The 57,671-nt window shown below is 31.2% G+C and carries 60 protein-coding genes and 1 pseudogene (1 of these 61 cut by a window edge); 36 read left to right on the forward strand and 25 right to left on the reverse strand.

The window, feature by feature from the left end; all coding sequences use genetic code 11:
* Window positions 1–218 precede the first annotated feature (218 nt).
* The 8 genes and pseudogenes from mcrB to F555_RS0108320 all read left to right on the forward strand — a co-directional run bounded on the left by mcrB (window position 219) and on the right by F555_RS0108320 (window position 7,370).
* Entirely contained in the window at window positions 219–1,553 is a 1,335-nt protein-coding gene (gene mcrB, locus F555_RS0108290; RefSeq protein WP_018154760.1) for a coenzyme-B sulfoethylthiotransferase subunit beta, read from the forward strand.
* A gap of 121 nt (window positions 1,554–1,674) precedes the next feature.
* Window positions 1,675–2,169, forward strand: a complete 495-nt coding sequence (gene mcrD / locus F555_RS0108295) for a methyl-coenzyme M reductase operon protein D (protein WP_018154761.1) — start codon at window positions 1,675–1,677, stop codon at window positions 2,167–2,169.
* Entirely contained in the window at window positions 2,170–2,973 is an 804-nt protein-coding gene (gene mcrG / locus F555_RS0108300) for a coenzyme-B sulfoethylthiotransferase subunit gamma (RefSeq protein WP_018154762.1), read from the forward strand. It abuts the gene before it with no gap.
* Window positions 2,973–4,631, forward strand: coding sequence for a coenzyme-B sulfoethylthiotransferase subunit alpha (gene mcrA / locus F555_RS0108305; RefSeq protein ID WP_018154763.1), 1,659 nt, complete (start codon window positions 2,973–2,975; stop codon window positions 4,629–4,631). The genes mcrG and mcrA overlap by 1 nt, the downstream gene beginning before the upstream one ends.
* Before the next feature lie 419 nt (window positions 4,632–5,050).
* Window positions 5,051–5,662 (forward strand): ATP-binding protein, encoded by a 612-nt coding sequence (locus F555_RS09135; protein ID WP_169330644.1) that lies wholly within the window; start codon window positions 5,051–5,053, stop codon window positions 5,660–5,662.
* A 187-nt stretch (window positions 5,663–5,849) separates the two neighbouring features.
* Window positions 5,850–5,990 (forward strand): annotated as a pseudogene (locus F555_RS09360) (acylphosphatase); the annotation flags it as partial.
* Complete coding sequence (locus tag F555_RS09680) at window positions 5,989–6,042, forward strand: hypothetical protein (protein ID WP_366246647.1); 54 nt, start codon at window positions 5,989–5,991, stop codon at window positions 6,040–6,042. The pseudogene F555_RS09360 and the gene F555_RS09680, both read left to right, overlap by 2 nt.
* 236 nt (window positions 6,043–6,278) lie before the next feature.
* Complete coding sequence (locus F555_RS0108320) at window positions 6,279–7,370, forward strand: ATP-binding protein (protein ID WP_018154766.1); 1,092 nt, start codon at window positions 6,279–6,281, stop codon at window positions 7,368–7,370.
* Between the two features lie 184 nt (window positions 7,371–7,554).
* Here the strand turns inward: F555_RS0108320 and F555_RS0108325 are convergent, their stop codons facing one another.
* On the reverse strand, window positions 7,555–8,022 hold the full coding sequence (locus tag F555_RS0108325) for a DUF86 domain-containing protein (RefSeq protein WP_018154767.1): 468 nt from the start codon (window positions 8,020–8,022) through the stop codon (window positions 7,555–7,557).
* On the reverse strand, window positions 7,997–8,413 hold the full coding sequence (locus F555_RS0108330; RefSeq protein ID WP_018154768.1) for a nucleotidyltransferase domain-containing protein: 417 nt from the start codon (window positions 8,411–8,413) through the stop codon (window positions 7,997–7,999). Before F555_RS0108330 ends, F555_RS0108325 begins: the two co-directional genes overlap by 26 nt.
* Before the next feature lie 323 nt (window positions 8,414–8,736).
* Between F555_RS0108330 and F555_RS09530 the strand changes: the two genes are divergently transcribed.
* The 5 genes from F555_RS09530 to F555_RS09255 all read left to right on the forward strand — a co-directional run bounded on the left by F555_RS09530 (window position 8,737) and on the right by F555_RS09255 (window position 11,722).
* The gene (locus F555_RS09530) at window positions 8,737–8,913 is read left to right on the forward strand and encodes a hypothetical protein (RefSeq protein ID WP_018154769.1); all 177 of its coding nucleotides are present in this window, start codon (window positions 8,737–8,739) and stop codon (window positions 8,911–8,913) included.
* A complete protein-coding gene (locus F555_RS09615; RefSeq protein WP_018154770.1) occupies window positions 8,889–9,086 on the forward strand; it encodes a hypothetical protein in 198 nt (65 codons plus the stop codon). The genes F555_RS09530 and F555_RS09615 overlap by 25 nt, the downstream gene beginning before the upstream one ends.
* 76 nt (window positions 9,087–9,162) lie before the next feature.
* Window positions 9,163–9,573, forward strand: a complete 411-nt coding sequence (locus F555_RS09620; RefSeq protein ID WP_245547930.1) for a hypothetical protein — start codon at window positions 9,163–9,165, stop codon at window positions 9,571–9,573.
* 575 nt (window positions 9,574–10,148) lie between these two features.
* On the forward strand, window positions 10,149–10,922 hold the full coding sequence (gene rfbF / locus F555_RS0108350; RefSeq protein WP_018154772.1) for a glucose-1-phosphate cytidylyltransferase: 774 nt from the start codon (window positions 10,149–10,151) through the stop codon (window positions 10,920–10,922).
* An 8-nt stretch (window positions 10,923–10,930) separates the two neighbouring features.
* Window positions 10,931–11,722 carry an NAD-dependent epimerase/dehydratase family protein gene (locus F555_RS09255; protein WP_018154773.1) on the forward strand — a complete coding sequence of 264 codons (792 nt, stop codon included), beginning with the start codon at window positions 10,931–10,933 and terminating at the stop codon, window positions 11,720–11,722.
* Window positions 11,723–11,774: 52 nt separating this feature from the next.
* Here F555_RS09255 and F555_RS0108360 read toward each other — a convergent pair whose 3' ends face one another.
* From F555_RS0108360 to nifH, 12 genes are all read right to left on the reverse strand, one after another.
* A complete protein-coding gene (locus F555_RS0108360) occupies window positions 11,775–12,269 on the reverse strand; it encodes a hypothetical protein (RefSeq protein WP_018154774.1) in 495 nt (164 codons plus the stop codon).
* Window positions 12,270–12,328: 59 nt separating this feature from the next.
* On the reverse strand, window positions 12,329–13,495 hold the full coding sequence (locus F555_RS0108365; RefSeq protein WP_018154775.1) for an ABC transporter ATP-binding protein: 1,167 nt from the start codon (window positions 13,493–13,495) through the stop codon (window positions 12,329–12,331).
* A 43-nt stretch (window positions 13,496–13,538) separates the two neighbouring features.
* The gene (gene modB, locus F555_RS0108370) at window positions 13,539–14,309 is read right to left on the reverse strand and encodes a molybdate ABC transporter permease subunit (protein ID WP_026183025.1); all 771 of its coding nucleotides are present in this window, start codon (window positions 14,307–14,309) and stop codon (window positions 13,539–13,541) included.
* A 34-nt stretch (window positions 14,310–14,343) separates the two neighbouring features.
* Window positions 14,344–15,159, reverse strand: coding sequence for a molybdate ABC transporter substrate-binding protein (gene modA, locus F555_RS0108375; RefSeq protein ID WP_018154777.1), 816 nt, complete (start codon window positions 15,157–15,159; stop codon window positions 14,344–14,346).
* Between the two features lie 416 nt (window positions 15,160–15,575).
* Window positions 15,576–17,087, reverse strand: coding sequence for a nitrogenase component 1 (locus F555_RS09260; protein ID WP_018154778.1), 1,512 nt, complete (start codon window positions 17,085–17,087; stop codon window positions 15,576–15,578).
* Window positions 17,088–17,220: 133 nt separating this feature from the next.
* Window positions 17,221–18,543 carry a nitrogenase component 1 gene (locus F555_RS0108385; protein ID WP_018154779.1) on the reverse strand — a complete coding sequence of 441 codons (1,323 nt, stop codon included), beginning with the start codon at window positions 18,541–18,543 and terminating at the stop codon, window positions 17,221–17,223.
* Between the two features lie 218 nt (window positions 18,544–18,761).
* Window positions 18,762–19,085, reverse strand: a complete 324-nt coding sequence (locus F555_RS0108390; RefSeq protein ID WP_018154780.1) for a hypothetical protein — start codon at window positions 19,083–19,085, stop codon at window positions 18,762–18,764.
* 21 nt (window positions 19,086–19,106) lie between these two features.
* A complete protein-coding gene (locus F555_RS0108395) occupies window positions 19,107–20,513 on the reverse strand; it encodes a nitrogenase component 1 (RefSeq protein WP_018154781.1) in 1,407 nt (468 codons plus the stop codon).
* Window positions 20,506–21,942: a nitrogenase component I subunit alpha gene (locus tag F555_RS0108400; protein ID WP_018154782.1), complete on the reverse strand. Its 1,437-nt coding sequence runs from the start codon at window positions 21,940–21,942 to the stop codon at window positions 20,506–20,508. The genes F555_RS0108395 and F555_RS0108400 overlap by 8 nt, the downstream gene beginning before the upstream one ends.
* Before the next feature lie 189 nt (window positions 21,943–22,131).
* Window positions 22,132–22,518 carry a P-II family nitrogen regulator gene (locus F555_RS0108405; protein ID WP_018154783.1) on the reverse strand — a complete coding sequence of 129 codons (387 nt, stop codon included), beginning with the start codon at window positions 22,516–22,518 and terminating at the stop codon, window positions 22,132–22,134.
* A 14-nt stretch (window positions 22,519–22,532) separates the two neighbouring features.
* Window positions 22,533–22,850, reverse strand: coding sequence for a P-II family nitrogen regulator (locus F555_RS0108410; RefSeq protein ID WP_018154784.1), 318 nt, complete (start codon window positions 22,848–22,850; stop codon window positions 22,533–22,535).
* A gap of 70 nt (window positions 22,851–22,920) precedes the next feature.
* Window positions 22,921–23,775 carry a nitrogenase iron protein gene (gene nifH / locus F555_RS0108415; RefSeq protein WP_018154785.1) on the reverse strand — a complete coding sequence of 285 codons (855 nt, stop codon included), beginning with the start codon at window positions 23,773–23,775 and terminating at the stop codon, window positions 22,921–22,923.
* 283 nt (window positions 23,776–24,058) lie between these two features.
* Here nifH and F555_RS0108420 point away from each other — a divergent pair, with 283 nt between their 5' ends.
* From F555_RS0108420 to F555_RS0108435, 4 genes are all read left to right on the forward strand, one after another.
* Window positions 24,059–25,045 carry a DUF4350 domain-containing protein gene (locus F555_RS0108420; RefSeq protein WP_018154786.1) on the forward strand — a complete coding sequence of 329 codons (987 nt, stop codon included), beginning with the start codon at window positions 24,059–24,061 and terminating at the stop codon, window positions 25,043–25,045.
* Between the two features lie 72 nt (window positions 25,046–25,117).
* Window positions 25,118–26,041, forward strand: coding sequence for an AAA family ATPase (locus F555_RS0108425; RefSeq protein WP_018154787.1), 924 nt, complete (start codon window positions 25,118–25,120; stop codon window positions 26,039–26,041).
* Window positions 26,042–26,141: 100 nt separating this feature from the next.
* Entirely contained in the window at window positions 26,142–27,560 is a 1,419-nt protein-coding gene (locus F555_RS0108430; protein WP_018154788.1) for a DUF58 domain-containing protein, read from the forward strand.
* Complete coding sequence (locus F555_RS0108435; RefSeq protein WP_018154789.1) at window positions 27,553–28,194, forward strand: hypothetical protein; 642 nt, start codon at window positions 27,553–27,555, stop codon at window positions 28,192–28,194. Before F555_RS0108430 ends, F555_RS0108435 begins: the two co-directional genes overlap by 8 nt.
* A gap of 1 nt (window position 28,195) precedes the next feature.
* On the opposite strand, the gene F555_RS0108440 is transcribed toward F555_RS0108435, so the two are convergent.
* The 3 genes from F555_RS0108440 to F555_RS0108450 all read right to left on the reverse strand — a co-directional run bounded on the left by F555_RS0108440 (window position 28,196) and on the right by F555_RS0108450 (window position 30,082).
* The gene (locus F555_RS0108440; RefSeq protein WP_018154790.1) at window positions 28,196–28,435 is read right to left on the reverse strand and encodes a hypothetical protein; all 240 of its coding nucleotides are present in this window, start codon (window positions 28,433–28,435) and stop codon (window positions 28,196–28,198) included.
* Between the two features lie 207 nt (window positions 28,436–28,642).
* Window positions 28,643–29,407, reverse strand: a complete 765-nt coding sequence (locus F555_RS0108445) for a hypothetical protein (RefSeq protein ID WP_018154791.1) — start codon at window positions 29,405–29,407, stop codon at window positions 28,643–28,645.
* Between the two features lie 141 nt (window positions 29,408–29,548).
* Window positions 29,549–30,082 (reverse strand): DUF1616 domain-containing protein, encoded by a 534-nt coding sequence (locus F555_RS0108450; protein ID WP_018154792.1) that lies wholly within the window; start codon window positions 30,080–30,082, stop codon window positions 29,549–29,551.
* A gap of 127 nt (window positions 30,083–30,209) precedes the next feature.
* On the opposite strand from F555_RS0108450, the gene rfbC reads away from it, so the two are divergent.
* The 17 genes from rfbC (at window position 30,210) to F555_RS0108535 (ending at window position 48,281) form a co-directional block, all read left to right on the forward strand.
* Window positions 30,210–30,767 (forward strand): dTDP-4-dehydrorhamnose 3,5-epimerase, encoded by a 558-nt coding sequence (gene rfbC / locus F555_RS0108455; RefSeq protein ID WP_018154793.1) that lies wholly within the window; start codon window positions 30,210–30,212, stop codon window positions 30,765–30,767.
* Window positions 30,768–30,796: 29 nt separating this feature from the next.
* Window positions 30,797–31,669 (forward strand): glucose-1-phosphate thymidylyltransferase RfbA, encoded by an 873-nt coding sequence (gene rfbA / locus F555_RS0108460; RefSeq protein WP_018154794.1) that lies wholly within the window; start codon window positions 30,797–30,799, stop codon window positions 31,667–31,669.
* A gap of 41 nt (window positions 31,670–31,710) precedes the next feature.
* Window positions 31,711–32,664 carry a dTDP-glucose 4,6-dehydratase gene (gene rfbB, locus F555_RS0108465; RefSeq protein WP_018154795.1) on the forward strand — a complete coding sequence of 318 codons (954 nt, stop codon included), beginning with the start codon at window positions 31,711–31,713 and terminating at the stop codon, window positions 32,662–32,664.
* Between the two features lie 250 nt (window positions 32,665–32,914).
* Window positions 32,915–33,895 carry an NAD-dependent epimerase/dehydratase family protein gene (locus F555_RS0108470; protein ID WP_018154796.1) on the forward strand — a complete coding sequence of 327 codons (981 nt, stop codon included), beginning with the start codon at window positions 32,915–32,917 and terminating at the stop codon, window positions 33,893–33,895.
* Window positions 33,896–33,915: 20 nt separating this feature from the next.
* Window positions 33,916–35,178, forward strand: coding sequence for a nucleotide sugar dehydrogenase (locus F555_RS0108475; RefSeq protein WP_018154797.1), 1,263 nt, complete (start codon window positions 33,916–33,918; stop codon window positions 35,176–35,178).
* Window position 35,179: 1 nt separating this feature from the next.
* Complete coding sequence (gene asnB, locus F555_RS0108480; RefSeq protein WP_018154798.1) at window positions 35,180–37,069, forward strand: asparagine synthase (glutamine-hydrolyzing); 1,890 nt, start codon at window positions 35,180–35,182, stop codon at window positions 37,067–37,069.
* A complete protein-coding gene (locus F555_RS0108485; protein ID WP_018154799.1) occupies window positions 37,057–38,313 on the forward strand; it encodes a glycosyltransferase family 9 protein in 1,257 nt (418 codons plus the stop codon). Before asnB ends, F555_RS0108485 begins: the two co-directional genes overlap by 13 nt.
* Window positions 38,303–39,271, forward strand: a complete 969-nt coding sequence (locus tag F555_RS0108490) for a class I SAM-dependent methyltransferase (RefSeq protein WP_018154800.1) — start codon at window positions 38,303–38,305, stop codon at window positions 39,269–39,271. Before F555_RS0108485 ends, F555_RS0108490 begins: the two co-directional genes overlap by 11 nt.
* A complete protein-coding gene (locus F555_RS0108495) occupies window positions 39,268–40,512 on the forward strand; it encodes a glycosyltransferase family 4 protein (RefSeq protein ID WP_018154801.1) in 1,245 nt (414 codons plus the stop codon). The genes F555_RS0108490 and F555_RS0108495 overlap by 4 nt, the downstream gene beginning before the upstream one ends.
* The gene (locus F555_RS0108500) at window positions 40,502–41,251 is read left to right on the forward strand and encodes an FkbM family methyltransferase (RefSeq protein WP_018154802.1); all 750 of its coding nucleotides are present in this window, start codon (window positions 40,502–40,504) and stop codon (window positions 41,249–41,251) included. Before F555_RS0108495 ends, F555_RS0108500 begins: the two co-directional genes overlap by 11 nt.
* On the forward strand, window positions 41,239–42,330 hold the full coding sequence (locus tag F555_RS0108505) for a glycosyltransferase family 4 protein (protein WP_018154803.1): 1,092 nt from the start codon (window positions 41,239–41,241) through the stop codon (window positions 42,328–42,330). Before F555_RS0108500 ends, F555_RS0108505 begins: the two co-directional genes overlap by 13 nt.
* A 5-nt stretch (window positions 42,331–42,335) precedes the next feature.
* On the forward strand, window positions 42,336–43,052 hold the full coding sequence (locus F555_RS0108510) for an FkbM family methyltransferase (protein ID WP_018154804.1): 717 nt from the start codon (window positions 42,336–42,338) through the stop codon (window positions 43,050–43,052).
* Window positions 43,053–43,341: 289 nt separating this feature from the next.
* The gene (locus F555_RS0108515; protein WP_245547936.1) at window positions 43,342–44,439 is read left to right on the forward strand and encodes a glycosyltransferase family 4 protein; all 1,098 of its coding nucleotides are present in this window, start codon (window positions 43,342–43,344) and stop codon (window positions 44,437–44,439) included.
* The gene (locus F555_RS0108520; protein ID WP_018154806.1) at window positions 44,432–45,556 is read left to right on the forward strand and encodes a glycosyltransferase family 4 protein; all 1,125 of its coding nucleotides are present in this window, start codon (window positions 44,432–44,434) and stop codon (window positions 45,554–45,556) included. The genes F555_RS0108515 and F555_RS0108520 overlap by 8 nt, the downstream gene beginning before the upstream one ends.
* On the forward strand, window positions 45,537–47,027 hold the full coding sequence (locus F555_RS0108525) for a B12-binding domain-containing radical SAM protein (RefSeq protein ID WP_018154807.1): 1,491 nt from the start codon (window positions 45,537–45,539) through the stop codon (window positions 47,025–47,027). Before F555_RS0108520 ends, F555_RS0108525 begins: the two co-directional genes overlap by 20 nt.
* A gap of 42 nt (window positions 47,028–47,069) precedes the next feature.
* Window positions 47,070–47,540, forward strand: coding sequence for an acyltransferase (locus F555_RS09155; RefSeq protein ID WP_018154808.1), 471 nt, complete (start codon window positions 47,070–47,072; stop codon window positions 47,538–47,540).
* Window positions 47,541–47,549: 9 nt separating this feature from the next.
* Complete coding sequence (locus tag F555_RS0108535) at window positions 47,550–48,281, forward strand: hypothetical protein (RefSeq protein ID WP_018154809.1); 732 nt, start codon at window positions 47,550–47,552, stop codon at window positions 48,279–48,281.
* On the opposite strand, the gene F555_RS0108540 is transcribed toward F555_RS0108535, so the two are convergent.
* The 8 genes from F555_RS0108540 to F555_RS0108575 are packed head-to-tail and all read right to left on the reverse strand — an operon-like array spanning window position 48,255 to window position 55,625.
* Window positions 48,255–49,517 (reverse strand): lipopolysaccharide biosynthesis protein, encoded by a 1,263-nt coding sequence (locus tag F555_RS0108540; protein WP_018154810.1) that lies wholly within the window; start codon window positions 49,515–49,517, stop codon window positions 48,255–48,257. The two genes, F555_RS0108535 and F555_RS0108540, sit on opposite strands and share 27 nt — an antisense overlap.
* Before the next feature lie 25 nt (window positions 49,518–49,542).
* Window positions 49,543–50,769 carry a glycosyltransferase family 4 protein gene (locus F555_RS0108545; RefSeq protein ID WP_018154811.1) on the reverse strand — a complete coding sequence of 409 codons (1,227 nt, stop codon included), beginning with the start codon at window positions 50,767–50,769 and terminating at the stop codon, window positions 49,543–49,545.
* Between the two features lie 39 nt (window positions 50,770–50,808).
* On the reverse strand, window positions 50,809–52,185 hold the full coding sequence (locus F555_RS0108550; protein WP_018154812.1) for a mannose-1-phosphate guanylyltransferase/mannose-6-phosphate isomerase: 1,377 nt from the start codon (window positions 52,183–52,185) through the stop codon (window positions 50,809–50,811).
* A gap of 22 nt (window positions 52,186–52,207) precedes the next feature.
* Complete coding sequence (locus tag F555_RS0108555) at window positions 52,208–52,717, reverse strand: D-glycero-alpha-D-manno-heptose-1,7-bisphosphate 7-phosphatase (RefSeq protein ID WP_018154813.1); 510 nt, start codon at window positions 52,715–52,717, stop codon at window positions 52,208–52,210.
* On the reverse strand, window positions 52,710–53,615 hold the full coding sequence (locus tag F555_RS0108560; protein ID WP_018154814.1) for a bifunctional heptose 7-phosphate kinase/heptose 1-phosphate adenyltransferase: 906 nt from the start codon (window positions 53,613–53,615) through the stop codon (window positions 52,710–52,712). Before F555_RS0108560 ends, F555_RS0108555 begins: the two co-directional genes overlap by 8 nt.
* Before the next feature lies 1 nt (window position 53,616).
* A complete protein-coding gene (gene rfaE2, locus F555_RS0108565; protein ID WP_018154815.1) occupies window positions 53,617–54,096 on the reverse strand; it encodes a D-glycero-beta-D-manno-heptose 1-phosphate adenylyltransferase in 480 nt (159 codons plus the stop codon).
* Between the two features lie 10 nt (window positions 54,097–54,106).
* A complete protein-coding gene (gene gmhA / locus F555_RS0108570; protein ID WP_018154816.1) occupies window positions 54,107–54,664 on the reverse strand; it encodes a D-sedoheptulose 7-phosphate isomerase in 558 nt (185 codons plus the stop codon).
* Window positions 54,665–54,668: 4 nt separating this feature from the next.
* The gene (locus F555_RS0108575) at window positions 54,669–55,625 is read right to left on the reverse strand and encodes a hypothetical protein (protein WP_018154817.1); all 957 of its coding nucleotides are present in this window, start codon (window positions 55,623–55,625) and stop codon (window positions 54,669–54,671) included.
* Window positions 55,626–55,798: 173 nt separating this feature from the next.
* Between F555_RS0108575 and glmM the strand changes: the two genes are divergently transcribed.
* Both glmM and glmU read left to right on the forward strand, forming a co-directional pair.
* Entirely contained in the window at window positions 55,799–57,154 is a 1,356-nt protein-coding gene (glmM, locus tag F555_RS0108580; protein WP_018154818.1) for a phosphoglucosamine mutase, read from the forward strand.
* 29 nt (window positions 57,155–57,183) lie between these two features.
* Window positions 57,184–57,671, forward strand: the 5' end (the start) of a protein-coding gene (gene glmU / locus F555_RS0108585; protein WP_018154819.1) for a bifunctional sugar-1-phosphate nucleotidylyltransferase/acetyltransferase. The gene runs 757 nt beyond the window's last position; only the first 488 of its 1,245 coding nucleotides appear in the window; it begins with the start codon at window positions 57,184–57,186; its stop codon lies off the right edge, out of view.

Genomic DNA, 57,671 nt, shown 5'->3' on the forward strand with positions numbered 1-57,671 from the left:
GTAATATTTAATCACAAAATGCCCTTTTTACGTCATTTGGCAGGTATTTTAAGGTATTTATTTAGGATAATATTATAATTTTATTTTGCAGTATGGTAGTTTTAATATTTTTTCAGTATATAATCTTATCTATTTAATATTTAATGAAAAATATTATATACTAAATATTATAATTATATGGAAAGTTATTATTGTATAGTATAAAATAAGGTGTTAGAATGACCATATATGAAGATAAAATAGATTTGTATGATGAAAAGGGAAAACTTCTTGAAGAAAATGTGCCATTGGATGCCATAAGCCCGATTATTAATCCAACGGTAGAGAAAATAATTGGTGATGTTAAAAGGTCTGTTGCAGTAAATCTATCTGGAATCCAGAACGCACTAAAAAACGGGGCAATTGGAGGTAAGGCTTGCGTCTGCCCTGGAAGAGAACTTGATTTGCCAATAGTAGAAAATGCCGAAATTATTGCTGAAAAGGTAAAAAAATTGATTCAAGTACATGATGGAGATGACACAGTTGTTAGATTGATTAACAAAGGAAATCAAATGCTTGTTCAAATGCCTTCAAAGAGGTTAAAAGTAGCTGCTGATTATACAATATCCACCTTAGCCACAGGAGCTGCGGTAACTCAGTCAATAGTTGATACTTTTGATGTGAATATGTTTAATGCACCAAATATTAAAACTGCAGTTTTGGGAAGATATCCTCAATCAATAGATTTCCATGGTGCAAATATTGCGGCATTGCTTGGTCCCCCTGTAATGCTTGAAGGTCTTGGATATGGGTTGAGAAATATCATGGCAAACCATGTCGTGGCAATCACAAGAAAAAAGACATTAAATGCCGTGGCGTTATCATCCATTTTAGAACAAACGGCAATGTTTGAAACAGGGGATGCAGTAGGTGCATTTGAAAGATATCACCTACTCGGTTTGGCATTCCAGGGGTTAAATGCAAACAACCTAGTTTATGAGATTGTTAAGGAAAATGGTAAAAACGGAACAGTGGGAACTGTTGTAGCATCAGTTGTTGAAAGAGCTCTGGAGGACAAAGTTATTAGACCAGTAAAAACCATGCCATCAGGATTTGTAGTTTATGAACCTGCTGACTGGGCATTGTGGAATGCTTATGCAGCAGCAGGATTGGTTGCATCTATCATGGTAAATGTTGGGGCAGCAAGAGCTGCACAGGGTGTAGCTTCAACGGTGCTTTATTACAACGATATTCTCGAATATGAAACCGGACTGCCGGGTGTTGATTTCGGTAGAACAGAGGGAACTGGAGTAGGTTTCAGCTTTTTCAGCCATTCTATTTATGGTGGTGGAGGTCCAGGAACATTCCATGGAAACCACGTAGTTACAAGACATAGTAAAGGATTTGCCATTCCATGTGCCGCTGCTGCCATGTGCCTTGATGCAGGGACTCAGATGTTTTCCGTTGAAAAAACATCTTCATTGGTAGGTATGGTTTATAGTGCGATTGACTATCTGAGAGAGCCGTTAAAGCACGTTGCATTGGGGGCCTCAGAGGTTAAAGATACACTCTAATTTGACAAATATTCACTAACAAATCCATGCTCATGCCTTAGATAAATTAGAGATAGGGTATAATCATCAAAAATACGGTATATTGCATACTTCTATTCATACAAAACTCGTAGGTGAAATTATGGAAGAAATAAAAGCTGTAGATATTCAGATATTCCCTTACAGGTATTTAAAGCCTGAAACCACTGAAAAGGTATTAAATTCAGTTTATAGTCTTGGGGAGGATATAATACGAGTAATTATTCATGGCCAATCTTTACCAAAATATGTTTATTACGGACCTGCAAGAGGTACCCCAGTAAATCATCCAGATAGGAAAGTCATCAATGTTAATGGAAAAGACGTTGAATTAACCGTTAAGGTTGGGAAATTTATCATTACAGTTCCATACGAAAAAAGTGTAGAGCTCTCAAAAAAATTAGATGAAATATGTAAAAAAGCACTTCCATTTGGCTACAGCTTGAATATGGGAGCATTTACAAAAGTGAAACCAACGGTTTCCGACTATTTAAAGTATGGAGAAGGATTTGAGGGTAAAATAGACCCTAGATTAATAGGAATGGTTGACCCTACTGCAAGAACTTCTGATAAAGTTAAGATGATTAAAGGTGATTAAATGAAAGGGAATTATAAACCGCAGTTTTACCCTGGGGAAACGATAATAGGTGAAAATAGAAGAAGGCATATGAACCCAAATTTTAAATTAAAAAAATTAAGGGAAATTTCAGATGATGATTTAGTTAGGGTTTTAGGGCATAGAAACCCTGGAGAAAGTTATAGGACAGTTCATCCACCACTGGAAGAAATGGACTTTGAGGAAGATGCTATCAAAGACCTTGTAGAACCAATTGATGGAGCAAAAGAAGGTATAAGGGTCAGGTATATTCAGTTTGCAGATTCCATGTATAACGCACCTGCTCAGCCATACGATAGGGCCAGAACCTACATGTGGAGATTCAGAGGGGTAGATACTGGAACACTCTCAGGAAGGCAGGTTATTGAAATAAGGGAGCTCGACTTGGAAAAGATTTCAAAGTGGTTAGTTGAAACAGAAATCTTTGACCCTGCAACATGTGGTATGAGGGGAGCTACTGTGCATGGGCACTCATTGAGGCTTGATGAAAATGGGCTCATGTTTGATGGGTTACAGAGATACATCTATGATGAAAAAACAGGGCATGTTCTGTATGTAAAGGAACAGGTTGGAATACCTTTGGATGAACCAGTAGATGTTGGAGAACCGCTTCCACAGGAATATCTTGCAAAAATTACGACCATTTATAGAAAGGACAATATTGGAATGAGGGAAGACAAAGAGGCATTGGAAGTTGTTGAAACAATACATGTAGCAAGGAGTGAGGGGGGATTTGGTATGAACTCATTTAAAAAGGATTTGAAAAAGAGATTAGGTGAGGAATAATGGATGCTGAAAAGAAACTGTTCTTAAAGGCGTTGAAGGAAAAGTTCGAAGAAGACCCAAAAGAAAAATATACGAGCTTTTACTGCTTCGGAGGATGGAAACAGTCTGCAAGAAAAAGAGAGTTCTATGAAGCAGCTCAGGAAATAACATCAAAAAGGGGAATTCCTGGATACAACCCAGATATTGGGGTTCCATTGGGGCAAAGAACATTGATGACCTATAAAATATCTGGAACAGACGAATATGTAGAAGGGGACGATTTGCACTTCTGCAACAATGCGGCAATTCAGCAGCTTGTAGATGATATTAAAAGGACAGTTATTGTAGGTATGGATACAGGACATGCTGTTCTTGAAAAAAGGCTTGGTGTAGAGGTTACGCCTGAAACAATAAATGAATATATGGAAACAGTTAATCACGCACTGCCAGGAGGTGCCGTTGTTCAGGAGCACATGGTTGAGGTTCATCCAGGTTTAGTTTGGGATTGCTATGCAAAGATATTTACCGGAAATGATGAGTTAGCAGATGAGCTCGACAAAAGATTTTTAATCGACATAAACAAAGAGTTCCCAGAAGAGCAGGCAGAGATGTTAAAAAAATACATTGGAAATAAAACATATCAGGTTTCAAGGGTTCCAACAGTAGTTGTAAGGTGCTGTGATGGTGGAACAGTTTCAAGATGGTCTGCCATGCAGATTGGAATGTCATTCATTACGGCATACAAACTCTGTGCTGGGGAAGCCGCAATTGCTGACTTCTCATATGCGGCAAAACACGCAGATGTTATTCAGATGGGAACAATACTTCCTGCAAGAAGGGCAAGAGGGGCAAATGAGCCAGGGGGAGTTCCATTTGGAATATTTGCCGACATAATCCAAACATCAAGGGTGTGTGATGACCCTGCGGAAGTGACTTTGGAAGTAATTGGTGCAGCTGCAACATTCTACGACCAAGTATGGCTTGGCTCCTACATGTCAGGAGGGGTAGGATTTACACAGTATGCAAGTGCAACCTATACAGACGATATTTTGGATGATTTTGTGTATTATGGTAAAGACTATGTGGAAGACAAATATGGATTGTGCGGTGTAGAAGCTTCAATGGATGTTGTGAGGGATATTACAACAGAAGTAACATTATATGGTATGGAACAGTATGATGAATACCCTACATTATTGGAAGACCACTTTGGAGGTTCTCAAAGAACTGGGGTTGTTGCAGCAGCGGCAGGTTGTTCAGTTGCATTTGCCACAGGAAACTCAAATGCTGGAATTAATGGATGGTATCTAAGTCAGCTATTACATAAAGAATACCACAGCAGATTGGGATTCTATGGATACGACTTACAAGATCAGTGTGGTTCTGCAAACTCTGTATCCATTAGAGCTGACGAGGGTGCATTGCACGAAGCAAGAGGTCCAAACTATCCAAACTATGCCATGAATGTGGGGCATCAGCCAGAATATACAGGTATAGCCCAGGCACCACACGCTGCAAGAGGAGACGCTTTCTGCTTCAACCCACTTGTTAAAGTAGCATTTGCAGATAAGCACTTGGTATTTGACTTTAAATGGCCAAGAAAGTGCATTGCAAAAGGAGCTCTGAGGGAATTTGAACCTGCAGGTGAAAGGGATTTAATCATTCCTGGAAATCATTAAATCGAGGTAAATCCTTTGGAATTGCTTTTATAAAAATAGAAGGTCTTATTCTATTTTAAAAATAACGTATTATTGGAGCTCCGATATATTTTTTATTTTTTTATTTTTTTCAGAACTAGGTTTAAAAATATAATTTAACAATATCTAAAAAATACGATCTACCGTCTGTTGAAGTGAAAAACAGTGAAAGACTTTAGAAATGCCCTTGAATTTCTGATATGTGTAAATGTAAAAGAACCGTAGTGATAACCGATGAGTTTTCCCCAATATATTTCAACTATTTTTTGGAAAGAATTTTGAAGAGAAGCTCCTACAAAATGTTTTTAAAAAGACCTCTATATTGTATGAAGAACCAGAGTTTATTTTGAGGAAGAGTTGGGGATGTCCATAGGTATTATTTTATACTTGAAGCAATAGCTTTGGGATATAATAGAATCAGCGAAATATCTAACTTTACGGGAATTAGGGCAAATGATTTGCCCAAATACTTAAAAACACTGATAAATTTGGAGTTTGTTGAAAGAGAAATTCCAATTACTGATAGTCCAAAGAGTAAGAAGGGGCAGTATAAAATAAAAGACAATTTTTTTAGATTTTGGTTTAATTTTGTATATCCTAATAAGGGAGAGATAGAAATTGAAACTTATACTATAGATTTTTTACGATTTAACCAGTATTTAGGACATATATTCGAAGATATTGCAAAAGAGTTTTTACTTAATCTTTCAAAAAAAGGGGAGCTCCCATTTAGATTTTCCAAAATAGGCAGATGGTGGCATAAAGGTGAAGAAATAGATATTGTGGCAATGTCTAAGAATAATGAAAAGGTTTTATTTGCAGAAGTAAAATGGAAGAAATTGACATTACGAGAGGCGAGAGGGATTTTAAAGGATTTGGAAAGAAAATCACAACTTGTTAATTTGAAATCTGAAAATTATTATTTTTGTCTGATAGCAAAAAGTATTGATGGTAAGGAGGAGCTTCGAGAAGAGAATTATTTGGTTTATGATTTGGATGATTTTAGAAGATAAGAACGGGAGCTCCGATAAATACGTCCCCTAAAAATAAATTTTATGAAATGAGTAAATCAATGTTTATTATTGTTATAATTGATATTTGAAAGTCAGGTTTTGAACTTTGATACTACTGTTAGATAGGATTTGAACCGTATGTTTAAAAATGTGAATGATATATAATAATAGATTATCAGGTGAGAATGTGGCAACCACTTATGAGTTAAGGATATACGGAATTGAACAAAATCCTCCGGATTTTGTAACCCGAAGCTACGCTTCGGAAACTCAACATGTAGGATTTAGAGATAAAATAGAAAATTTAGGTTGGGCAGATGGAATTGATGAACGAAAAATTGGATAGAATTATAGAATTACTGGAAAAAAATAATAAATAATTCTTTTCTCTTGTGTGGCAAGAGAGCAAGGAAATCACTTCGTGATTTCGTCTAATACTTAGATTTAATTTAGGGGAGCTCCGGCAGTTATCAGTTTATTCATAAATTTGAATAGGAATATAAATCTAAGTTTTATTTTTTATATATAATGAGTTAAGATGAGCTCAGTTAAGACTGTTTTATTACCGTGGTAAGTTTGAAATACTGCTCTTCACACATTTTATATTGGTGAAACTATGAAATTCTTCAACAGAGAAAAGGAAATTAAAGAAATCCTTCACATTTTGAACAAAGAGCCAAATGATATCTATTTCATCTACGGTTCCATAAACAGTGGTAAAACTACTTTAATCAACCATATAATAAACAACAAATTAGACGATAATTACAAAGTATTTTATATAAATTTTAGAACCTACCTAATATCTGAAAAAAGAGACTTCATAGAGGCGATATTTACCACAAAAAAAGAGGGAATCTTAGAAAAAATAAAGGACAAATCAGAGGTAATAAATCTAATCACTAAAACCACAAAAACTTTAACAGGAATTCCCATTCCAGAAGTAGAATTTAACAAACTATTTGAAGAAAAAATAAACGATGCCTTTCAGTATTTAAATGATGTGGTTTTAGAAACTAAAAAGAGTGGTAGAACCCCTATTTTAATTCTCGACGAACTTCAGATGATAAAGGAAGTAACCACAAATGGTCAAAAATACCTATTAAAAGAACTATTTCAATTCTTAGTCTCACTAACAAAGGAACAGCACTTATGCCATGTGTTTTGTTTAACTTCTGATAGTCTATTTGCTGAATATGTGTATAATACTGGGGAGCTCGAAGGTAGGGCAAAACATCTTTTAGTTGATGATTTTGATAAGGAAACTGCAATAGCATTTATGGGCTTTTTAGCAAAAGAAAATGGGGTCGCACTCTCTGATAGTGATAAAGAAAAAATATATTCATATGTTGGGGGGAAACCAAAGGATATAGCTTATGTAGTTGAAGAAAGTAGTTTTAAAGATTTAAATGAAGTTTTGGGGTTCCTACTGAATGATGAAATTCAAAAATTAGATGCGAAATTTGAAATTATGGATTATTTAAAACCAAAGGTAAAAATTGGGGAAAATATTGTAGAAATTGAAAAAGAAGATATTTTAAAATCATTAAGCCTATTTAAAGATAAATATACCATTTCAAAAAAAGAAATTCCTACCCTCGTGTATATTTATTTAATCAAAGAAAATATATTATTCCTAAACCCACAAGAAGGAACATTAAAACCACAATCATTTTTAATTTGGAATGCTATTAAAAAGGTGGTTTAATTTTCATTTAGTTTATGTTTTCAGAGCTCAGTTATTTATATGGAGTATGGAATTTTTAATAATTTTCATTTATGGGAGTTCTGATATTTTTTATGTTTGGGATAAATTGAAAAAAATATATTGGTTATGATATAAGTTCTTTTTTAATAATAAGCTTTTGAAGAAAAATATAAAAATCTTTTAATTAATCTATTTTCTCAAATGCTTCTATTAACTTAATAATAATTTCATACACTTCATCAATCCCATGCAAGCCGTCTTTAACTACCTCGAGATTAATATTATCGTATTTATGAACTATTGCATTCGGAGCTCCGAAGGAGCGGAGAGCTACAAAACTCGAAGAGTTTTGTTCAATCCTTAATCCATTGTATAATTTTAAAAGGGCTGCATCTTCCTCAGATAATATTTTTTTGTCAGTAAGTGTTTTTATATTTGAGTAATCATCTTCAACTACTGCCCCAATATCTTTTACAATCATTGCTACAATATCCATAGAAACTTCCACACATATTTGTAGGGAATACATCAGAGCTCTTTGGGTAATCTCATCTGTAATATCATATTTTTGAATTATATCGTATTCCTCTTCGAACTTTTCAAGTTTTTTAAAGTACCTATTCAATCTACTGGAATTCTTTGATTCGCTCATTGAATTTCCTCCTTAAAAGAATTTTTTCCCTAACGCTTGAAAAAGTATTTTCCTTAATCCTATGTTCCATATCCCTCCAAAGTTTTCTAAACTTATAAAAATACTCCGAGAGCTCTAACTCATCACCATATATTACATTACCTTTGAAGTTTTTGATTATGTTAATTTGAATATATAGTGGGAGCTCCTCGAAAATTTTTAAATCGTATTTTCCCCCTAATTTTCTCAATATTTCAAAATAGTAATTATTATCTTTTGGATTTACAATACATACATCAATATCGCTTTTTTTAGTAAAATCCCCCGTTGCATAAGAACCAAAGAGAATTATTCCCATGCAAGAATGTTTATATTCTTTAAAATCTTCTTTTAATTGCTTGAATAATTCCATAATTTCACCATGATAGGAGCTCAGTTGATTTTATAGAAAATATAATTATAATATATTAACCATTACTATTTAATATTTCGATAGTAACTGTCACGAGGATTCAGGTGAGCTCTTTTAATAATCTTTCATTTAGAGGAGCTCCGATAAGTGTCTTTATATGTTCAGAGCTCAGTTGATTTTAGTGGTTAAGGTGAGCTCTAATATATCCAATAATTTATATATTGTTGTGGATATAATATAATAAAATGGTAACTCACACGTAGATACGGGTTGTTGCAAATAAAATATTGATAATTTGATAAATGTGATAATTGGGTGAAATTATGGCAACATTATTGGAAGAGGGTGTTTGTATTATTAAAGATAAAAAAGTTGCTAAATGGTTATTGGAGGAATTGGAAAAACCTTCAAAAGAATCACCAATATCAGAAGAGATCAGGATAAGAACAAGGACGGCATTAAAAGAGGGGGTTAAATGGGCGAAGAACATGCCGTTATAATTCCTTTAAAAATCCTATTAAATAACCATGGTAAAGAATTAGACGAAATGTTTCGCATTTCGTTGCTCTCCGCTTCGCTACGAAAAGTTAAAAACTTACTCAATACATTTAAATGCTCTAAAAATATAGATGTGGAAAATTTTTTAAAAAATTCTTCTATTTTATTTGAATAAAAATCGCTTCGTGATTTTTATAACTCACCTTCACTTCGTTCAGGTGATTGAATAAAAAAACAAAAGCAGAACATATTTGGTTATGAAAAAAGGAACCACCAATATTTTAGGGTACTTTACTTTAACATCGTCTATTTTAAAAATTGTTGAAGAAGTTTCAAAGAAGACGTTGAAAAGATTAGATGGAATTTCAAAAGATAAAACAGAGTTTCCAATTTATTTAATCGGACAGTTGGGAAAAAATGATATATTTTGGAATGAGATTAGTGGGAGTTATCTATTAGAAAGTGCTATTTCCAATATTTATGATGCCCATGAAGTTGTTGGTGGAAGAGTTGTTTTAATTGAGACCTTAAATAATGAAAAATTAATTAAGTTCTATGAGAAAAACAGGTTTAAACAACTACAAAAAAGATTGGATGTTAAAAAAGATAATATAGGTAACGAAATAAAAAAAGAATACATACAACTTATTAGGTTTTTATAATTATGCCCTCAATTTAATATGACTATAATTTTTCATTTAGGGAGCTCCGATATTTTATGTATTTTGGGAGCTCAGTTGATTTCATGTGGTTAAGAATGATCATTTAATCATCTGCATAGGTCTGCTCTTCTACTGTCTTGTTTCGTTTTAAAATACTGGTAGTTTTATTTTAATTATGGGATTTTTCTATTTTTTCAGTTAATTTTTTATATGTTTTAATTGCGTAATTAAATTAATTTTATTTCTGGATTCGTTGATTTAATATATCTTTCATGCTTTTCCTTTTATTTTGAAAATTAGGAATAATTATTTATAATTTATTGATATAATAAAGTTATAAATTATTATACAGTTAGTTACTATACTCTGACTTCTAAGAATATGAAAGTTAGGAAGGTTGTTAGAGTGTTGGTTTAGTTGGGATTAACGGAGCTCTGAGGGTAATTTATATATGCTAATAACTCTTTATTAAATTTATCTTCCATATGGGGCATTTTAACAAAAGGGGACTAGAATTTAACAATATGATGAATTTTTTAGTAACATTACTTTAAATTAAGTGTAATGGTGAAACTATGAAAGTAGTAATTTTAGCAGGAGGCTTTGGAACAAGATTGGCAGAAGAAACTCACAGCATACCAAAGCCAATGGTAGAAATTGGGGGAAAACCAATTTTATGGCATATTATGAAAATATATTCTACTTATGGATTTAATGATTTTGTGATATGCCTTGGATATAAAGGATATGTTATAAAAGAGTATTTTGCCAATTACTTTTTGCATAATAGTGATGTAACAATAGATATTAAAAATAACAGTATGGAAATACACAACAACTATTCTGAACCATGGAAGGTTACTCTTGTAGATACTGGACTCAATACAATGACTGGCGGTAGACTCAAGAGGGTGGCCAAATACTTAGATGATGAGACATTTATGCTAACTTATGGTGATGGAGTAGGAAATATTAACATAAAAGAGCTCATTGAATTTCACAGAAGCCATGGTAAGCTGGCAACAGTTACTGCGACACAGCCTGAGGGAAGATTTGGGGCATTAAAATTGGAAAACAATAAAGTTACAAGTTTTGCTGAGAAAATGGACAATAAAGATAGCTGGATAAATGGGGGGTTTTTTGTATTGGAGCCAGAAGTAATTAACTACATAAAAGACGACAATACAATATGGGAAAGAGAACCTCTGGAAAAATTATCAAAAGATGGGGAATTAATGGCTTATTTCCATGACGGTTTCTGGAAACCTATGGATAAATTAAAAGATAAGATGGACTTGGAAGAAATGTGGAGCTCAGGCAATGCACCATGGAAAATATGGAAAGAATAGGTGGGATAATGTCCAAAACAGTACTACTGACAGGAGCCACTGGGTTCATAGGAAGTCATTTATTAGAGGAATTAATAAATCAAAATTATGAGGTAATAATTCTTAAAAGAAGTTTTTCCAACACTTGGAGAATAGACCATTTGTTAGATAATATAACATTTTATGATATAGATAAAGTCCCTATTGAAAATATTTTTGACAATCATGAGATAAACTATGTTGTGCATTTGGCAACCTATTATAAAAAAACACATGAATATAACGACATTGAAGAGATGATGGAATCAAATATAACCATTCCAACGAAGATACTTGAACAGATGAGATTACATTCTGTTGAATATTTTATAAATACAGGGACATTTTTTGAGTATGATTTAAATTCGAGATTAATCGGTAAAAATAACAACATGTGGCTTTTGAGCATATCACTTATTTTGTTTGTGATTGCGGGATTCATTAAAAGAGGATATAAAAGAGGTAACACAATAGTAGATAGTATAAATGATAATAATACATTTGAAGCCATTAAAAAAGAAATAGTGGATATTTATCCCATGTTTGTAAGTTTAATAACCAATAAAAAATATGTTGAGGGCATAATTAAAGCATACTGCAGGTTTATTAGTAAACTAAATGCCCATAAATCCCTAACTCCAAGAGAGATATGCAATAGGTATGGTAACATTAAGGGAATAGAAACAATAACAGAAATATTTGAAAAAGTGTATTATGGAAATAAAAGCCCTGAAAAAGATGATATCAATAAATATGATGAATTCTTTAAAAGGTCCTTGTGAATTACGTCTCTCTTATAGAAAGGGACTTCTTGCGAAATATATTAAAATAAAATTAATTAAAATATGATTTTTTCAAATTTTCATTTATCTCTTCAAGTATTGCCAATCTTTTACACATGCCGTCATCAAAACTACAATCACCGCATGCAATACATGTGAGTTTGTCTTTTATGCCCACTCCTATGGTGTTTAACCCTGAAATCACTTTTTTATTTTCAAAATTATCTGCAACACATTTTAAACCTGCCCCACATGCAAGTACCAATATGGAATCAAAGGAGCTCCCTCCAACATCTTCTGCCAATGCCTTAACAGCATCGTATTTGCATAAACTATCTTCTAAGGAATCAGGTAATTCATCATGTTCAAATATTTTGAACCCATTTTCAGCTAATATTTTCTTCATCTCTTTTACTTCATCAGGACCTCCAGTTTTACTGATCTTTGCACATTTACCGCAACCTATTACCATTAAAACTTCAGTATTTTTTTCAGTTAGCTTCCTTTTAATCTCGTCTATATCTTTTTTGATTGTTATGGCTGACATTGTATACCTCCTAAATATTAATTTATGGTAGATGAAAACATATATAAAATATTTTTGAATCAGTTTTTACACTTACATGAAGATTTTCGATTTTTAGATTTGCACTTTTTACCACACATTGGGTGGGGGGCATCTTTACTGAATGAAACCCATACTTCATCATTTATATCGTATTTCAATAAATTTCTTGTGGTAATTGCATACATCTCCATACTACCTATATCTACAGCAACTTTTAATACTGAACCATTTGGAACTATGTCGATAACCTTTCCCCTTATTGTGTTATTTCCAAATGATGTAAGGAGCTCCCTAATTCTTTGATTTTCAACATCTCCGGTTTTAACCCTATCCAATACAACATCCTCTGGATGAATGCATAGGGATATCTCTTTTCTGGTTTCGAATATTGGATATTTCCTAACTCTTATTTTAAACGATGTTTTTGAATTGTTATTACCATTTATTTCCACTATTGCAGTGTCATTTTCTAATTTTAATACTGTTCCTTTCAAAATATTCTTTACCCCAACAAATTTTGCAACAAATTCGTTTTTTGGATGATAAAATATTTCATCAGGCTTTCCAATCTGTTGAATTATTCCTTTATTCATTACTGCAACATTATCCCCCAACAACATGGCTTCTGTTAAATCGTGGGTCACATAGATTCCAGTAACCCCCAATTTTTTCAGTGTGATTTTTAATTCCTCCCTTAACTTTTCCCTTAAAACTGGATCTAAAGCACTTAATGGCTCATCCAATAGTAAAACATCGGGATTTATTACCAAAGCCCTTGCTAGTGCAACCCTCTGTTTCTGTCCACCACTCAGTTGAGATATTTTTTTATTCGTTAGATGCTCAATTTCAAGAGCTCCCATTATTTCATTTACTCTATTTTTAATCTCATGTTCTGGCATCTTCCTTATTCTTAGTCCAAAGGCTATATTTTCAAAAACATTCTTATGTGGAAATAGGGCGTACTCCTGGAAAACAAACCCTATATTTCTTTTCTGCGGAAGGAGATTATTTATCACTGTATTGTTAACTATTATGTTGCCAGTATCCTGTTTTACCAATCCTGCTATAATTTTTAGAAGGGTGGTTTTTCCACAACCACTTGGTCCTAATAGAACCATTATTTCGTTATCATTTACACTTAAATTTATGTCGTTTAAAATTTCTTGCCCATTTAGTCCTTTAGATACATTACTAATTTCTATCATAAGTTCCACCGTATTTTACCACTTATATCCAATATATCCCACCTCAATCTTTGGCTGCAATTCTTTTAAATAACGCCAGAATTCCAAACGATATAACAATTAGAATTAATGATAGGATATTTGCAATGTCTCTGTTTCCACTCAATGCGTTATTGAATATTGCTATAGGTAGGGTGTCTAAAAGCCCACAGACCATCACTGTGGCCCCAAATTCTCCTATTGCTCTGGCATAAGTCAATATTATTCCAGATATAATTCCAGCTTTTGATAAAGGCAAAATTATCTCCTTAAATATTTCATAGTCACTTGCACCAAGTGTTTTTGCAGCATCAATTAATGACGGAGATATATCTTGAAGAGAAGCCCTAATACTTCTAACCATAAAAGGAAGGGCTACAAACGTCTGGGCCATAACAATTGCAAAAGTCGTGAACATTATCGTGATCCCCAATACATGTAGTGGGTATCCCACCAATCCGTACCTTCCAAAAGTTATTAAAAGCAAATATCCTGCAACAGTTGGAGGTACTACGAGAGGGAGGTTAACAATGGTATCAAATATTTCTTTCAGTGGAAATTTTTTGTAAGTGAGTATATATGCCAGTGGAATCCCAACAAAAAGTGAGATTAACGTTGATACAAGAGAAGTAGTTACACTTAAAATTAAGGGACGTAGTATTGATTGGTAATCAATAGTCATATCTAAAGGGCTTGAAAATATGTTGAATAATAATGCCACAAAGGGCATGATTACCAATAAAATAAATACACCAATACTTAGCCCCATCAAAAATCTAAAGATTATTAGTCGCATGTCCACCACTTGTTTTGCAGGATATTCTTTGGAATTATTGTTTTGGAGTTATAACTACAAGTTCATTCTTTGCAAATATGGTGTGGTCTTCTACAGATCCTTCATTTTCAAGAAGATTCATATGTTTTAAACTTGCTGAAGCAAATACATCTGCTCCACTTTCTCCACCTACTGCTCCACCTTCTATTTTCTGCCTCAGAGAACCTGAGCTCGCAAATAATAATTTTACTTTACATCCTGTCTCTTTTTCAAATTCATTTCCTATATCTTTAAATGCATCTGTTAATGACGCAGCAGCATAAACTACAATAGTTCCTTCAATTTTTTCAGGACTGTAAGGTTTTGGGTTATCTATTGGACTTACAAACCCATATTTTGTTAGTATTTCCTGCCCTTCTTTTGAAAGAACAAATTTCACAAACTCATTTGATTCTTTTTTATTATCACTGTCTTTTAATACTGCAATAGGATATTCAGGGACTACATTAATTTCTTTTGGAATTGTAATGATTTCTACTTTATCTTTTTCCATAAACGCATCGGTTCTATAAACAAATCCTGCATCCACTTCTTTTGAAACTACTTTATCCAAAACTGCCCTAACATTGGCATCTTTTGAAACCACGTTTTTTAATATTTTATCTGCAAGTTCTGGATTCGATCTTTTCAAGTTATCTATGACTTTGACCGCATATTTTCCTGCTGGAACGTGATCTGGGTTTCCTATGGATATTGTTACTCCATCGTTTCCTAGATCTTCAAAGTTTGTTATTTTTACATCTGGTTGATTATCAACACATCCAGAAAATGCTACGATAACACCCAATATAAGCAATAATGCCTTTTTCACAATATCCCCCATATTTTAATCGGAAGTATATTTCCTACTTTATAACATAATAAAGGAAATCTCTTTCCTATCACATGATATATAATAATATTATATAAACTTTTCGATACTGGGGTATTTTATTGTCGATATCGTTTATTTTTTCAAAATTCATCATTTTTACAATATGTTAATTAATATTAATTACTATTTTATACAGATACTAACTTAATATAATTGCTAACTAATATTTTTTGGTATATATTATTTTCCATATTTTAGCTGAAAAATACAAAGATTAGTCGTTTTCCCCAAAAAACGGTTAAAAACCTTTTTATATTGTTAAATACAATATATAGTTGTTAAAAAATAAAAAATAAAAGTAAAAATATCTTAAAATAAAAGATATTCGCAAAAATAAATTTTGCTCAAATGGCTCAAATGTGTAAAGTTTTATAGGTTTCTGATGATCCTACCAAGAGATTTGCAGCATCTTCTGCAATTCTCAATGCTCCACTATATCCTAACATAGGTTTCCTATGGTATCCGTACCTATCGATAACTGGGAATCCAACCCTAAGCAAAGGTATTTCTTCTTCATTTGCTATATATCTTCCCCTATAATCCCCGATAATCAGGTCGATAGGATTTTTCTTTATGAACTTATGGAGCTGATATAAATCGCCATTTTCAAATACGGTGATTTTTACATCATTCTCCCTTGATATTCTTTCCATTTCAGAGGTGAAATATGGAGTTTTAGTAGGAGAAAGGACAGCTATGACTTTCATTCCCATTTCAAATGCAAAATCTGTTAAACCTATAACTTTATCTGGATCACCAAATATTGCAACTTTTCTGTTTCTCAAAACACCGTTTGCATCTACCATGGCATCTATTGCATAGCCTCTCTCGTCCCATATGGAATCTGGAATTTCTTTACCTGATATTTCAGATAATGTCTTTACAAAGTTATCTGTATTTTCAATTCCTATTGGGAACTTTAGATTGTAGGATGTAACCCCAAAGTTTTCAAGATATTTTGCCCCACTAATACCTTCGATTCCAAATGATATTGTGGCCTTTGAATTCGGAGCTCTTTTTATGGCATCAACTGTTGTTTCACATTCTGGAAACTTTTCCTTTGGACGTCTCAATGGACGGTCAAGTGAGGTAATATCTGTAAGCAGGGTGTAACATATGTTCATTTCCCTGCATATGTGTTTTATTTCTCTAACATCACCTGGATTCACCACTCCAGGTATTATATTTATTTTATTTGAACGTCCTGAAGGGTTGCATTTGCCACTACTGCCCTTTCCACATCTGCCAGTTTTATTTTTTTCTTCCATTACAAGTGCCTTGATAATTTCTTTTAGGGTACTGTCATATCCATTTATGTGGGTGCCTACATAAGATGGGGTACTTACTGCAACAACGTTGGCTGAAGACTTTGATTTTTTACCCTCACATCTTTTCTGCGTCTCACCGCAACGTGATTTTCTACGTTCGCAGCCTCTCTGTCCATTATGATTTTGATTTGAACAGTTGCATGGTTTCGTTTCATCGTATTTACAGAACTTGGCCGTATTAGAAGTGCTTGCAGTACCTGTAGATTTACCGTGACACTTGCTAAGGTCCTCAGTGGCTTTTTTTAATCCACCTTGTATGTCCTCACCAATAGTCTCACTTAAACCTGTTGTCATCACCACTACTAAATCCGGCTGTTTGTTTTTTACAATATTTTTAATACCATAGATCAGGTTATCTCTGCCCCCATATATTGCCGAAACTTCATAAAAACCCGTAGTGGCAATTTCAACAGGTTCTTTAAAGTGTTTTGTTATTATACTCTTTACATAGCTGGCACATCCTTGGGAACCATGAATAAGTGGAACGGTTTTATATATGCCAAGTGCTGCAAATACTCCCCCCAACAACTGATCCATTTTTGGGGAATTCACAGTTAGTGATCTTTTTTCTTCGTTAATAACTTCGATTGAAATAATTTCACCTCATAACCCTTTCCCGACATTAATCACATTAATCATTTCACAATCTACAGTTTTATGGCTCACTAAATTATCGTATAAGTTTCCAGACCTTTGAGTTAACCGTTCCATAAACTTCCTCTGCAAAATTTACAAAGCCATCAAATCCTACATAACTTCTTTTTATCCCCCTTCCGTATATGAATGGAGTTCCAAGTTTGTATAGGAGCTGCCTTGTTTTATTGTCGGATACGAATATATCAGGTTTACATTCAAGTATTATCTCTTCGAGCTCGTGAGTATTTGGATTGTCAATTATGATGGTCCCCTCTGGAACCCTCTTAAGTATTTTCTCGTAATTTTCTTCATTTCCAAAGTAAGTGGCTATTCCTACTATTTCCATTCCAAGGTCATTTTTAAGAGGATTGATATAGTGAAGAACCCTCTGAGCACCGTGACATATAAAGACCTTCTTACCTTCAAGTTTCTCCTTAAAGAACTCCAATTTTGGTTTCACTTGTTCTAGATTTTCACTTATAACCTTTTCAATTTTCTCTTCATCTATCCCAAGAACCATGCCTATTCGTCTCAGCGCAGTTGAACAGCTTTCAATACCAAAGAAATTTGCAGTCACATAGGGAATTCCATATTTTTCCCTCATCATTTTGGCTAAATTCATTGAACTTTTCATGCAGTGTACGATGTTGACCTTTGCTTTGTGCATGACCCTTATTTTGTCAATAGATGCATTACCTGTAAATGAGCATAAGACTCTAACTCCTATCTTACCCAACATTTCCTCTATAACCTTTGCATCTTTTACACCAAAATCTCCTATAAGATTTACATCGTAAGGTGTGGTTTCACACTCTCGGGTACCTATTAATTGAAAGAGCTGTTCGTTTGCTATTTTATGCCCAGCATTCTGATTTGCACCTTTAAAACCTGCACAATTAAAAGCTAGTACTGGTATCCCTAATTTTTCACTGGCTTTTTTTGCTACAGATTGTATATCGTTTCCTATTAGTGCTGGAGTGCATGTTTCATATACAAAAACTGCATCAGGATTGAACTCCTCTGCAGCCTTTAATATGGCTTCAAATAACTTTTCTTCACCACCAAATATTATATCGCTTTCTTGAAGATCTGTTGTAAATCCGTATCCGTATGATTGGGAACGGTAATCCCATGAATGGTATGCACAGCTCATGGGAGAATGTACTAGATGAACCACGTTTTTTATTTGGTTACATATTACTACCCTGCATCCATGAAATGCACATGATCTTTCACTAGAATCACCCGGTAAGGTGAATTTAGAACAGGTTGGGATAACAGCATCCTCACTTTTAACAGTACAGTGCATAGTTCGATCTGGTCTTTCTTTGTCACAGTTAAGTACTTTGTAAGGCATAGTATCACACGATTTATTAATAACCTTTTAAATAATCTTTAATTAATAATCATGATAAACATAATACTCAAATAACCAACATTTCTCGCAGGTAAATTCTCACAATAATATTAATATTTAAAATGTGAAACCAGAGGTTTCACCAATAGGGAAAAAGTGGCAGTTATGAATCAGTTATGAATTATTGCAGCACATCGTAATTGTAGCATATCCAAGCATTAGATCCAGTCAATACCTTTGGATTTACAAATGTTCCTTATTTCTTCTATGGTTTCTTCTGGAACTCCAAATTTTTTAACATCATCAAGACTACCTACATCTTTTGGTTTTCCATAACCACCATAGCCGTATTTCTCAATGATGTATTTTGCTACAATTATGGGAATTCCTTTAAGGTTGGTTACCTGTACGAGTACATCCCCTTCAACTGGTTTATCTTCTTTTCCTATCTGAAATGTGGCATACACAAATTCATCGCCATCATTTACTGCTCTCCCCATCTTGTCATAGAACTTCGCCAATCTAATCTTCATATCAGACATGATATCATCCTTTTTTACTAATTACTGTTGTTTTTGATCCCATGGGACTTTCGTATCAAGTATTGTGTTTACTATATCATCAAAGAATCTTAAAGTTCCCATATATCCTACCATAGGCCATCTAAAGTGCCCAACTCTATCGTATATTGGGAATCCCATTCTAACAAGTCCAATATCCATATCTTTGGCTATTGGTACTCCACCTCTTGGGTGTCCTATGAGTAAATCTACTTCCTTCTCTTTAACTGACTTCTCAAAGTCCCAAAGGTCTGAGAACTGCACTTCAATGCCAACATTGTGTTCTTTGGCAATAGCTTCCATTTCTTTTTGGTATGTTCTTGAAGGTGTCTGTGTATTTACAACAACCGGTTTCATCCCAATTTCACAGCAGAATCTTGCTACTGCAACTACGAAGTCCGGGTCACCGAATATACCTACTTTTTTATCCATTGTATAATGTATGGTATCAGCAATTGCATCTATAAGTTTACCTCTTTCATCAAGGAGCTTATCTGGAATACTTTTCCCTGTGACCTTTGCAACATTTATTACGAAGTCATCGGTGTTCTTCAAGCCTATTGGCAATCCATAATATGCATCAACTTTGTATCTTCTTCTGAGTATTTCTGCACCAGCTCCTCCAGCAGTTCTACATAGGGCAAAGGTAGCTTTTGCATTTGCAGAATCTACGAATTCGTCCAATTCAGTTCCAAGTCTTGGGAAGTGTGGTATTTCACCAAGCGGTTCTCTAAGTGGTTGGTAGAGAGTTTCACTTATATCGAATAATACTGAGTAATCTTCACGATCCTTTAATCCAAACATTTCAAGCATTCTCTTTATCTCAAGTATATCTCCAGGGTTAACACCAAATCCTGGAATAATGTTTATTTTATGGGGTTCTTTCTCATCATCTTTTTTTGCAAGGTAGTTGATGAAAGCCTTTGCTGCATTGTCATATCCTGTGACGTGGCTCCCCTGGTATGATGGACAGTGGATTGGAATGATTGGTAGTTCTGCCTTTTCCTCACCTAATTTTTTGGCAATATTCTTTTTAGCCGCCCTTATGAATGATTCTATATCATCCCCAATGGTTTCAGAGGAGCACGTTGTAATTACTGATATTGAATATGGATCATACCTTGCTACCAAGTTAGTCAAACCATCAACAAGGTTGCTCATACCACCATATACTGCAGCATGTTCGTGGAAAGATGCTGTAGCTATAGATACAGGTTCCCTAAAGTGTCTGTTGAATGCATACCTAACATAGGTGGTACACCCCTGGGAACCTTGAACAAATGGAATTGTACCTTTTACACCAACTGTTGCCCACATTGCTCCTATCGGTTGGCATATTTTGTTTGGATTAATTGTTCCTTTTCTCTGTTTTTTTACGTAACAGATTTCGCCTGCGTTGACTTCACTCATTTAAATCCCCTTTAAAGTTTTTGAATTTATCCTCACCTTCTTTTAACACATTCCATACTGGGTGGCATACCGCTTTGTAAACGTCTCTTGCAAAGTTCACAAATCCTCTGTAACCTGCATATGGACCTTCTTCGTAAGAGTGGGAATTAATTGTTGGAACTCCATATTTTCTGAATAAGTATCTTTCTTTTAATCCTACGAGCATAAAGTCTGGATCAAGTGTTTTTACTGCTTCCTCAAGTTCTGGTTCATTTGGTGCATCTATAACTAATATGTCTTTTATTCCAGCTTCTTTGAAGTTCTTGTTCATCTTTTCATAATCATCTGTGTGGGAGAATGTACAGCATGCAGCAACGTATTCGACCCCAAGATCTTTCATAGCTTTTATCCAGTGCCAGGTTCTTGGTCCCCCGACATATACCATACAGGTTTTTCCTTCCAATTTTGACTTATAGTAGTCAAGTTTAGGTTGTATGGCTTCCATTTCTTCTTTTATAACCTGGTCAACTCTTTCTTTTGGTAAATCCAGAGCTTTAGCAACATCGTAAAGTGATTCAGCTATATCTGACAGCCCAAAGAATGTAGCTCTTGTATATGGTATATCAAATCCATCATTTATCATCTGGGCAATATACTCAGCTGATCTTTGACAGTGTACTATGTTTAATTTAACATCCATTAACTGGAAGAGCTCATCCAATGATGCATTTCCAGTGAATGTTGTCACATATCTGCATCCAATTTTTTCAAGTAATGGCTTGATAACTGCAACATCCCAATCCATGTTGTAGTCCCCGATCAGAGCTACATCGTAAGGGGTTTTTTCCTCTTCAGGCATACATTTTTCTGGGAATTCCTTTCTTTTTAATTTCAACCATTTGTAGAATGTCATGTTGAAAACGTGGTGACCCTTAGACTGAGATACACCACAGAAACCAGGGCTGTTAATAGCAATAGCAGGTTTTTTTGTAGCTTTTTCAATATTTCTTGCTATTGCATCTACGTTATCCCCGATTAATGCCGTAGGACATGTTGTATATATGAATGTACCGCTAGCTTCTGGGAATTCCTCCATGACTTCAAGACATGCTTTTTCCAGTGTTTTTTCACCGCCGTATACGATATCTGATTCCTGCATATCAGTACAGAAGCAGTATCTTCTGTGGAATTCGTTATCAGATAATGCCCTTCTTGTTCCCCAGGTGTAGTAGGCACATCCTATCGGTCCGTGAACCATGTGAATAGCATCTTTTATAGGCCCTCCAACCACACCTCTTGATCCAGCAAACGCACAGCCTCTTTCAGTCATGTCTCCTGGAACTGTGTTGGTATTACATGCTGGAAGAATATTTTCTTCAGGATCGTAAACATACGTGTGTTTCATTCTTTCTGGAATAAATTTATCACAATCTAATAATATGTATGGCATATATTCTCACCTTTTCTGAGCGTTAGCGAAGCATAAGATATATGGGAACCTTCGATTTCCAATATGTTAAAATGGGCTGAAAATTGGGAAATCGAGTAATTCTTGGAGGGATAACCTCCGCTTCGCTCCCGTAAATAACTTTTTTGATTTCCCACTGTTTCTTTGATTCACTGATCGTTTTATACTAATTTAGTTTCCTATGGCTATTTCTCCAGTTTCTCCGGTCCTTACTCTAATGGCCTCTTCCACTGGTAAAACAAATATACGTCCATCTCCAAAACTTCCTGTTCTGTTTACTTTTGAGATTATTCCAACAACCAAAGGAACATCAGCATCGTCCACCACTATGGATATCAGCCTCTTTGGAATGTATTTGATAAATCTTCCTTCCTTTTCTCCTTCTTCTATGATCTTTTGGATATCAACAATCTCAGGTAGATTTGCTGAAAAATATCCTTTTTGTTTTCCCCTTCCAAAGCACTCGGCCATTGTTACTGCTGGAAAACCAACTACATCAAGTGCTTTTACAGTTTTTGAAACTGTATTGGGCCTTATTATTGCTATAACCTCCTTCATAACTTCACCAACTATTAAATTCCTGTTTCTCCGGTTCTAATTGTATATGCCTCAGTAATAGGTTGGATGAAGATTTTACCATCTCCAAAGTTTCCAGTACTGGCTGAAGATTTTATCAATCCCACAACTTCATCTACTTCGTCGTCATTTACAGCAATTAATAATATGGTTTTTGGCAATTCATCGTAGAATATTTCACCAACCTTCAATCCTCCTTGCTTACCTCTTCCCACACTGTTTATTTTTGTAAATGCTGGATAACCAGCGTTTTCTAAGGAATCTACAATATCATCAACTTTATCTGGCCTAACAATTGCCTTTATCATCTTCATTATGTCACCATATCAGTTATTAAAAATTAATAGCGGAGTCATTAATTAATTTAATTTTCATTTTTACAAATTATAAGTCAATTAATCCGTATTTTACAACTAATTCTTCCAATTCATCCATAGTCATTGGAGTTGGTTTCACAAGTTCGTCATTTTCATCAATGTTTTTTGCCAGAGTTCTGTATTCTTTTGCTTGATTACATTCTGGATCGAACTCAATAACGGTCATTTTGTTGAATTCAGCTTTCTGTACAATGTTGTCCCTTGGAACGTAGTGGATTAATTTGGTTCCAAGTTTATCGCAGAATTCATCCATTAACTCTTTTTCACCATCGACATTTCTTGCGTTACAGATTATACCTCCAAGTCTAACTCCAGACTGTTCAGCGTACTTTAAGATACCTTTTGCAATGTTGTTTGCGGCATATAATGCCATCATCTCCCCTGATGTAACAATGTAGATTTCCTGTGCAAGACCGTCTCTAAGCGGCATAGCGAAACCACCGCATACAACGTCCCCAAGGACATCGAAGAACAAGTTGTCTAAATCATCAGGGTATCCTTCGAGCTCTCTCATCATATCAACTGCAGTAATAACCCCTCTACCTGCACATCCTACACCAGGTTCTGGACCACCACTTTCTACACATAATATGTCTTTAAATCCTATTTTTCTTACTTTTTCAAGAGTAACCGCCTCTTCCCCCTCTTCCCTAAGTACATCCATAACGGTATCCTGTGGTTTTCCGTGGAGAATCATTCTTGTTGAATCTGCTTTTGGGTCACATCCGTGAATCATAACTTTTTTATCGAAAAAGTATGCAAGTGCTGCTGCGGTATTTTGGGTTGTGGTTGATTTCCCAATACCTCCTTTTCCATAAATTGCTACTTTTTTAGCATCTGGTGCAATTTCATCAAAACTCATTACAAACACCCCTGGTTTTAATTATTTAGTTCGGAAATATATTTCCCATATTATGCTAATTACACGGAAATATATTTCCTGTCAACAAGCAGACATATGTATTTATAATATATAAACTTTTTTATTTTAAAAATTTAAATTAATAAATTAAACTAACTTCCATAAAAAAATTAAGTTTAACTATATCAAACCATAAATAGTGCAAATACCAGAAGTGTAACAATAAAAAACTATTTTATAAACTTCATTTAAAAATTTTAGAAGTAAACTTTAGGGTGCGTATATGAAAATAGAACACTATATAATTTTAATGGTGATATTGGTTGGTTTTGTTACTATGCCGTTATTAATTCCTACCATTAAAACTACCCAAACTTACAGTATATTTAACACCCAAGAAAATGGGTGTTCTAACTTTTTAAAATTAATGCACAATAGCAATACTATAAAACCGTTAATATATCCATATTCTAATTTAAGGGATAATTCAATTTTGTTTATAATAGGCCCAGATGTGGAGTTCTCTGAGGATGAAGGGCACCTTTTAAGAAATTACGTATATGCCGGAAATATTCTTGTTGTCGCAGATGACTTTAACAAGGGAAACTCCCTTTTGAAATCGATGAATGTATCAAATAGATTCTTGAAAAAACCACTTTACGATTTAGCCGGACCTATTGCAATAGGGAATAGTAATATATTTGATAGTTATGTAGTGTTAAATAACCCAACATCAATAGATGGGGATGGGAAGACCATACTCTCTTCAAGTTCCTCAAGTAACGTAAATAAGTACCCAATTCCATTAAGTGAGAGATCTTATCCTATAATAATAGAGAAAAAATACGGGAATGGAAAAATAATTTTAATTTCAGATCCTGATCTATTTACAAATACTTTATTTACATACAATAATGAGTTTTTAAAATCGTACTTTAACTACACAAATAAGATAATATATATCGATGAGTTTCATCATTCTGATGTAAATCCTCAAAATATAGTAACAATAACTGTGAAAAATAACATCCTTCCAACTTCTATTATGTATCTATCGATATTCATATTGTTAATTAGTACCATAACAGAAAATATTGGCAATATCTTTAATAAAATCCTATCTAGTTCGATCCTTCGTAAGGTCATATCTAAAATACAGGAGAAGAGCTCAAGTATGAAATCTAACAAAAAAAGTGAAATTTTTAAAATGGCAGAAAAATATAATATGAGCAAGGATATAGTTTATAAGATATTAGATAAAATAAAGTAAAATAGAATAGTGTATTATAAATTGAATTAACTAAATAGTTAAAAAAAACAACAAGATTTTTAAAGTGAAATTATGAATGTGTTCCAAAATATTAGAAACGAACTAAAAAAAAATATCGTAGGAATGGATGGGGTTATTCGCGATCTATTCATGTGTTTGATATCAAATGAGCATATATTAATTGAAGGGCTCCCAGGTTTGGCAAAAACCACAATGGCAAAATCATTTGCAAAATGTATAAATTTAAAGTTTTCTAGAATACAGGGGACACCTGACTTAATTCCTTCAGATCTTACCGGAGGGGATATTTATAAGTTACAATCTGGAACATTCGAATTTATGGAAGGTCCATTATTTGCTAACCTTGTTTTAGTGGATGAAATAAACAGAATGTCTCCAAAAACCCAATCTGCATTGTTAGAAAGTATGGAAGAGAACAGTATCACGGTCGGTAAAAAAACATACAATTTACCAAAACCTTTTATCGTTATTGCCACTCAAAACCCTGTAGAGTTTGAAGGTACCTATTCACTGCCAGTTGCTCAATTGGATAGGTTTATGATGAAATTATCCTTGGATTATTTGGATGAAGAGGATGAATTGAATGTACTAAAATTAAAAACCATGGAAATCGAAGAAGAAGTTAAACCGATTGTAAACAAAGAAATATTGAATAGTATTTGTGATGAAGTGAAAAAAATTCATGTTTCTTTACCAATATTGACCTACATAAGGGACATAGTTGTTGCAACAAGAAAAGATGATAGAATAACATTAGGGGCAAGTACAAGGGCAGGTGTTCATTTATTAAAAGTAGCAAGAGCTCATGCCTATTTGGATGGTAGAACATATGTAATTCCAGATGATGTAAAAAACAATGTTTTAAAAGTTCTTTCTCATAGGTTGGTAGTTGATTATGAGGAAGAGAGTTCAACAGAAGAAATATTAAAAGATATTGTAAACAATGTAGAAGTACCAAAAGGTGATTTTAGATAATTAATAGATAATTATGCTTAAACCGAGTATATGGTTGTGGAAGCACCATAATAACCAACAATATATACCATAAACAAGATAAGGGTATCAAGGGGATTTAATGGATAAAACATTGTACAATAAAATACTTTTGGTAACTGCATTAATTTTTTATGCCAATGGATATATTTTAAGTAATCTATACCCCACCCTACTGGGAGCATTTATATTTATATACTCCTATTTTACAGAAAAAATGTTTCATAAAAACCTCATGATTTTTAAAGCCTCTCCTGTTAAATATTCCCTAATCGAGCAAAATCCTAACGACCCAACCCTTTTTAAAAGTGTTGGATCCCAAAAATCAAGACCTTTCTCAGGGGATTTGGTTTCAAATAATATAAAATTAAAAGAACATCATCCTTCAATTATTCTTTTTAAACTATATTCAAAAAATATAATCCCATACATGTTATTTAAATCGAATAATGGAACAATCAAGGTGATAAATGAAAAACTTGACGAAAACATGGAATATATGGAGTATTTTGTTGAAGTAACACCCCACAGGAAAGGAGAGTTAAATATCCTGTTGGAAGGAAATATATTTGATAAAATGGAATTAAACTCCCACTATTATTCTAAATCATTTGTATTTCAAGTGATGCCATCAGTTGAAGGATTAAAACATAGTATTGAAAAAGAGGCAATGTTAAATTCAACAATTAAATTTATTACAGAGCCTGAAATTGACGAATTAAAGAAATACGAATTTGGAGAGGATGTTAAGAGAATAGACTGGAAAAAATCCATATGTATCAACGAGTTAATTGTAAGAAAGATGACTTACAGAGGGGATAGTCCTATTTACTATATTTTAGACGCAGGATATAGTATGAGAAAAAGTGTTGATGAAAATAAAAATAAAATCAACTATGTAACTGATATTTTGATGAGTTTTTTAAAGAGCTCGGATAGCGAAAACGATCAACATCTTTTTATACACGACGATTACAGGATATTGAAGTCAATATATTTGGAAAAAAACAAGCTAAAAAATATAATGGAAAAGGAATTATTGAATCTCAAACCTATTTTATTGGATAAGTATTATCCTTCGCCTATAACACTATACAAGGACAATAAAAACAAGGATTTTATACTCCATTCATATTTATCTAAAAGTAAAAAAGGATGTTTTGGAATTTTTGAATGTGCAAAACGACTTATCAAGATGAACGCCGGGACTGTAATGATATTCACAGATTTGGATACAAATATATCTCCCTTTTTAAAAAGTGTAAATATGTTAACTAGAAAGGGATTTAAGATAATAGTGTATGCTGTTTACTCCCCATCTCTAAACATTAAAGAACATGAGATAGACGAAGAAATTTTAAAACTACTTTATGATCACTACCTAAGTAGGAAAAAAGTCATTAAAAACTTAAGAAATAAAGGCATTACTGTTGTTGATTTAACATGTAATGACAAAATAGATAACATTCTTAAAAAACTAAGAAGGAGAAAACATGTATAGGATTCTCTTGCTTTTTCAGGGCATTATATTTTTAAATTTTTTAAATAGCGAATATGTTTTATTGGGCCTACTAATTTCTTTTCTAATTTCCTATTTTAAAAAAGTCTATGGATTATTGGCATATATAATATGTTTAATTTATGCTTCAAACAATATAGTTATTGGAAATTTGTTTTCTTATGATTTTCTTTATATTATAATCTATCTAATAGTTCCTTCAATTCTGGGTTTAGATCTTATTTTAAAAAGGGATACATCATTTGAAACAAAATATTTGGTATTTTTAGCTCCTTTAATTTTTGCATACCTTCTTATGTATTTGGGGATAGAATCCATTGAATCGACAACCTTGGTGTATGTTTTATTTTTAATGTACGCAATTTACTTAAATCACCTGAACGAAGTGAAGGTGAGCTATGAAAATCAAGGATTTTCATTCAATTTTGGTAGGGAAGTCAATAGAACTTTATTGTTAACGGTATTTTCTATGGTATCCATTCCAATATTAATTCTTTACATTTTATACGTTCAATATCCCAATGTATTAAGTGATGCAAGATCTCAGTGTTCTATCCTTATAGGTTTCTCTGGAATAATGTTATTGATATATAACTTGAAAAAAGTTAACGATTGAGTTAACCAAGAATTTCCATTACTTTTTTAAATACAATTATTATGAATATTATGATTCCCAAGTACACTATTACTTCGAGTTTTTCCTGTGTTCTTTTAGAGAAGTAAGGCCTAAATAGTTCATAACCAATAAGAAAAGCGATTAGTAACAAAGTAACATATAGATCAATTGCACGTACAAAAATGGATATAAAAGTTATAAAAGGAATCAATAGGATTAAAAATATCAACTTATACTTCATTCAATCACCTGAGCAAAGCGAAGGTGACTTAAAACCTTCGGTTTTAAATTCTCTCGTTTCTCAGCAAATCACCAACTTCGTTGGAGCTACAAAAATTATGAAATAATTTTTGTTCAATTCCAAAGAAATTTGCTTCGACTCGACGAAACCGAAGGTTTCGTGAGTCAGCAAATCGAAGATTTGCTTCGATCTCAAGAAGCTACAAACTTAAAGAGTTTGTTCAATCACTGATAACTTAATAATTACATTATTATTCTCCTGTTTTATTTCATTTATCTTTAACACTTTATTCAAATTTCTCGCCAGACCTAAAATTACAAAACCACATACGGGACATGGAATCTTTTCGCATAATTTTTCTTTTTTAAGCTTCTTACATGCTTCATTCTCTTTTATTTTATATGATATTGTTATATCCCTATCTTTATATTTTATATTAACATCATCCCCCATATCAAATAAACTTAAGGCGTAGGATAGATGTTCATCAAATATTTCTTTTGACACTTCATCGATACTTTCCCCCTGTTTATCCAACATGTTGATAAATCCCTTTCCAAGTGGAGAAAACACGATGCCCATTTCTTTCTTATTATCTGAATTTACAAATAGAATATTATCATCTATTACTGCAAAATTTATTTTAAAATCTTCATTTAATGGAAGAAATATGGCCCCATTTTTTATATTATGTCGAGGAGGAATGACAATACCTTTTGTACTTATTTCCAAATTTTTTATTAGTTTACTTATTAAATCAATATAATCGTTGAAGATGGTTGAACTTATATCGTATTTTAAATATTTTTCATGTGAAAATATTAAAATAACCGTTCCGATCAATATTGAACCTATCCCAAGATTAATAAAATAAAATATATCGTTTAAATATCCATTTATTAAAAACCCTAAGCCCAACATTACACTTAGGAAACCTACTATTTTTTTTATTAAATAACTATCAATAGCCATATGAAAGCCCCCTAGAAACCTTTAAGAAAAGTATCTCAAAACCTAGTCCCCACTTTTATCTTGAAAGCTTTGAAAAGCTTTGGTAGTTAAATGAAATTACTTCGTAATTTCATAGCTCTTCGTTCGCTTCGCTCACTCCGATTAAATTAAACTTTTATTTTCGTCTTTTGATACATTCGTCCAAAGATGTAACTCCCTATATACTTTTTTCAAACCTAATTCAGAAGATTCGTCCAGTAGGATAAACTCTATTTTATGAACCCCCGTCTTGTTTATTGAGAAGTTCAAAGGTATCAACACTGTTTCATTATGGTGGATTAAATGAACTTTCTTTGAAAGGGCATAGTTGTAAGATAAAAATCCATTCCAATTATTCACCTGATCCAAATATACTGTGTCATTGTAATCGTATGTTTTATTAGATAAAAATACCAAAACAGTGTAGTTCATAGGTCGGTATTCAAGGTTTCTTATCCCTATAATTATTGTGGCATTTTCGTTATATTTTAAATTGGTTGGATAATCGTATGCCTTTAGGTTTTCATTCAATATATAAAACTCTGTAAACCTTTCCCCCACTTTTGGAGCGTGAATAAGATATACGGTTGTAAGAATGGACGCAATAAGTAGAATTGACAATATAATTGTTAAAAATTTCTCTATTTTTTTGTCCATTTATTCACCATTTTTTTATTACGTGTTTATTAAAATGCAAAAAGTTATATTTATAGTTAATAAGTAGTTTATTGTATATTAAAGCTTGATGAAAAGGAATTGATAATACTAAACATTGGTGAAAAAAATGCCTTTTATTTTTAAAAGATTAGAAATCCCTGAGGTTGTATTGATAGAACCAAAGGTTTTTGAGGACGATAGAGGGTTTTTTATGGAAACCTACAAATATAGTGAGTTCTCTAAAATTGGAATAGATAAAATGTTTGTTCAAGATAATTGCTCCAAATCTAAAAAAGGAGTCTTAAGAGGACTGCATTATCAAAAAAATCCAAATGCTCAAGGAAAATTGGTTACATGTCTAAAGGGAGAAATATTTGATGTAGCCGTAGATATAAGGAAAGGTTCTCCAACCTATGGGAAATATGTAGGAGTTATTCTATCGGAAGAAAACAAAAAAATGCTATATATTCCAGAAGGATTTGCCCATGGATTTTGTGTTTTAAGTGATGAGGCAGAAGTAACCTATAAATGTACTGCAGAATATTCCCCAAATGACGATGCAGGAATTATCTGGAATGATGAATATATAAACATCAATTGGCCTATAAAGGACCCTATACTTTCAGAAAAGGATAAAAATCATCCTACATTAAAAGAAGCCGATAACAATTTTGAATATAAATAATAAAAAAACTCCAAATAGTTGGTGAAACAGTGAAGGGAATAATTTTAGCAGGAGGTTCTGGAACAAGACTTTATCCTATAACTTATGCTGGGAATAAGCACCTAATGCCAATATATAATAAACCGATGATATATTATTCACTATCCATATTGATGCTTTCCAAAATAAGGGATATACTAATTATAAGTACTCCAGAGGAGCTACCAAAATATAAAAAATTATTGGGAAACGGGGAACATTTGGGAATAAGGTTGCACTATAAAGAACAGTTAGAACCAAAAGGATTGGCAGAGGCATTTATAATCGGAGAGGAGTTTATTGGCGATGATGATGTGTGCCTAATACTTGGGGACAATATCGTATATGGGAGTGGATTAACTGGATTTTTATTAAACGCAAGACAGGAACTTTCAAAAGAAAAAGGAGGGATTGTTTTTGGTCAGTATGTTAAAGATCCAGAAAGATACGGTGTTGTTGAATTTGATAGTAATGGAAATGTAAAAGGAATCATAGAAAAACCAAAAAATCCACCTTCAAATTATGCAGTAATTGGATTGTACTTCTATGATAATGAAGTTGTTGATATAGCCAAACAAATAAAGCCTTCTTGGAGAGGGGAGCTGGAAATAACCGATGTAAATAATGAATATTTAAAGAAGGGAAAGTTAAAAGTAAAGCTTTTACCAAGGGGAACGGCATGGTTTGATGCAGGAACCCACGATAGCTTTTTAGAGGCAAGTAATTTTATCTATTCAATAGAGAAAAGAATGGGATTAATGATCGGATGTTTGGAAGAAGTTGCATATCGTAATGGGTGGATATCCGAGGAACAACTTTTAAAACTTGCTAAACCACTATTAAAGACAGATTATGGAAAATATTTGGAAAGATTAGTTAAATAATAAAATTATAAATAAATAACATAATTGAAAAAGGTGGAACAGTGAGAATACTGATTACAGGCGGGGCCGGATTCATCGGTTGTAATTTTGTTAGAATGATGGTTAACAAATACCCCCATGATGAGATAATTGTTTTTGATAACTTAACCTATTCCGGTAGAATTGAGAATTTAAAGGATATTAAAGATAAAATAACTTTTATCAAAGGAGATATTGCAAATCCAAAAGACTTAGAAAATATAGGAAAGGTCGATATACTCTACAATTTTGCGGCAGAAACTCATGTTGATAACTCAATAAAAGACCCAGAACCTTTTATTAAATCAAATATCCTTGGAGTTTATAATTTATTGGAATACGTTAGAAAGTATGATATAGATAAATTCGTTAGTATAAGTACCGATGAAGTTTATGGGAGTATTGTTGAAGGCTCGTTTAAGGAAGATGATCCATTGGATCCTTCATCACCTTATTCGGCAAGTAAGGCTTCTGGAGATTTGCTCTGTAAGAGTTATTATAAAACATACGGAGCTCCGGTTATTGTCACCCGTTCAAGTAACAACTATGGGCCATACCATTTTCCAGAGAAACTTATTCCAAAGATGATTCTTTTAGCAATGCACGATAAACCATTGCCAATATACAACGATGGTACAAATATTAGGGATTGGACCTATGTACTGGATAATTGCGAAGCTATAGATTTAGTTTCGAAAAAAGGAAAAATTGGGGAAGTTTACAACATAGCGGCAAATGATGAATGGAAAAACATTGATGTTGTAAAACTTATCTTAAAGTACCTGAATAAGCCAGAGAGCTTAATTAATTTTGTTGAGGACAGACCAGGGCATGATTTTAGATATTCAATAAACACTGAAAAAATTAGGGAGCTCGGTTGGAAACCAAGTATGGACTTTGAGGAAGGATTAAAAGCTACCGTTGAATGGTATATCAACAATAGATGGTGGTGGGAACCCTTGGTTAAAGGTTTTTGAATATAGTGGTGTGCATGACTTATCGAACTATATAATTACAGATATTTATCATGAATATTTCTTTATTCGTTAAATTAAATAAAGTAATTTTTACCCCAATTTAATTTTAAATAGTATGAAATAAGTTTAGTTAAAATTGCACACCACTATAACTTAGGTGAAAGTTGAAGTTGAAAATATTTATAAATGAAAATCAGAATTATCAACAATAGCCATGATGATCGGTTGAGGGATAAAAAAGGTTGAAAAAATGAAATACAATAATATTTTAGTGACTGGAAGTGCGGGTTTTATAGGCTTTCACCTGTGTAAAAGGATATTGGATAATTATGAAGATATAAATATAATTGGAATAGACAATCTAAACGATTACTACAACCCACTACTAAAAGAAAAGAGAAATGAAATTCTAAAAAAATATGATAATTACAATTTTATAAAGTTAGATTTTTCAGAATACGATAAATTAGTTGAAAATTTAAAAGACAAAAATATTGATTTAATAGTTCATTTGGGAGCTCAGGCTGGAGTGAGGTACTCCTTGGAGAATCCTTGGGCTTATGAAAAATCAAACCTATTGGGGACATTGAATATTTTTGAACTTGCAAGAAGATTTGATATAGAAAAGGTTGTTTATGCATCTTCTTCATCGGTCTATGGAGGGAATAAAAAGGTCCCTTTTAGCGAGGACGATAAGGTAGATAATCCTGTTTCATTATATGCTGCAACAAAAAAATCTAATGAGCTCATGGCACATACTTATCATCATTTGTATGGTACTAAAATGGTTGGATTGAGATTTTTTACAGTGTATGGTGAATGGGGAAGGCCAGATATGGCGTTCTGGAAATTTACAAAAAATATCCTGCTGGAAAAACCAATAGACGTTTATAACTATGGAAAAATGATGAGGGACTTTACTTATGTATCGGATATAGTTAACGGTATTTTATCATCCATTGAAAAGGATTTTGATTATGAAGTGTTTAATTTAGGAAATGATAATCCAACAGAGCTAGAATATGCCATAGGCTTGATTGAAAAATATACTGGAAAAAAAGCGATAAAAAATTATATGCCAATTCAACCTGGAGATGTTGAAAAAACATGGGCAGATTTAACAAAATCAAGAGAGTTATTAAAGTACAATCCAGAAGTTAAAATTGAAGAAGGATTAAAAAGATTTTGTAATTGGATAAAAAATAATTGGGATTGGGTTAAAAATATCTGATATAAAATTGGTGAAAAACGATGAAAAATCCAAAAATATGTGTTATTGGACTTGGATATGTAGGATTACCATTAGCAGTTCGTTTTGCAGAACATTTTAAAGTTATTGGATTTGATATAAGTGAAAAAAGAATTAATGAACTAAATAACGGAATTGACAGAACTGGCGAAATTAAAAAAGAGGATTTTGAAAAAATTAATGACAATATCATATTTACAAATGATGAAAAAAGAATTAAAGAAGGAAATGTTATCATCATAACCGTCCCAACACCGACAACAAAAGATAAAAAACCAGATTTAAGATTTTTGGAGAGTGCATCAAAAATTGTTGGTAGAAATTTGAAAAAGGGAGCAATTGTAGTTTATGAATCAACGACATATCCCGGATGCACAGAGGAATTTTGCCTCCCAATACTAGAAAAAGAAAGTGGTATGAAATTGGGTGAATTTTACATAGGATACAGTCCAGAGAGAATAAATCCTGGAGACCTAAGCCATACAATTGATAAAATCACAAAAATTGTTGCAGGATGCGATAAAGAAACAACAGATGTGCTATTAGAAACATATGGAAAAATAACAAATGTTTATCCTGCTTCATCAATAAGAGTTGCGGAATCTGCAAAGGTTATTGAAAATATCCAAAGGGACATAAATATTGCATTATTTAATGAACTAGCAATGCTTTTTGATAAACTCAATATTGATAGTAAAGAGGTATTTGATGCGGCATCTACAAAATGGAATTTTTTAAGATTTTACCCTGGATTTGTAGGTGGACATTGTATTCCCGAAGACCCTTATTATTTGGCAACGAAGTCCATTGAAGCAGGATACATTCCTGAGTTGATTTTAGCAGGACGAAGGATAAATGAAAATGTTCCTTTGTTTGTGGCAAATAAAGTCGTAAAACTATTAATTAAAAATAACAAATTAATTAAAGATACAAAAATCTGCATATTTGGTGGAACATATAAGGAAAATGTCCCAGATTTAAGGGAAAGTAAGGTTGAAGAATTAATCAATGAATTAAAAGACTTTGGTATTGAAAATATTGTTTTAATTGAACCATTAATAGATAAGGATGAAATTTTTGGAGTTAAAAACATTAAAAAACCAAAAGGAAAATATGATGTAGTCATTTATGCTGTGGACCATAATGAATTTTCCAAATATGATGTTTTAAATTGTTTAAATGAAAATGGCATTTTAATAGATATTAAAAGAAAATTTGATAAAAAAGGTGTTGAAAGCAGAGGAATTATATATTGGGGGCTTTGAAATGTGCGGAATAAATGGGATAATTAGATTTAATGAAGATATTTTAAGGGAAGAGCTCGAATTAATGAATAAATCCATAAAACATAGAGGCCCTGATGATGATGGCACATACACCAGTTTTAAAAAAGATTATTCCATCGGTTTAGGGCATGTTAGGTTATCAATATTGGATTTAAGTGAAAAAGGACATCAACCTATGGGATATAATATTGAAAAGGATAAAATTATCTACGAAGATAGTGGATTAGATAATGCCGATATAATCATTGCCTATAACGGAGAAGTTTATAACTATTTAGAATTAAAGGAAAAATATAATTTAAAAACTGAAACTGGAACAGATACTGAGGTTATTTTAAAACTGTATAATAATTTAGGCTTTGATTGTGTCAAAGAATTCAATGGAATGTGGGCTTTTTGTATTTTTGACAAGAGAAAGAATATCATTTTTTGCTCAAGAGATAGGTTGGGGCAAAAACCATTTTATTACTATTGGGACGGGAAAGAATTTATTTTTTCCTCTGAATTAAAGGGAATAATATCTGTTAAACCAATAAATAAAAAAGAAAATATTAATAAAGATGCTGTTGATTTGTACTTTTCATTGGGCTTTATTCCATCTCCCTATTCAATATATAAGAATGTTTTTAAATTGGAAGCTAGGCAGAATTTGATTTTTGACTTAAATAAGAAAGAAATTAAAAAAGAATATTACTGGGAGCTCCCTGATTATAATCCAGTTTATGATAAAAAAAAGTTAATTGAAGAAGGAAAAAAACTACTTTGTGATGCTGTAAAAATAAGAATGCGTTCTGACGTACCTGTTGGAGCATTTTTAAGTGGTGGTTTGGATAGCTCAGCGGTTGTTGGAATTATGAAAGAGTATACTGATTTAAGTAAGTTGCATACTTTTTCAATAGGGTTCGAAGGAAAATATGATGAGACCTATTATATTAACATAGTTAAAGATCATTTTAAAACCAATCACCACCATTATTATTTTAAGGAGGAGGACTTTGAAGAATTAATTGATAAATATAGTTGGATTTATGATGAACCTTTTGGAGATTACAGTGGTTTTCCAACTTATAAGGTTAGTGAATTGGCGAAACAATTTGTTACTGTTTCTCTGAGTGGGGATGGTGGAGATGAGATTTTTGGAGGCTATAGGTTTCATTTAATTAGTAAAAGAATAGAATATTTAAAAAAGATTCCAGAGTCTATTAGAATGTTATTTTTAAGAATACTTGATATAAATTTATTAAAAAATTTTAATTTTTTATTTTTAATCAAAGAGGCTGTTAAACTCTCTCTAGCTGAAAATTACAAATTTTATTCTGAGCTATTGGAGGGAGATTTTATATATGGAAAAAAAGGAAAGTATTGGGTGGAAAATAATTTAAAATATTGTATGGAAATAACAAATAACAATTTACCAGAAACGGTAAGAATTTTTGATTTGCTGTTTAGAACATTATCTGATAATTTTTTAGTTAAGGTTGATAGAGCATCGATGGCAAATGCATTGGAGGTTAGAAGTCCATTTTTAGATTACAGATTTGCAGAATTTAGCCAAAAAATCCCAAATGAATTTAAAGTTAATTTCTTTAAAACAAAAAAACTAATGAGGGAGATTATTAAGGATATTTTGCTAGATGAGATAGTTAATAGGGGAAAGGGAGGTTTTGAACCGCCATTGGATAAGTGGATTTTGAATGAAAAATATGGCAGTATTTTGGATAATGGAATTGCTATTTTAGAAGACGTTGGGTTGGAGCACTTGGTTAAATTTTATAAAACTAAAATTTTAAAGAAAAATAATAAGCTTTATAATATTTACAAGATTAGGTTGTTTTTATTTGTTAAATGGTGGAAAAAATGGATAATGTAATTTGTAAAAATTATAAATCCATGAATGGAGAAATAAAAATAGTAATTGTAAATAAAAATTGCCCATACAGTTCTAAAAATACAAAAGTGTCAAAAATTCACTTAATGGGACGTATTGTTGATAAAATAATATCATTGGGTGTCGCAATTTTCCGGAAAGTTTTAAAATATTTTTATATTAACACACAGGAAATGAAACACAATATTTTAATATTTAAACAAGATAGGTTAGGTGATTTAGCAATAACAATACCATTACTGTCGATTTTAAAAGAAAAACTTCCAAATTATAATGTTGTATTAATAACTAGCCCATCGAATTACGAGTTAGCAAAAAAAATACCCTATGTTGATGAAATAATCCCTTTAAGCAATAGAAATTTGTGCATTGATTATAAAGAAATGGCAAAAATAACAAAAAGAATAGGTAGCTTATATAAATTTATGAAATATGATTTAAAAGAATATATAAAAGTTTTAAAATGTTATTCTAATAGCAAATACGGGATTGATTTAGTAGGCAGAAGAAGAAATGCGTTAATTATGAAAATTTTAAAAATTAAAAAAATCTGTGGTTTTGAACTTTCTCCATTTAGTTTTTTGTATGACTTTAAGATACAATATATTGAGGATGAAAATATTATCTTGCAATTTTTAAAATTCTTAGAAGCCCTCAATATACATAATTATAACTTAAATACCAATCTTGCATTAAATGGATTTAAATACCTAAGAAAAACAGGTGAAATCGATAAAAAAATAGTAGGTGTCCACTTAGGATTTGGCGGGGAAAAATGTCGTGATTGGGGACTGGATAATTTTTTGGCTTTAATTAACATGTTAATAGACAATAATTATTATGTAAAAGTATACTATAGTATTTATGAAAAAAAAGAATTTAACCGTATATATAATAAACTAAAACATAAAAGCAATATAAAATATATTTTTTGTCGTAATTTAGATATATTTTTACAAGAACTTGAGGATATTGACATATATATGGGTATAGATGGGGGACCTTCCCATATAGTAGATATATTAGGAATACCAAATATCATACTTTTTTCTAGGGAAAATCCCTTTAAATGGGGCCCATTTATGAGTAAATCCACAATTATAAAAGGAATTATTGAAAACTGTGAAATTAGAGAATGTGGTGAAAATATATGTATAAAGACCATTACGCCAAAACTTGTATTTAACGAGATTAAAAACATTGTTGGTGAAAAAGATGAACAGTAATAACGACATTAAATGTCCAATATGTGGAAATAACCCATATTATAAATTTACAAAAACCAATTTATTGGGTTCTTTTAAATTTTATGAATGTAAAAATTGTGGTTTGTTATTTGTAAATCCAACACCTACAAAAGAAATGTTAGATTTCTATTATTCTAAAATATTTACTCTTCCAAACAATCAAAAATTAAAAAATATTAATAAATTTTCAGGAATTTTGAAAATGCTAAATACTGATATCACAAATAAAAAAGTTTTAGATATAGGGTCTGGAAAGGGCGATATTATTAAATGTTTTTATAATTCAGGTGTGAAGGAGATTGTTGGGGTAGATATTGATAAAGATTTAATAAAATTAAAAGATAGTATTTTAGATGAAAAAATAGATGTAATAATCGGGGATTTTTTAAATGTTGAAAATAACTTAAAAAATGAATATTTTAACATCATTACAATGTTTGATGTTATTGAACATTTTACGAATCCAAAGACTTATTTAGAAAAAGCACTCTCTAAATTAAAAAAAGGAGGTAAAATAATAATAACTACTCCAAATATGGGCTCTTTAAACTATAAAATATGTGGAAAATACTGGGATTGGGTTTCACCACCTGCACATCTTCATTATTTTTCACCAAAATCATTAACACTATTGTTAAATGAATTTGGGATATATAACATCCAAACATATTCGTTTTATGGGGATTGGGAGGATAGTTTGATATTATCAACACTTAAACTGCCATGCGCTATATTAAAATACCACATTAAATGTTTAGCACTGCCACTTGTTAGAACTAGAATGTTAAATAACATAAGGAATCAAAAAAATAATAAAAATTATGGTGATAAATCCATAAATCTCCCAAAGAATTTAGATTTTTTAAAATGTTTTGACAAATATATTTATAATTCTTTGAGTTATCCACACTTGATGGTGGTGGGTGAAAAACAATGAAAAAAGGTAAAACAAATATTAATATTGTCTTATTTCATTCTTTTGAACGAAAGTGGTTTCTAAAAAATAATATTACAATAGAATTTTATGAAAATTTAGAGACACACATAACGAAAATACTTTGTAGATTGATAAAATCATCTGAATTTACAAAATATTCACCTAAATTCGTATTTTTTACAATATATAAAGAATATGATAATTTACTTTTAAAACATAGATGTGGTTTTAATATGAATTTAGTGTATGTTAATTTATTCAAGCTAACAATACCTTTGGAAATTTCACTATCACTATTAAATCAAATATTTAATATCAAAAAATCAGAAGTGTCTATTTGGCATCTAAATACTTATTATTATTTAATATTTGATTTTGTAGTCCCAATACTAAAATTAAAAAAACAAAAAATAATAGCACATCATAGAGGAGGTGGATTTAGTTGGAATCCTATCGCAATACCTTATTCAATTTTTCAATATATATTAATGTTGCCCATACTATTGAGATTAGTAGATAAAATTATTGTTCAAAACAAATATGAACTCAATAGATTGATAAAACAATATATGATAAGCCCCAATAAAATTGTTTGGATACCCAATGGAATTGATATTAAATTATTTAAGCCACTCCCTGAAAATGAACGAAATATTTTAAGAAAAAAATTTGGATTTAACGAAGATGAGTTCGTAATCTTGTATGTTGGAAGAATAACAAAAGGAAAGGGTATTTTAAAACTTCCGGAAATAATTGAAAAATTAGTAAATGAGCATGATGCAAAAAAAATAAAATTCTTTATCATTGGTGATGGTGATGATAAAGAAAAATTAGTAAATGCATTAAAAGAAAAAAAACTATTAGATTATGTTAAATTCTCAGAGGGGTTTATAAATGATATAAATGAACTAATAATCCATTACAATGTTGGAGATGTTATGGTTCATCTAAATACAAAATCCGAAGGTTCTCCAAATGTGGTTTTAGAAGCACAGGCATGCGGCTTACCAGTAGTTGGATTTGATATTCCTGGTGTTCAAGATTCAATAATTAATGGTAAAACTGGCTTTTTAATAAAAAATAAAGATTATGAGGATTATGCTGAAAAACTTAATATATTGTATAGCAATAAAGAACTACACAATGTTATGAAAATTGAAGCAAGAAAAAATATAGAAAAAAATTTTAATATTGATGATATCATTAAAAAGTATATTGAGGTATATAATCATGTGCAATAGACAATTGTTTTTTAAATTATGCCAAAATTTATCAAAGATTGTACCTGAAGGCAAATATAAAGAAATACTTAGACTAATATTTTATAAAATACTAAGCATCCCCATAGGAATTACAACAATAGAAATAAAAAATACAAAAATAAAACTTATAAAGACAATAACAATGATCGATAATAAGAACGAAGTTGAAGATTATTTAAAATTTTGTAATATTAAAGAAGGTGACGTAGTTTTAGATTGTGGGGCATTTTACGGAGTTTTTGCCATTTTTTGTGCTAAAAACAATAAGACAGGTAAGGTAATCTGCATAGAACCTGATCCAACAGCCATGAAACTTTTAAAAAAGAATATTGACATAAATAAATGTAATAATATTGAAATATTAAATATGGGCCTTGGAAAAACAAATCAAGAAATGATGTTATCAGCAGGAGGGGCTGGATCAACTATTTATAGAAAAGGCATCACTAAAGTTCAAATTATGAAGGGAGATTATCTATTTCAACATATGGAAAAGATTGACATAATTAAAATGAATATCGAAGGAGCAGAAATTGATGCTTTAAATGGGATGAAAGATATTCTTAAAAAGTTCAAACCTTTATTATTAATAATGGCCGATCATGAAATTAACGGTAGAATAACATATTTCGAAGTGATGGATATTCTTAAGGACATAGGTTATGAAAATATTACTTTAACCGATAAAAAAATGGTGGTTGCTTCGTGGAAAAAATAATATTGTTTAGTTTTTATGGTAGGAGTGGAATGTGGCATTATGCTACACAATACGCCAATGCATTAAGTAACTTTAAAAAGGTCTATTTAGTATGTCCAAAATACTCGAAAAAAGAATTTATAGAATATAATAATACTTCACTAATAGAAATTAATTCAAACCCGTCTATTAAAAAATTTATTATTGAAACTTTAAATATATGTCAGCATATTGATTTGTTTCTCAAAATACTAAAAATAAACCCTACAGCATTACATTTTTTAGATAATCACCCTTGGAGTATATTGTATGCGCTAATATTTAAACTTCTAGGTTATAAAATAATATTTACACAACACGATCCAATTCAACATACTGGAGAACCCAGAGGAAATATACAGGGAATTATAAATAAAATACAGATGAAATTGGGAGACTATATAATAATTCATAGCGAATTTTTAAAAAATATGGTTTTAAAGAAATTTAATATTTCAAAAAACAAAATTATTATTTACCCACATGGGCATTATGCATTTCTATTAAAATATAAAAAAGATAACATTAGGGAAGAACCCTATACTATATTATTTTTTGGTAGAATTTTAAAGTATAAGGGTTTGGATTTACTACTTAAATCTTTATTGATTTTAAAAGAGGAAGGATGTAAATTTAAACTCATTATTGCCGGTGAAGGTGATTTAAAACCTTATAAAAAACTAATAAACAAACTTAAAGAATATATTGAAATACATGATAAATATATTGCGGAAGAAGACATTCCTTATTATTTCCAAAAGACATGTTTAGTGGCCTTAACATACCACGATGCTACGCAAAGTGGTATAATTCCTATTGCTTATCCTTTTGGAAAACCGGTAATTGTCACAAAAGTTGGGGGTTTGCCTGAGGTTGTTATAAATGGGAAAACCGGATATATAGTTGATAAGAATCCAGAAGAAATTGCAAAATCGATAAAAAATATACTATACAATCCATCCGTTCAAGATGAAATGAAAGAAAATTGTAAAAAAGCAACTTATGAACTTATTGATTGGATTGAAAACATTAAAAAAATTTTATATATTTATGAAGGGTGACGCATATGGTATTACCAGAAGTGATAAAAGATTCAATATTATTCAAAAAAATATATTACGGTTTCTCAATAGGGACTAAATTAGTGAATTTAAGGGGAGTAAATGTTAAAGTAAAAAGACAGATTTTCAACAAATATGCAGAATTTAATCCAGAGATAGAAAATTATATTAAAAAAAGGGATATTAATAAAAATGATATTGTTCTGGATATTGGTGCTTATGTGGGATACTTTACTTTATATGCTGCTAAAAAAGCAACTAATGGGAAAGTAATCACGTTTGAGCCCATTCCTTGGAATTATAAAATCCTAACTGACAACATCAAATTAAACAAATTAAACAATGTGGAACTTCATAAATTAGGAATTAGTAATATCAAGAAAGAAATTAGATTTATAGGAAAAGGTGGAAGTTCCAAAATTGAAATGGAAAAAGGTGATTTAATAGTACCTGTTACATCTATTGATCTTTTTTTAAAAGATAACTCTATCAATTACAAAGATGTATCTTTTGTTAAGATGGATATAGAAGGTGAAGAAGTTAATGCAGTTGTTGGTGCAAGAAATCTAATAAAAAAAGGATCCGCATTCTGGGCAATTGCATCATACCACAATGTAAACGGCAAACAAACATATGAATTTTTAGAACAATATTTTAAAAAATTTGGATATCATGTTTTTACCGAAAAAAAAGGCCATATGACTACTTATGCATGGAAGTGAATAAATTTTTTCAGAATACAATTAATTAACCAATAATAACCAACAACATAAATATGATCTGGGACTCACAAATAAGAAGCTTAATACTCAAGTAAACTTTGTAAAAATTTTAACAAAGTCTTAAGAATGAACTTTAAAATATGGCATTAATAAATATTTCAATATTGCAAGAGGGCTTAAAAATAATAAATCGATCACATATTAGTAAGGGGGTGAAAAAATTAGCAAGTTTAAAAAAAAAGAAGAAATTATATTTATTCTAAATTCTGATTTTGGTGTTAGGAATACCATTGGAGCCAGGGCATTACCAATAGCAAATGAAGTCTCCAAAAATAATAATTTAACTATATTATGTAGAGGATATAATAAAGATTTAAAAAAGGAGTTTAATATTGTCCAATGTTTTCCTTATGCTGATTTTATTATGAAAGTATTTACGGCAATTCCCATATATATTTCAAAAAATTTTCCAGCAGGAAGAGTAAAAAATGATATTTTTGAATATTTTACGGTAAGAAAATTAAATAAATTGAAAAATATTAGCATAATTCATTCATGGGATTATTTGCCGAATATATATAACCATGTAAAATCTAAAAACAAAAATATGGTAGTAATTCAGGATGCGACTATGGCACTTCCAAATATTCTTACAAACAAAGAATTATTTGATTTAGTTGGAAAGGACAAACTTGAAACACCAAAATATGTAAAGAATTCTTTAAAATATATTGATTATTATGTTGTTCCATCGGATTTTGTGAAAAAATCATTAATTAATGAAGGAATTAATGAAAATAAAATTTTTGTAGTACCTTTTGGAGTAGATATAAATAAATTCAAACCTAATGAAAAAGATTATAATGAGTCATTTAAAGTCGCATTCTCAGGGAATGTTAATAGTCGAAAAGGTATTCGATATTTAGTTCAAGCCTGGAAGGAATTGGATTTAAATGATGCTGAATTAAATATTTACGGCAGAGTTTACCCGGAAGTTAAAAAATATCTTAAAGATGCTGAGAAATACAATATAAGGTTGCATGGTTTTGTAAATAATCTACACGAGGAACTTCTAAAAAATCATGTTTATGCGTTTCCTTCATTACTAGAAGGTTCTGCAAAATCAATTTATGAGGCATTAGCATGCGGACTACCGGTTATAACCACTGCAAACTCCGGAAGTATTGTTGAAAATGGTTTAGATGGTTTCATAATCCCTACACAAGATGTTGAAGCTTTAAAAGAGAAAATTTTATTTTTTTACAATAATAGAAACAAAATCGAAGAGTTTGGAAAAAGGGCGAGAAAAAAGGCTGAACAACATACTTGGGAAAACTATGGAAAAAGAGTTAATGAAATTTATAAACTGGTGAATGGTGATGACTAAGATTTTATATGTCCATAATGCAGATTTTTCAAAACCATGTGCAAATAGGATTCAAGTTTTAAACATGTGTAAGGCATTTAGAAAAATTGGGCAGGATATTACTCTTATGAGTTTTAATAATGATAACTATAATATCAAAAAAATTTATAATGAAGATGTTGATTATAATACAATTTCTTTGAAACCTTTTATAAATTATTATTTTAGAAGTTTGTTGTTATTCTTGAGATTTTTAAATATAAAAAATAATTATAATTATGTTTATACCAGGGATTTAATATTTGCTTTTTTAGTTTCAAAATTCTTTAAAAATAAGAAGGTAATTTATGAATTGCATGATTTATCAAATGGTAAGTTGTGGCACCTTCTATTTAAACAAACTTTTAAAAATTTACATGGATGTGTAGTTATCAGTAAAGGTTTAAAAGAAGAATTAATAAAAAATGATTTTAATGATAATAAAATACATGTATTACATGATGGTGTAGATTTAGATAAGTTTGATGTTGATATTTCAAAAAATGAGGCAAGGAAAATATTAAATTTACCAAAAAATAAAACGATAATATCATATACAGGAAGTTTGCAGAAATGGAAAGGATATGGAACATTTTTAAAATCTTATGGCTATTTAAAAAATAAAGAAAATATTGTTTATTTGGTTGTTGGAGGTAATGAAGAACAAGTGATTAGGTTGAAAGAAAAATATAATAATAAAAACATTATTTTTGTTCCTTTTATTGAAAATTCTAAAATTCCTTTATTTTTAAAAGTATCAGATATTTTAGTTATCCCAAATTCTTCTAAATATGAAATTTCAGTTAAATATACTTCCCCGTTGAAGTTATTCGAATACATGGCGTCAAAGAGACCTATTATAGCAAGTGATTTGCCAAGTATTGGGGAGGTCGTTAGTGAAGATGACGTTCTGTTTTTTAAACCAGATAATGAAAAAGATTTAGCGCTAAAGATTGAAGAACTTATAAATGATAATAGAATGCAAAATAAATTAGTAAATAATGCATTTGAGAAGGTTAAGGAATATACTTGGGAAAAGAGGGCTAAAGAGATTATCTCTAAGTGTTTGGAGGGAAACTATGAAATTAATTTTAATTAATATTACCAGTACATTGAATAAAAATTTAATGCCACATTTAGGTTTAGGTTATGTAGCATCCTATGTGGTTTATCAAAAATTAGCGGATGTGGATATTATTGATTTAAGTTTTTATGAAAATCCGTTTGAGATGTTAATTAGAGAATTGGATAAAATTAAAAATAAAGGACTAAAAGATGAAGAAGTTGTTTTTGGAATATCCATGAACACCCACAATAGATATTCCGTCAAAAAAGCATCGGAAATAATTAAAAGTAAATTCAAGAATTCATTGGTATTTAGTGGAGGGCCACACATCACATTAGAACCAATGGATACATTAAAAAATTGTAGGGCAATAGACATAGGGATAATCGGAGAAGGTGAATTAACTGTTTGCGAATTACTTAAAGAATTAAAAAATAATAGCTTAAAAGATAATATAGACAATATTTTGGGAATTGTATATAGGGATGGAGAAAATATAATTGTAAATCCAAGAAGATCTAGAATAAAAGACTTGGATAAAATACCATTTCCTGATAGGGATGCACTAAATGTAAAAAAATTTCCACCATTGCATATTCCCGGAACCAATCCAAAAGAAGTTAAGGGTACTAATATGATTGGTAGTAGAGGATGCCCATACAAATGTGTATTTTGTTCTGTGGCTGATCAATGGGGTCGTCAAACAACTTTTAGATCGCCTGAAAATATAATTGAAGAAATAGAATTGGTATATAACAAATACGGATATAATGGCATATACTTCTTTGATGACACATTTACATTATCGAAAAAAAGAACAGTTGATTTTTGTAATCTTATGATTGATAAAAATTTAAATGAAAAAATTTCATGGTTTTGTGAAATAAGGGCAAATACTGTAGATTATATCTTATTAAAACTAATGAAAGAAGCAGGATGCACGGGTGTTGCAATGGGTGTTGAATCTTCTAATCAATGGTTGTTAGACAATGTTATTAAAAAGGGAATTACTATTGAACAAGTTAAGAATGTTATAAAATGGTGCAATGATTTAAACATACATCTTAAATGTTTTTTTAGCATAGGTCACCCCGGGGAAACTTTTAATATGGCATTAGAAACATTAAAGTTCCGGGATGGTATAAGATGTAGTGAAAAAGCAATATCATTTATGAAAATTTATCCAGGAACCCCATTATATAATATTGCAAAAGAACGAGAAATAATCCCAAAGGAGTTTTCATGGTTTAAGCATTATGACAATCTTGAATGGCAATCTTATGACATAAATGTAGGTAAATATACAGTACCCGTGTTTAGGGATAAAATGGACGAAAAAGATTATGCAAAACTAATGGCTTATTTAAATAAAAATAATTCATTAATAAAAATTATTGGGGAAAATATAAATCGTATTAATTCTCGAAATTTTATTAGATACTTGGTGTTGGGCAGCATATTTATCAAAAATAAAATATTATTCAAACTTAATATCACAAAATAAAACGTGCGCTTTCAAGTTAGATAAAAAGATAAGCGGGATAATATGAGTCTTAAAAAAATTGTAATTAGTAAGTATGTCGTCATTAAAAGTAATTTAAGAAAAATTAAATATTGGAAATATATAAAATTTGGTAAAGGAGTATATCTTGATGGAAAACTGATTATACGCGGGAGTAACAATATAGAAATCGGAAATTATTCAAGATTAAGTGAAGGCGTTGTTCTAAATGCAAGAGATAAAATAAAAATTGGTAAATATTGCCATATTTCATCGTATGCTCAATTGCATACTGGAGGTCTGGACCTAACTAGACCTTACACGAGTAGACCCCATATAAGCAAACCAATAATAATAGAAGATGGAGTATGGGTATGTTCTGGGGCCATTATACTTCCAGGGGTGAAGATAGGTGAAGGTAGTGTTATAGCCGCAGGAGCCGTTGTTACTAAAAATGTCCCACCTTATGAACTGTGGGGAGGGGTTCCTGCAAATAAAATAAGAAGTCTAAAATAAGGGGTAAAAATGAACAAATTAAAATTTTTATATTTGGACAAAAAATTTAGAATACCAAGGATATGGTCAAATAATGAGCTTAAAAAATTTGCACATTTATTTCATGGCAAGGTCATTAATGTCAGTGGTTGGAAAGATATCGACAAAGAAGGAAAAAGATATATGGATTATTTTATACATTCATCAGAATATTGGATTTCAAATTATGAATCGGAATTTAGGGGATTCCAGGGGAATTTGGAAAATGAGATATTTCTAGATTTAACAAAACCTTTGCCTGATGAATTAAAACAAAAGTTTGATGTGGTATTTAATCATACAACATTGGAACATATATTTGATATATTCATAGCATTTAAAAACTTATGCGAATTAAGCAAAGATGTAGTTATAGTAGTTATTCCCTTCCTTCAAGAGCAACATGCAGAGTATGGCGATTATTGGAGAATTACACCACTTGCCATTGAAGAACTTTTTAGAAGAAATAATATGAAACTGATTTATATAAATTTCAATGATTGGAGTAATGGCAGTATTTATATTTTTGCAATAGGTTCGAAATATCCTGAAAAATGGAAACAAATATTGGAACATTCGGATAATAGATTAAAAGATATAGATAAATATTTTATTGGAAAGAAAATAATTAAAAATTCAATAGTGCGGTATTTAATAATAATTCTTAATAAGATATATAATAAATTAAAAAATAAATTACTTGCAGTACTTGAAAAAAAATAGAAATGTGATTACCATTACAAATGACCTATGAATAATTCTTGCCATAATTGCTCCTAAAAGTCCATAAAAATAAATTCCAATTAAACTTAGTACTATTAATAATATGGCAGAGTAATTATAAAATTTATTTATTAAATCTCCTTTTTTTTCTTTTATTAAATAATTAAATGGCAATATGTATAACATAACTATAAAACTCATATGGTATAACATACTTAACCATACATAGTCATAGTATTGTATGTAAAACCATTTAAAGATGAAAGGGGCAACTACCCAATAAATTAAAATTAAAAAAACAACAACTAAAAAAAACTTTTTAAAATGTTTCATTAAATCCTTTTTGCTCAAATCCTGGGAGGCAATTTTAGGCAGTAACATGGGCGTAAATGCATTTGCTAACATTTTAATCTGATTTGGAAGTAATGTAACAATTTTAAAAATGGCTAAACTAGAAAATCCTAAAAAATAAGCGATAACCAAACTATCAAAGTTGTTGGCAATATTTGAAAATGCCTGAGAATAACTAATATTTTTTCCAAATTCGATACTATGTTCATCAATTTCATTATTTTTTACATATTTTTTAACATAGAATAAACTAAAATATCCATTAATCAGGATTTGAACTAAAACAGTAATTACAGAAATCCAAAAAACACTCTCTGTAAAGAATACTACGGCAACTATTAAAATTGTTGAAATAATGTTAAAAAAAGAAGATAATTTAGTCAGAATATCGAATCTTTTTTTACCATTTAATAATGCGGAATAAAATCCAGAAATGGAATAAAAAGGAAATAAAGACGACAATATTAAAAATATTAATGTTAAATTAAATCTTCCAAAGAAGTATTCATGAACAGAAACGCATAACAATAATAAACCGCCCAGCCAACTCCATTTAAAAACATCTTTCAGAGCTCTAAAATATGTTCCTTCATAACCTTTTGCAACTGCCTGAACAACTGCAACACCCATTCCTGGAAGTGCAAAAATCCCTGCAATACCTAAAACTGTCATTACAAAACTATACTCTCCAAAAACTTCTTTTGACAGCAAATTAGCAAAAACTATACTTAAAATAAACCCCTTTAAAGTTCCGAAGAATTGTCCAATACTTAACCAAAACCCTCCTTTTATAAAATATGGAAGGTCCAAACCTACCTTTGAAGAGTACTTTTTTGCAAGATTATATAATCTATCTTTTAAATTGTTGTAGTGTTTCTTTACCATGTAAATCCCGATTTCAAACTTTTGTTTATTTTTTCAATAATTTATTAAAAATCTTTTTATATTTTTCAACAGAGCTCTGCCAATTAAAATTATCTTTTATAAATTTTTTTGCATTTTTCCCGTAAATTTCTATTAACTCCTTATTTTTAATTAATTTAATAATTCCATTTTTAATTTGTTCGGGACTGTTATCTTTTAACAAAATACCTGTGTTTCCATCAATAACGACTTCATCCCCACCTTCATAAGGACTTGCAACAATTGCCTTTCCACAACACATGGCTTGCAACAATGAGCTCGACAAACCGCCACCCTTATAAGACGAGTGAATATAAATATCAGACGCTTTGACAATCCCTATTGCATCTTTAAAATCTTTTTTCCCAGTGAAATAAATGCTGTTATCCAAATAATCTCCTGAAAGTTTTTTAAGTCTTTCTAAGTCCTCACCATAACCTACAATAATTAAAACAGTTTTTTCTTTTATATTTTTTGGGAGCTCCTTGTATGCCTTTATAATATTTTCGACACCTTTCCATTTATACAGTCTTCCAACAAAACATAATTTTATTTTATCACGAGTATTGCGAGTGATATTAAAAACGGATAGGTTTTTATTATCTTTAAATTTTTTCTCAATATATTTATTTTTTTCAATACTTTCAATATATTCAATTTCTAATCCTCGATATATTATGGGAATGTTACTGTCATCAATAAAATTTTCTGTTATAAAATCCTTAACCGCCTTTGATATTGCTATAACATAGTCAGATTTTTTAAATATAAGTTTTCCAAGAACAATATCATACATATAAGCCATTTTATTTGTAAATTCACTCTCTAACTTAATAAACGCACTTCCATGTTCAACGTGAATCAACTTTTTCCTATTCAATCTAAATTTTGCAAAGAAAAATCCCAATAATGTATTTGAAAAAAATCGAGTCCTTGTCATGACAATATCAAAATCAATTTTGTATATATTAAAAAACATCTTCCAAAATTTAATATTAAAAATATTTGGGACAGGATAATTTGATATAATTTCGAATGCAGGATATCTATAAATTTTAACATTATTATGTTTTATTTCAAACTCTTTGTATTTTGGAATATTTGGTGCAAATACATAAATATCATAATTTTCATCCTTTGATAGATACTTAACAAATTCATCCACATGAGTTTCTAATCCGCCAATATGAGGAACATAATAACCTGGAAATATAATTAGTTTTATACCATTCATTTTATCACAATGAATATGACTGATTAACTTATATTTTATTCATTCTCTCCCCCATTCATCATTAAACCTTACAATATCGTCTTCCTCTAAATATTCTCCTGCCTGTATCTCAATAACTTCCAAAGGTATCTTTCCAGGATTTTCCAATCTATGTTTTAAACCACTTTTAACAAATGTGCTTTCTCCGCTTCTAACAAAATATTCCTCTCCTTCAACAACAACTTTGGCCGTACCTTTAACAACTATCCAGTGCTCACTTCTATGATGATGTAATTGGTAGCTCAGTTTCTTTTCCGGCAAAACTGTAATCCGTTTTATCTTATAAAATTGACCTTCTTCTAAAATTGTATAGTGGCCCCAAGGTCTATGAACCTTTTTATGGAATTTTGTTCTTTCATCATTTCTCTCTTTTAACTCTTTAACAACATCTTTAACCTTTTGAGAGTGTTCTTTTTTACATACTAATAAGGCATCTTTTGTATCAACGACAATTAAATCTTCTACTCCTATTAGAGAAACCAATTTCCCATCATGGATGTTTATTAAATTATTCTTAGAATCTATTAAAACATTCTCACCATATGTGACGTTTCCATGTTTATCCTTTTCAAATTCTTCATAAAATGCATCAAAACTACCTAAATCACTCCACTTTATATTTAACGGCACTACGGCAACTTTATCGGATTTTTCCATGATTCCATAATCTATTGAAATATCTGGGACATTTTCGTAAATTTCATTTATGTTGTCTGAGTTAAATGCCTGGTATACTTCTGGGCAATGTTTTTTAACTTCTTCTTCAAAAAGATCGGTTCTAAATAAAAACATACCACTATTCCATAGGTATCCTTTTTCTATGTATTCTTTTGCGGTCTCTAAATTAGGTTTTTCTTTGAATTCTTCAACTTTATATCCTATATTCTCCAATTTTTCGGAAGGGTTTATATAACCATAGCCAGTATGTGGTTTATTAGGTTTTATTCCAAATGTTACTATATAATTATCTGCTATTATTTCGCCTTTTTTTACTGTACTTGTAAACTCCTCCTCATCATCAATCAACTGATCGGATGGAAAAACCCCTACAACATCATCGCCATGATTTTTAATTTCTTTTACACCATAATAGATGGCTGGAAGGGTATTTCTTCCAACTGGCTCAATTAAAATGTTATTTTCGTTGAATTCATATCCCAATTCTTCTATCTGCCCAAGAACTATAAATTTATGCTTTTCATTTGTAATTACGTAGATATCGCTTATATCATCTGTTAAACCTAATGTTCTTTCAAAGGTCTTTTGAAATAAAGATTTTTTGAATTTTTTAAGTCTTAAAAACTGCTTTGGATAGTATTCACGGCTTAACGGCCATAATCTAGTTCCGCTTCCCCCTGCTAAGATAATAGATTTCATTTTTCCACCTAAATAATATCATTTATTTTAATTCATCTACAATATTTATACATTCAAATAAACTTTTAGCAATAAAATCTGCGTCTGTTTTCTCATTATCATCATGTAATATTCTTATGGTTTTACAACCTACGCTCTTTCCACAGATTATATCGCTCTCGCTATCCCCAATCATCCAACTCTTATTGAAATCTATATTCCATTTTTCTTCGGCTTTTAAGAGCATGCCATTTCCAGGTTTTCTACAGCTGCAAGTTCCATCCAAGTGTGGACAGTAAAAGATATCATCAACCTCTGGAAGAAGTTTTAGCATATAATTATGAACCGCCCTTAAATCATCCTCAGTCATGATACCTTTTCCAATTCCCTGCTGATTGGTAATTACTATTAACAAATAACCCATTTTTTTAAATTCAATTAATGCATCTTTTACCTTTGGCAATAGTTCGAATTCTTCTATTTTTTTAACATAATCCCCAATTAATCGTTTATTGATAACACCATCCCTATCTAAAAATATTACCTTATTCATCAAATAGCTCCTCCAAACTAACTGTTGCAGTTCCAACTTTTCCAACTACTATTGAGCTCGCTTTATTTGCCAACTTTACAGCATCAACTAAATCATACCCATGATCCAAAGCATAACCAAGTGTGGCAATATATGTATCTCCAGCACCTGAAACATCGTGAACTTCCTTAGCCTTTGTTGGAATGTGATAAATCTCTTCGTCAGTTGTTATTAAGGTTGAACCTTTCTCGCTTCTTGTGATTACAACGTTGGTGTTGTATTCATTTACCAGTTCTAAACCTGCTTTTTCCACATCTTCATCTGTATTTTCTATTCTCCTTTCAAGAATTTCGGAAGTTTCTTTTAAATTTGGTTTTATTAAATAGGCATTCTCGTAAAGATTAATATTATTTGGTTTTGGATCAACTAAAATCTTTCCCTTGAAGTGTTTTATTATATTATCCATTAAACTTTTAGTTATAAGCCCCTTGGCATAATCTGAAACAATTAAAATCTTGGGATTTAACTCCAATATCTTTTTAACAATAACCTTAGTATATTTACCATCCAATGGGTTTTTTTCCTCATGATCAACCCTAAGGAGTTGTTGATTGTATCCCAAAGCAACAAATCTGTGTTTTACGATTGTGGGCCTCCCATCTGTTAAAAAGAAGTACTTAATTCCATTCTCATCACATAATTTTCTGACGCATTCTCCAAATAAATCGTTATTACAGACACTCAACAAAAATGCATTATGTTTTAATGACATTACATTATTTGCAACATTCCCTGCCCCGCCGAGGGTATATTTTTCTTCAACAACACTCAACACCGGAACCGGAGCTTCAGGATTTATTCTCTCAACTTTTCCATAGGTGTATTTATCGAGCATTACCTCTCCCAAAATACATATCATGCTATCCCTTTTTGTATTTCTTTAAAATCCATTCTATAATATTTGTTGTAGAAAAACCTTCAACTAATGAAATTATTTTAACTTCTCCACCATAGCTTTTGATTATTTTTGCCTCAGGTAAATCCTCTTCCCGATAATCCCCACCTTTTACATGAGTATGGGGTTTTATTATTTTTATCAACTCTATAGGAGTTTCTTCATCAAATGGAACTACAAAATCAACAGGTTTTAAACTATCTAAAACTTCAACCCTTGATTCCAATGGGATGATGGGTCTTTTATCTCCCTTTATTTTTTTAATTGACTCATCGGAGTTAATACCTACTATCAAAATATCTCCAAATTTTTTAGCATCATTTAAATACCTGACATGCCCCTTATGAATAATATCAAAACATCCATTTGTAAACACTAGCCTACATCCTTGATTCTTTAACTCCAAAACAATATCTTTTAATAATTTTCTATTTTTGATTATCATTTTATCCCAATTACTTCATTAAGTTTTTTTCTACTTCCTCACAAATTATATGATATATTGTTAAATGACATTCCTGTATTCTTGGAGTATTATCTGATGGAACAATCAATGGTAAATCAACAATGTCCTTTAATTTTCCCCCTGATTTTCCCAACAATCCAATTGTATAAATTCCCATCTTTTTGGCAAGTTCTATGGCGGTTATAACATTTTCTGAATTTCCGCTAGTTGAAATTCCAACTAAAACATCTCCTTCATTACCTAATGCTTCAACCTGTCTTTTAAAAATATTATCAAACCCATAATCATTCCCAATTGCCGTTAATATGGATGTATCAGTAGTTAATGCTATTGCTGGAAATCCATTCCTTTCCAGTTTAAACCTACCTACTATTTCAGCGGCAAAATGCTGAGCATCTGCTGCACTGCCCCCATTTCCACAGATTAAAATCTTGTTGCCATTTTTTAAAGCATTTGTTATTATTTCAATAGACTTTTTTAAATTATCTTCATTATTGGTAATAAAGTCTAACTTAACTCTAGCACTTTCTTCAAAATATTTTTTCATAAAATCACCCCTTCCCTAAAAACTCATACATAAGCTCATTACTCCAAGAACCAAAGTAAGTATGTTTACCAGTCAAGTTCATATGATTTAAAGTTAAGTTATATTTAAAATATAAGAGTTTTGGTACCCTTGCAAAGACATTTATTCTATATCCGTCTTCATTAAGTATAAAAAACGGTTTTAAATAATCAATCTTAGGATTTGAGTAGGCAATATTCACCAGGGCAGGATAGTGCTCCGCTTTAATTGAGCCAAATACCCAACCTTTAATCCTATCCCAAATAGATTGTTTGATATAAATATACTGACAGGTAAATTTTTTATTATTATACTCGATGGTTGTATGGTTTATTTCCTTATCTTCCAACATTTTATTAAATAGGTTTATGGATTTTGCAAGATCCATCCTGTATTTTTTAACCAGATCCTCATCGGGCAGTTTCTGATAAACTATGGATTTTTCAATTTCCCCATGTTCGTTAATTTTTGATAATGCATTTAATTTTGAAACATACTCCTCAAGTTCAATGTTGTATTTTTTTAAATAATAACAATCCCCAAATACTAGCTTAGGAACATAATCAATAAATTCATTGGGGACTTTTTTTAATATCAAATACATTAGCTTATTTCCCAATTCAATCCTTTCAGAATCTTTTAAATCAAAATAAGTTTTTGATGGATTAAAACCGTTTTTCTTTAAAAAAACTATTGCCTGAGTTTCGCTTTTAAATAATGGCACTTCATTAAAGTACAGAATGGATTTAAACAGCGGATAGTTCTTCCCATACAACAACAAATCATGTTTTTTATATAATCCTACATACTCCAGTGAGCTCTCACACTCATTATTAAATTCCCTGTTCTTATAGAATTCATTTAATATCTCTGAAAAATATTTTATTTTACTATCATCGTGTTCATATTTACGTTCGATTCTTTCAAGTACTTTAGATAGCATAATTATAAATTGTTTTTAAATTTATATATGTATTATGCACATGATTATATGATTATATGTCTTAAGTATAGTCGTCCATGAGGTCAATATGGTGTATTATTTAGATATACTATGATTTATTTTGTATGATTAATTTAATAATTAGTAATATTCATTAATTTATAGGTGGAAAAATGAAGTTATTTGGAACTTCGGGAATAAGGATGAAAAACCTTGACCCAAAAATTGCATACGAAGTAGGATTTGCGTTATCAAAGAAAGTTAACAACGTTGTAATTGGACGGGATACTAGAACAACCGGGCAACTAATAGAAAGTGCATTAATAACCGGTTTACTAAATGGAGGATGTGAAGTAACAACAATAGGCATGGCTCCAACGCCAGTTCTAGGATTTTCAACAAGAAATTATGATACTGGAATCATGATTACTGCATCCCACAATCCCCCCGAATATAACGGGATAAAACTATTTAATAAAGATGGAACTGCATTTAAACCTGAGCAGGAAAGTCAGATAGAAGAAATTGTTTTTAACGAGAATTTTAAAAGGGCAGATTGGAACTGTGTTGGTAAAGTTTGGAAAGATGAAACTGCCATTAAAAAATACATGGATTTTATTTTGGAGAATATAGATTTAAACAAAAAACATAACGTTGTTGTGGATTGCGGTAATTCTGCAGGCTGTTTGGTTTCTCCATATTTATTTACTGAAGTTGGATGTAAGACTTTATCCCTAAATTCTCATGTAGATGGTAGATTTATAGGTAGGATGCCAGAACCTAATAAAAAGAACTTAATCGAAACCATGGATATTATTAACGGGCTGAATAGTAAGGGCAGGGATTTCATAGGGATAGCTCACGACGGCGATGCCGATAGAATGATAGCAATAGATGAAAAAGGTAGGTTAACAGATTTTGATAAGTTGTTGGCAGCATTTTCAAGGTACCTCTGTGAAGCTAACGTAGTCAAAAAAAGCAAAAAGATCATAATCACAACAATAGATGCATCAATGGCTATTGAAGAATACTTAAGTGATTTAAATGCTGAAGTAATTAGAACAAAGGTTGGAGATGTTGCAGTCTCAGGAGCTCTTGAAAAATATGATGCTATTTTTGGTGGAGAACCTTCTGGAACATGGATACATAGGGATGTGCATTTAACACCAGATGGGATACTCTCTGGATTGAGAATCCTGGAAATGATGGAATTTTACGATAAAAAATTATACGAGATAATGGACGAAGTCCCATCCTATGTAAATTTAAGGGAAAAATTAAACTGTCCGGACGAGAAAAAGGGAAAGGTTATGGATTATGTTGTTGAAAATGGAGAAGGAGCATTTAAAACAACTCCTGAGACCATAGACGGTGTAAGGTTTAGTTTAGAAGATGGCTGGATATTGATAAGGCCTTCTGGAACAGAACCTTATGTTAGAATTAGGGTTGAGGCAAAGAATAATAAATTTGCAAAAGAGCTCCTAGAAAAAGGTATGAACTTGGTAAAAAAAGCTTTAATTAATAAATAACTAATAAATACATTATATTTGGTGATTAAATGGATGCTGTGATTTTGTGTGCAGGAAATGGGACAAGATTGATGCCATTGACAGAAAATAGACCAAAACCAATGATTCCAATTGCAGGAAAACCTATTTTAGAATGGATTGTTGAAAAAATTGAAGATTTTGTTGATAACATCTATTTAATCGTTAAATACAAAAAAGAGATGATAATAAGATATTTTGAAGGAAACAGAAAAATCAAGTTCATAGAGCAGAAGGGATTTGATGGTACTGGATACGCTGTTTTAATGGCAAAAGATTTTATTGATAACGATTTTTTAGTCTTAAATGGGGACGTTATCTTTGAAGATGATTTAAAGGATTTTATAAAATATAAGAACGCCATGGCATTGAAAGAGGTGGAAAATCCTAAAAACTTTGGTGTTGTAGTTGTTGATGATGAAAATAATATAACCGAGCTCCAAGAAAAGCCAAACAATCCAAAATCAAATTTAATAAATGCAGGTATTTACAAATTCGA

The sequence above is a fragment of the Methanothermococcus thermolithotrophicus DSM 2095 genome (assembly GCF_000376965.1).
GTDB lineage: Archaea > AGJL01 > Methanococci > Methanococcales > Methanococcaceae > Methanothermococcus > Methanothermococcus thermolithotrophicus.

Bases quoted from the DNA above. Each gene is read 5' to 3' on its own strand.
- mcrB (WP_018154760.1), top strand. From the start codon at position 219: ATGACCATATATGAAGATAAAATAGATTTGTATGATGAAAAGGGAAAA.
- mcrD (WP_018154761.1), top strand. From the start codon at position 1,675: ATGGAAGAAATAAAAGCTGTAGATATTCAGATATTCCCTTACAGGTAT.
- mcrG (WP_018154762.1), top strand. From the start codon at position 2,170: ATGAAAGGGAATTATAAACCGCAGTTTTACCCTGGGGAAACGATAATA.
- mcrA (WP_018154763.1), top strand. From the start codon at position 2,973: ATGGATGCTGAAAAGAAACTGTTCTTAAAGGCGTTGAAGGAAAAGTTC.
- F555_RS0108320 (WP_018154766.1), top strand. From the start codon at position 6,279: ATGAAATTCTTCAACAGAGAAAAGGAAATTAAAGAAATCCTTCACATT.
- F555_RS0108325 (WP_018154767.1), bottom strand. From the start codon at position 8,022: ATGAGCGAATCAAAGAATTCCAGTAGATTGAATAGGTACTTTAAAAAA.
- F555_RS0108330 (WP_018154768.1), bottom strand. From the start codon at position 8,413: ATGGAATTATTCAAGCAATTAAAAGAAGATTTTAAAGAATATAAACAT.
- F555_RS09530 (WP_018154769.1), top strand. From the start codon at position 8,737: ATGGCAACATTATTGGAAGAGGGTGTTTGTATTATTAAAGATAAAAAA.
- F555_RS09615 (WP_018154770.1), top strand. From the start codon at position 8,889: ATGGGCGAAGAACATGCCGTTATAATTCCTTTAAAAATCCTATTAAAT.
- rfbF (WP_018154772.1), top strand. From the start codon at position 10,149: ATGAAAGTAGTAATTTTAGCAGGAGGCTTTGGAACAAGATTGGCAGAA.
- F555_RS09255 (WP_018154773.1), top strand. From the start codon at position 10,931: ATGTCCAAAACAGTACTACTGACAGGAGCCACTGGGTTCATAGGAAGT.
- F555_RS0108360 (WP_018154774.1), bottom strand. From the start codon at position 12,269: ATGTCAGCCATAACAATCAAAAAAGATATAGACGAGATTAAAAGGAAG.
- F555_RS0108365 (WP_018154775.1), bottom strand. From the start codon at position 13,495: ATGATAGAAATTAGTAATGTATCTAAAGGACTAAATGGGCAAGAAATT.
- modB (WP_026183025.1), bottom strand. From the start codon at position 14,309: ATGCGACTAATAATCTTTAGATTTTTGATGGGGCTAAGTATTGGTGTA.
- F555_RS09260 (WP_018154778.1), bottom strand. From the start codon at position 17,087: ATGGATCAGTTGTTGGGGGGAGTATTTGCAGCACTTGGCATATATAAA.
- F555_RS0108385 (WP_018154779.1), bottom strand. From the start codon at position 18,543: ATGCCTTACAAAGTACTTAACTGTGACAAAGAAAGACCAGATCGAACT.
- F555_RS0108390 (WP_018154780.1), bottom strand. From the start codon at position 19,085: ATGTCTGATATGAAGATTAGATTGGCGAAGTTCTATGACAAGATGGGG.
- F555_RS0108395 (WP_018154781.1), bottom strand. From the start codon at position 20,513: ATGAGTGAAGTCAACGCAGGCGAAATCTGTTACGTAAAAAAACAGAGA.
- F555_RS0108400 (WP_018154782.1), bottom strand. From the start codon at position 21,942: ATGCCATACATATTATTAGATTGTGATAAATTTATTCCAGAAAGAATG.
- F555_RS0108405 (WP_018154783.1), bottom strand. From the start codon at position 22,518: ATGAAGGAGGTTATAGCAATAATAAGGCCCAATACAGTTTCAAAAACT.
- F555_RS0108410 (WP_018154784.1), bottom strand. From the start codon at position 22,850: ATGAAGATGATAAAGGCAATTGTTAGGCCAGATAAAGTTGATGATATT.
- nifH (WP_018154785.1), bottom strand. From the start codon at position 23,775: ATGAGTTTTGATGAAATTGCACCAGATGCTAAAAAAGTAGCAATTTAT.
- F555_RS0108420 (WP_018154786.1), top strand. From the start codon at position 24,059: ATGAAAATAGAACACTATATAATTTTAATGGTGATATTGGTTGGTTTT.
- F555_RS0108425 (WP_018154787.1), top strand. From the start codon at position 25,118: ATGAATGTGTTCCAAAATATTAGAAACGAACTAAAAAAAAATATCGTA.
- F555_RS0108430 (WP_018154788.1), top strand. From the start codon at position 26,142: ATGGATAAAACATTGTACAATAAAATACTTTTGGTAACTGCATTAATT.
- F555_RS0108435 (WP_018154789.1), top strand. From the start codon at position 27,553: ATGTATAGGATTCTCTTGCTTTTTCAGGGCATTATATTTTTAAATTTT.
- F555_RS0108440 (WP_018154790.1), bottom strand. From the start codon at position 28,435: ATGAAGTATAAGTTGATATTTTTAATCCTATTGATTCCTTTTATAACT.
- F555_RS0108445 (WP_018154791.1), bottom strand. From the start codon at position 29,407: ATGGCTATTGATAGTTATTTAATAAAAAAAATAGTAGGTTTCCTAAGT.
- F555_RS0108450 (WP_018154792.1), bottom strand. From the start codon at position 30,082: ATGGACAAAAAAATAGAGAAATTTTTAACAATTATATTGTCAATTCTA.
- rfbC (WP_018154793.1), top strand. From the start codon at position 30,210: ATGCCTTTTATTTTTAAAAGATTAGAAATCCCTGAGGTTGTATTGATA.
- F555_RS0108470 (WP_018154796.1), top strand. From the start codon at position 32,915: ATGAAATACAATAATATTTTAGTGACTGGAAGTGCGGGTTTTATAGGC.
- F555_RS0108475 (WP_018154797.1), top strand. From the start codon at position 33,916: ATGAAAAATCCAAAAATATGTGTTATTGGACTTGGATATGTAGGATTA.
- asnB (WP_018154798.1), top strand. From the start codon at position 35,180: ATGTGCGGAATAAATGGGATAATTAGATTTAATGAAGATATTTTAAGG.
- F555_RS0108485 (WP_018154799.1), top strand. From the start codon at position 37,057: ATGGATAATGTAATTTGTAAAAATTATAAATCCATGAATGGAGAAATA.
- F555_RS0108490 (WP_018154800.1), top strand. From the start codon at position 38,303: ATGAACAGTAATAACGACATTAAATGTCCAATATGTGGAAATAACCCA.
- F555_RS0108495 (WP_018154801.1), top strand. From the start codon at position 39,268: ATGAAAAAAGGTAAAACAAATATTAATATTGTCTTATTTCATTCTTTT.
- F555_RS0108500 (WP_018154802.1), top strand. From the start codon at position 40,502: ATGTGCAATAGACAATTGTTTTTTAAATTATGCCAAAATTTATCAAAG.
- F555_RS0108510 (WP_018154804.1), top strand. From the start codon at position 42,336: ATGGTATTACCAGAAGTGATAAAAGATTCAATATTATTCAAAAAAATA.
- F555_RS0108520 (WP_018154806.1), top strand. From the start codon at position 44,432: ATGACTAAGATTTTATATGTCCATAATGCAGATTTTTCAAAACCATGT.
- F555_RS0108525 (WP_018154807.1), top strand. From the start codon at position 45,537: ATGAAATTAATTTTAATTAATATTACCAGTACATTGAATAAAAATTTA.
- F555_RS09155 (WP_018154808.1), top strand. From the start codon at position 47,070: ATGAGTCTTAAAAAAATTGTAATTAGTAAGTATGTCGTCATTAAAAGT.
- F555_RS0108535 (WP_018154809.1), top strand. From the start codon at position 47,550: ATGAACAAATTAAAATTTTTATATTTGGACAAAAAATTTAGAATACCA.
- F555_RS0108540 (WP_018154810.1), bottom strand. From the start codon at position 49,517: ATGGTAAAGAAACACTACAACAATTTAAAAGATAGATTATATAATCTT.
- F555_RS0108545 (WP_018154811.1), bottom strand. From the start codon at position 50,769: ATGAATGGTATAAAACTAATTATATTTCCAGGTTATTATGTTCCTCAT.
- F555_RS0108550 (WP_018154812.1), bottom strand. From the start codon at position 52,185: ATGAAATCTATTATCTTAGCAGGGGGAAGCGGAACTAGATTATGGCCG.
- F555_RS0108555 (WP_018154813.1), bottom strand. From the start codon at position 52,717: ATGAATAAGGTAATATTTTTAGATAGGGATGGTGTTATCAATAAACGA.
- F555_RS0108560 (WP_018154814.1), bottom strand. From the start codon at position 53,615: ATGATATGTATTTTGGGAGAGGTAATGCTCGATAAATACACCTATGGA.
- rfaE2 (WP_018154815.1), bottom strand. From the start codon at position 54,096: ATGATAATCAAAAATAGAAAATTATTAAAAGATATTGTTTTGGAGTTA.
- gmhA (WP_018154816.1), bottom strand. From the start codon at position 54,664: ATGAAAAAATATTTTGAAGAAAGTGCTAGAGTTAAGTTAGACTTTATT.
- F555_RS0108575 (WP_018154817.1), bottom strand. From the start codon at position 55,625: ATGCTATCTAAAGTACTTGAAAGAATCGAACGTAAATATGAACACGAT.
- glmM (WP_018154818.1), top strand. From the start codon at position 55,799: ATGAAGTTATTTGGAACTTCGGGAATAAGGATGAAAAACCTTGACCCA.